This window comes from Aminobacter aminovorans (genome assembly GCF_900445235.1).
GTDB classification, from domain to species: Bacteria; Pseudomonadota; Alphaproteobacteria; order Rhizobiales; family Rhizobiaceae; genus Aminobacter; species Aminobacter aminovorans.
The window spans coordinates 2,982,846-3,038,636 of the sequence record NZ_UFSM01000001.1 but is presented as its reverse complement, the minus strand read 5'-3'; the positions used below and the strand labels follow the sequence as shown (position 1 = coordinate 3,038,636).

Below are 55,791 nucleotides of genomic sequence, written 5' to 3'. Positions count from 1 at the left end.
GGCTCTCCGGCTGAGATGCTCAGTCACGGAAGCAAGCCTACGCCCGGCACGAGCCGGGCTCAAGCTGGAGTTGCGGACGGCTATTGTTCGCCGGTCAGCCCTTGGCGATGCGGTCGAAGGCCATCAGGCGTTCGAGCAGTGCCGGCATGTCCTTGAACGGTACCATGTTGGGACCATCTGACGAGGTCGAATTGTCGGGGTCCTCGTGCGTTTCGATGAACACACCGGCGACGCCAACGGCAACGGCCGCGCGCGCCAGCGTTTCGACGAAGCGGCGCTCGCCGCCCGACGTGGCGCCCAGCCCGCCTGGCTGCTGCACAGAATGGGTGGCATCGAAGATCACAGGCGCACCGATATCGGCCATGACAGGCAGGCCGCGCATGTCTGAGACCAGCGTGTTGTAGCCGAAGGACGTGCCGCGTTCGGTCACCAGTACGTTCGGGTTGCCCGAGCCGGTCACCTTGGCGACGACGTTCTTCATGTCCCAGGGTGCCAGGAACTGACCCTTCTTGACGTTGACGACCTTGCCGGTCCTGGCGGCAGCGATGAGCAGGTCGGTCTGGCGGCTGAGGAAGGCCGGGATCTGCAGCACGTCGACAACTTCGGCGACGATGGCGCACTGCTCTTCATTGTGAACGTCGGTGATGACAGTGACGCCGAGTTCCTTGCGCAGGTCGGCGAAAACGGGCAGCGCGGCATTGAGGCCGGCACCGCGCGTGCTCGACAGCGAACTGCGGTTGGCCTTGTCGAAGCTCGACTTGTAGACGAAGCCGATGCCGAGCTTCTGGGTCAGCTCCTTGAGCTTGCCGGCCATGTCGAAGGCATGCTGGCGCGATTCGAACTGGCACGGACCAGCAATCAGCGACAGCGGCGCGTCATTGGCGAAGAGGGTCGTGCCGACCGTCACATTTGCATTCGGCTTGGTCATTTCTGCTCCTCGAAAATGAAGGTTGCACCCTGCCCCGGCGCTGCCGGCACCACCAGGCGCTGGCCGTCCAGATCGTGCGCGACTGTACGTTCGACAAGAAGCGCCTTTGTCGCGGCAAGGTCATCGACGGCAAAGACCATGGCTTCGAGGCGAATGCCGAGCGCGTTCGGCTCGCTACGGATGGCAAGCGATGCATTTGCAAGCGGCACGCCGACGTCGTCCGCCTTGCTGCGGGCAACGGTTGCGAGCAGCTTGCCCGCCGCAGCCACATCCCCGGCAGCGAGCTCGACCGCCAACACGCGCCTGGCGCCATTGCCATGAGCTTGAAGCGCTGACCGGTCGACCGCAGGCGCGTTGGCGCGCTCGCAGGTGAAAAAGAAGGCATCCGCGTCGGCGTTCGGCTGGGCGGCAAATGCCAACCGAAACGATGCTTGATCAGACTTGCCTGAGGCGTCGACGAACGGACGCGAAAAATCGAGCCGGCTGCCGGCCGATACGCCTGCCGCCACGAACTCGCAATGGTCGGCATCGGCATCACCGGTTCCGAACACGACTGCCGAAAAGCCCTCGTCGCCATGTGCGTCTCGGAAAAGGCGATCGCGCGCGACAAACGCATTGCCCTCGACAATCGCCTTGTCGGCCGCGGGCTTGTCACCGACCGCAAGCGGCTCCAGGAAGGTGCCGTCGCTCAGATAGACGCAACAGTTGATCGTTCCGAACGGGTGCGTGCCCTGCGGCGATACGGTGAAGCCAAGTGCAGTGAGCCGCTCACGCGCCAATGCCAAGTCGCCGGTGGGCAGGACCACGTGGTCGAGCGGTCGCGGGCTGTCGGTTTTCGTCATGGCTGCGCTGTGCCTGAAATCCCGATGTGAAGCAAGCTGCCCCGTGGCACCTACGATGCCACCATGTCGCCCAATCGGCGCACCGTGTTCCAGTTGCGCGCGGTCCCGACCCCACCGGCGCGCTTGGGCGTCAACGCGCCAAGCAGCCGGGACGAAGGGGTATTGCGGGAGAAATAGAGCCAGATGTCGCCGTCGACGGATGTGAGCTTTTCGTCGGCGGCGACATAAGGGCGAAGCCGCTCTACGACTTCAGATTTCACCGGCTGGCGCATCACGCGGACACCCACCTGATCGGCGTGAAGTTCGGATTCGGCCTTGAATGGATTGGCCGCCACAAGCTTCCGCCAGCCAGCGGCATTTCGGATGATGATGTCGACATGCTTGCCAAATTTCAGGGCAAAGCCCGCTTCGAGCTCGCGCTCCAGCGCGGAAACAGTCTTGCCCTCGGCCTCGAAGACGAGATTGCCGGTGGCCACCAGCGTGCGTGGATTTTCCAGGCCGAGCGCCGTGGCCATGTCGCGCAGATCGGACATGACGACGCGCCGGCCAGGGCCAAGGACGATGCTGTAGAGGAGCGCGACATAGGTGGTCATACGGTAAGCCACCGAGTGGACCAAATGCGCGCCGGCGAATTCACGTCGGCGCGCATGAGAGATCAGACCAGCCGGCTCTGTTCAACGGCGGCTTCGATGAAGCTTGCAAACAGTGGATGCGGCTCCAGCGGACGGCTTTTCAGCTCCGGATGGTACTGGACGCCGATGAACCAGGGATGGTCCGGGTATTCGACCGTTTCGGGCAGCACGCCGTCAGGCGACATGCCGGCAAAGACCAGACCGCACTCTTCGAGGCGATCCTTGTAGTCGATGTTGACCTCGTAGCGGTGGCGGTGACGCTCGGAGATATCGGTATCGCCATAGATCTCGGCGATCTTCGAACCTTCTGCCAGCTTTGCTTCGAATGCGCCGAGACGCATCGTGCCGCCGAGATCGCCCGAAGCCTTGCGCTTCTCGAGCATGTTGCCCTTGAGCCATTCGGTCATCAGGCCGACGACCGGCTCCTTGGTCGAGCCGAACTCGGTCGACGAGGCGTTCTCGATGCCGGCGAGCGAACGCGCCGCCTCGATGCAGGCCATCTGCATGCCGAAGCAGATGCCGAAATACGGCACCTTGCGCTCGCGAGCGAATTTGGCCGCAAGAATTTTGCCTTCCGAGCCGCGCTCGCCAAAGCCACCGGGCACCAGGATGCCGTGCACCTTTTCCAGGAACGGTGCCGGATCTTCCTTCTCGAAGACCTCGCTTTCGATCCAGTCGAGCTTGACTTTGACGTTGTTGGCGAGACCGCCATGCGACAGCGCCTCGATCAGCGACTTGTAGGCATCCTTGAGCCCCGTGTACTTGCCGACCACGGCGATGGTGACCTCGCCCTCCGGATTGTGGATCAGCTGCGAGACGTTCTGCCAGGGATCGAGACGGGGCTTGGGCGCCGGGTCGATGCCGAAGGCTGCCAGCACTTCCGAGTCCAGACCTTCCTTATGGTAGGCCAGCGGCACGTCGTAGATGTGGCCGACGTCGAGGGCCTGGATGACGGCGGACTCGCGCACATTGCAGAACAGCGACAGCTTGCGGCGTTCTTCCTTCGGGATGTCGCGGTCGGCGCGCACCAGTAGGATGTCGGGCGCAATACCGATCGAGCGCAGTTCCTTGACCGAATGCTGGGTCGGCTTGGTCTTGAGTTCGCCTGCCGTGGGAATGTAGGGCATCAGCGTCAGGTGGACATAGACCGCGTTGTTGCGCGGCAGATCGTTGCCGAGCTGACGGATCGCTTCGAGGAACGGCATCGCTTCGATGTCGCCGACGGTGCCGCCGATCTCGCAGAGCACGAAGTCGTACTCGTCATTGCCGTCGAGGATGAAGTTCTTGATCTCGTCGGTGACGTGCGGGATGACCTGCACGGTCGCGCCGAGATAGTCGCCACGCCGCTCGCGTTCGATAATGTTCTTGTAGATGCGGCCGGTGGTGATGTTGTCGCTCTGGTTCGCCGAACGCCCGGTGAAGCGCTCGTAGTGACCGAGATCGAGGTCGGTTTCCGCCCCGTCGTCGGTCACGAACACCTCACCGTGCTGGTAAGGCGACATCGTCCCCGGGTCGACATTGAGATACGGATCGAGTTTTCGGATGCGCACGCGATATCCGCGTGCCTGCAGAAGAGCCCCTAGGGCCGCTGCGGCTATGCCTTTTCCAAGGGAAGAGACCACGCCGCCGGTAATAAAAACATATCGCGCCATGGGATTCATCGCTTAACGCGGCCAAATCGATTCCGCCAGAGAAAAATCCGCCGCGTCGGACTTTTCCCTATCTGGCTGTTCAGTGTCGCTGCCGGATGGCCATGCAAACAAAAAGGCCGGCGTGACCGCCGGCCAGCTATCAGCGTTTTGAAAACGCCTTACATGACGATGACTTCAGAGCCCATCTTCACGCGGCTGTAGAGATCCATGACATGGTCGTTGACCATGCGGAAGCACCCGTTCGAAGAGTTTGTGCCGATCGTCTGCGGCTGGTTGGTTCCATGGATACGGATATGGGTATCCTTCTTGCCCTGGTAAAGGTAGATGGCGCGCGCGCCGAGCGGGTTTTCCGGTCCGCCGTTCATGCCGTCCTTGTACTGGCCGTACTTCTTGGGCTCGCGCTCCTGCATTTCCTTGGTCGGGATCCAGCGCGGCCATTCCTGCTTGTCGCCAATCGTCGCCTTGCCCTTGAACTCCAGGCCTTCGCGGCCGACCGCAATGGCGTAGCGGCGCGCCGTCGACGACGATTCGATCAGATAGAGGTAGCGCGAGCCGGTATCGACGACGATCTGGCCACGCTCATAGCCGGGGAACGACACTTCCTGCGGCTCGAAGTCGGACTTCACCTTGAACTGCTTCTTGGCCTGCTTGGCCTGCAGCACGGCGTCGAGCGCGCGCGTCTGCGGCAGCATCGACTGCTGCGGCGCGCTGCCGCCGAAGATACCGGCGAGCAGACCGGTCTGGCGCGGCCGATCCTGGCCCTCGCTGCGCAGCTCGCCATTGTTGCCGGAGGAAGCCACTTCAGCAACGTCGGGTGTAAACGGCTCGATCGGCTTCATCACTTCGAGCGGCTGGAGATTGCGCTTGGGTGCCGGCGCGGCAGCAGCAACCTGGGTGGTCGCCTTTTCGGTCTTCTTCAGGCGGGCAAGTTCGCGGGCCTGCTCGGCCTTTGCCTTCGCAGCGGCCCGCATCGCCATCTTCTTGGCTTCGAGCATCTTGAGGCGCGCGACTTCCTTGTCGGCCTTGATCTTGGCTTCAAGGTCCTTGATTCGCGACAGGTCCTCGTCGGTCGGCTTCTTCTTTTTCTTGAGCAGCTTGAGTTCAGCTGCGTCGCTCTTGGCAGCGACGGTGATGACGTCGCTTGCGACAGGCTGAGGTGCCGCAACCGTTCCCGCCGAGGTGGCGGCGAAGGCTGTCGAGCTCATGAACGTGGCGCAAAGGCCAGCAAAAAGGATGCGGCGGAGCTGCATGGCTAAGGGATCCCGAACGTTTAACGCAAATTTTCTTGCGACTACGCGCGGTGCCCCCAAGGCTCCCCCGCCGAAATGCCGCAACCTTCCTATAATCGATTAGCCGGAGACGCCTCAAGGGAGGCACCACCGGTTGACCAATCGAATTGTCGTGATTGATGCGGCATTTGCCGCAACTGTGTTCAAACAACAACAGGTTGCGGCAAAGGGTAAATAGTTAGTTAGGAACCTGAGGCGTCGCAGGGGCGGCCGGCGTAGCTGGAGCGGGCTGCTCGGTGCCCGACGCGGCGGGTGCGGCAGGCTGAGTCGCAGGGGTTGCGGGTGCCGTGCCATCGGATGCCGGGGCGTCCGGAGTGGTGGTCGCGGGTGCAGCAGGAGCGGTCGAGCCGCCGAGCTGATCGAGAACGCCCTTGCCACCGGTCGTTCCACTCTGGGTAGTCGGCACGCGGTCGAGGATATCGGTCGGCTTAGCACCGTAACGAGCGACGATCGACAACGTCAGCGACGTCACGAAAAACACCGTCGCCAGGATGGCGGTGGCGCGCGTCAGCGCGTTGGCAGCGCCGCGCGCCGTCATGAAGCCCGATCCGCCACCGATGCCAAGGCCACCGCCTTCAGAGCGCTGCAGAAGCACAACGCCGACAAGGGCGAGCACGACCATCAAGTGAATGACGATGAGGACGGTTTCCATTGCGCTTCCTGGGATCTTTCGTGACGTGGGCGTGCCGCGCGCCTATAGCGCCCGGCACTCCGGAGGCGGCTCAATACAATGCTTTCTAGGCATTTCCAAGCCCGCCGGCCGAATATGGGGTGACACGCTGCCTTTGCAACGGTCACGTGTGGGGAAATCAGAGCTTGCGGTAGGCGTCGGCGATGCCGAGGAAGTCGGCGGCCTTGAGGCTGGCGCCGCCGACCAGCGCGCCATCGACGTTGGCGACAGCCAGAAGTTCGTTGGCATTGGACGGCTTGACCGAGCCACCATAAAGAATGCGCATTTTGGCGGCCGAGGCACCCAGTTTCGCAGCAAGGCGTTCGCGGATATGCGCGTGCGCTTCGGCGACATCGGCCACGGTGGGGGTCAAGCCGGTGCCGATCGCCCAGACGGGCTCATAGGCAATGACGGCGTTGACCGGCGTCGCGGTCGAAGGCACGGAGCCGTCGATCTGGCGCGACAGGACCTGAAGCGTCGTTCCGCCCTCGCGCTCGGTATGGGTCTCGCCGACGCAGATGACGGCCACCAACCCTGCCCGCCATGCCGCTTCCGCCTTGGCACGGACGATTTCGTCGGTTTCGCCGTGGTCGGTGCGGCGCTCGGAGTGGCCAACGATGACGTGGCTGGCACCGGCATCCCTGAGCATCTCAGCCGAGACGTCGCCGGTATGGGCGCCGCTCTCCTTGGCATGACAATCCTGGCCACCTGTCTTGACGGGGGTGCGGTGCAGGATTTCGGCTGCACGCGAAAGCAGCGTTGCCGGCACGCACAGAAGCGCGTCGGTCTCGGCATCGAGGCCGCTCATGAAGCCGCCGGCAATGCCGCGCAATTCGTTGAGCGAGTTGCTGGTGCCGTTCATTTTCCAGTTGCCGGCAACAAGTGGGCGGATTCCTGGCGTCATGGTGCTCTTCCCTCGAAATCGATATTCGCTCGGGCAACCTCACTACCAAAAACAAGCCACAAAGCAATCGACAGTGGCGGCGAAGGGCGCTATTGCGCTTCGTTCATGCAGGCGCATGCGAAAATGCGCGTATACGGGATCTGATACATGCTCGAATCGATGCGAAGTGCTGCTGGAACCTGGGTTGCGAAGCTGTTGCTTCTGCTTCTCGTCGTCAGCTTCGCCATCTGGGGCATCTCGGGTCAGATGATGAGCCAGTTGGGCGGCGACCAGGTGGTCACGGCCGGCGGCACGACCGTGTCAGGCGTTGAATATCGCCTCGCCTATGACCGCCAGCTGAACGTCATGTCGCAGCAGTTCGGCCAACGCCTGACCCGTGACCAGGCCAACGCACTCGGCATCGACAACCAGGTGCTTTCGCAGCTCGTCGCCGGTGCGGTGCTTGACGAACAGGCTCGCAAGCTTGGTCTCGGCCTGTCCAAGGACCGCCTCGCCGAACTCACCTGGGACGACCCGACCTTCCGTGGCGCCGACGGCAAGTTCGACCGCCAGGCTTTTGAATACATCCTGCGCCAGATCGGCATGCGCCCCGAGGACTATCTGAAGAACCGCGCCCAGGTCGCTGTCCGCCAGCAGATCGTCGAAGCCGTTTCCGATGGCCTCGAGGCTCCCGACACCTTCCTGCGTGCCGTCGCACTTTACCGCGGTGAAGACCGCACCATCGACTACCTGCCGCTGCCCAAGTCGCTCGTCGAGCCGATCGCAGCGCCTGGCGATGACGTGCTCAAGGCCTGGTTCGAGGAAAACAAGAGGAACTACGCCGCACCCGAGTTCCGCAAGCTGAGCTACGTCAAGCTCGAGCCGGAAGACATCATGGACGCGGCTGCCATCACCGAAGAACAGGCGCGCCAGGACTACGACAAGAACAAGTCGCACTTCACCACCGCCGAAACGCGCAAGATCGACCAGTTGGTTCTCGGCGCCGATGCGGCGAAGGCTGCGTCCGACGCGATCAAGGGCGGTGCGACATTCGACAAGGTCGTCGCCGACCAGGGCAAGACTGCCGCGGACGTGGCGCTCGGCACGCTGACCAAGGACAGGATCGCCGACAAGGCGGTCGCCGACGCCGCCTTCGCGCTGCAGGCCAACCAGGTCAGCGACGTCGTCCAGGGCGCCTTCGGCCCGGTGCTGGTCCGCGTCAGCGAGATCACGCCGGAAGCCGTCAAGACCTTCGACGAGGTCAAGGACCAGATCCGCAATGAGCTGGCGATGGCCGAAGCCAACCGCATCCTGCTCGACGTGCATGACTCCTACGAGGACGCCCGCGCCGCCGGTGAGTCGATGAAGGCTGCCGCCGACAAGCTGAAGCTCAAGATGGTGACGATCGATGCCATCGACCGCGCCGGCCAGCGGCCGGACGGTACCGTCGTGAACGATCTGCCGGACTCACGCAACCTGATCCAGGCAGCCTTCACCGCGGAGTCCGGCACCGAAAACCCGCCGCTCAATGTCGGCACCAATGGTTTCGTGTTCTACGAGGTCGACGAGATCACGCCTGCCCGCGACCGCTCGCTCGACGAGGTACGCGAGAAGGTCGTCGCCGACTGGACCGCCGCCGAAGCGACGAAGCGTCTCAAGGCAAAAGCCGACGAGTTGGAGAAGCGGCTGAAGGACGGTGCCTCGCTCGAGGTGATCGCCGGCGAGCTCAAGCTCGAAAAGCAGACCAAGCGCGGTCTCAAGCGGGAAGCCGACGATGCCGATTTCGGCCGCGAGGGTGCTTCCGCGATGTTTGCCATGGGCCAGGGCGGCACCGGCATCATCCCCGCTCCTGCCGGCGACGCGCAGATCCTGTTCAAGATCGCCGAAGTGTTCGAGCCGGCCGGCGCTGACAAGAGCGCGGTGCCGGAGGACGCGCAGAAGCAGTTTGCCTCTGGCATGTCGGACGACCTGCTCGATCAGATCGTCGCCCAGCTCCAGGGCGAGTATCAGGCAACGATCGACCAGGCGGCGATCACCCGTGCACTTGCGGTGGGAACGCCATGAGCGCACTCAAACCGCATATCGCCAAGGTCGCCTCGGGCACCCCCCTCACCTTCGAGGAGGCGCGCGAGGCCTTCGACATCATCATGTCGGGCGAAGCGACGCCCGGCCAGATCGGCGGCTTCCTGATGGCGTTGCGCGTACGCGGCGAGACCGTCAGCGAGATATCGGGCGCCGTCGCCACCATGCGCGACAAGATGCTGCGCGTCGAAGCCCCTGACGACGCCATCGACATCGTCGGCACCGGCGGCGACGGGTCGCACAGCGTCAACATCTCGACCGCATCGGCCTTCGTCATCGCGGGCGCAGGCGTTCCTGTCGCCAAGCACGGCAACCGTGGCCTGTCCTCGTTGACCGGCGCCGCCGACGTGCTGACCGCCCTTGGCGTCAACATCGACCTCACGCCCGAGGCGATCAGCCGCTGCATCCATGGCGCCGGCGTCGGCTTCATGTTCGCACCGGCGCATCATCCGGCGATGAAGCATGTCGGCGCGACCCGCGTCGAACTCGGCACCCGCACCATCTTCAACCTGCTCGGACCGCTCTCCAACCCCGCCGGCGTCAACCGCCAGCTGGTTGGCGTGTTTTCGCCTGAATGGGTACAACCGGTTGCCGAAACGCTGAAGGAACTCGGAGCCCAGCACGTCTGGGTCGTCCATGGCGACGGTTATGACGAGATCACCACCACTGGTGAGACTCATGTCGCAGCCCTGCAGGACGGCGTCATCAGCACCTTCACGCTGTCGCCTGAACAGGTCGGCATTAGCAGGCACACACGCGAAGAACTGCGCGGCGGCGATTCCGCATACAATGCCGCTGCACTGCGCGGGGTTCTCGAAGGCGCTGCGGGTGCCTATCGCGACACGGTGCTGATGAATGCCGGGGCCGGCCTCGTCGTTGCCGGCAAGGCAGCGACGATCGGCGACGGCGTGCCCCTGGCCGCCGAGGCGATCGACAGCGGCCGCGCCAAGGCCGTGCTCGACCGCCTGGTCGCCGTTTCGAACGGATAAGAACATGGCCGATATCCTGCGCCGCATCGAAGCCTACAAGCGCGACGAGATCGCAGCAGCAAAGGCGCTGCTGCCACTCGCCGAGCTCAAGGCGCGCGCCCGCGACGTCGCAAAGCCGCGCGGCTTTCTCGCGGCACTCGAAGCCAGGCACCGTGAAAGCCGCTTTGGCCTGATCGCAGAGATCAAGAAGGCGAGCCCGTCCAAAGGACTGATCCGTCCCGACTTCGATCCGCCGGCACTCGCCAAGGCCTATGCCGACGGCGGCGCTGCCTGCCTGTCGGTGCTGACCGACACGCCTTCTTTCCAGGGTGCACCGGAGTTCCTGACCACCGCGCGCGACGCCTGCGCCTTGCCGGCATTGCGCAAGGACTTCATGTTCGAGCCCTACCAAGTGCACGAAGCTCGCGCCTGGGGCGCGGATGCGATCCTGATCATCATGGCGAGCCTGAGCGACGACGACGCCAGGCGGCTCGAGGATGAGGCTTTCGAACTCGGCATGGACGTGCTCGTCGAGGTCCACGACGAAGAAGAAACGGAACGTGCGCTGAAGCTCAGGTCGCGGCTGCTCGGCATCAACAACCGCAACCTGCGCACATTCGAGGTCAGCCTCGATACCTCGGAGCGCTTGGCGCCGAAGGTGCCGGCAGATCGGCTGCTGGTCGGCGAAAGCGGCATCTTCACCCATGCCGATTGCCTGCGTCTGCAGAAATCCGGCATCTCCAATTTCCTCGTCGGCGAAAGCCTGATGCGGCAGGCCGACGTGACGTCGGCGACGCGCGCGCTGCTCGATGGCGCAACGCTGGCAAGCGCCTGACATGGCAACCACCCTCACCCATATCGGCGCCACCGGCGAGGCCAACATGGTCGACGTCGGCGACAAGGCCGAGACGACACGCACGGCAATTGCCGAAGGCCATGTGGTGATGCGCCCGGAGACACTGGCGTTGATCCTGTCGGGCAACGCCAAGAAGGGCGACGTTCTCGGCACCGCGCGCATCGCCGGCATCATGGCGGCCAAACGCACGCATGAGCTCGTGCCGCTCTGCCATCCGATCCTTTTGACCAAGGTTTCGGTCGAGATCGAAGCTGACGAGGCCCTGCCCGGCCTGCGGGTGACGGCGCTCGCCCGTGTCACCGGCAAGACCGGCGTCGAGATGGAGGCGCTGACCGCAGCGTCGGTCGCCTGCCTGACCATCTACGACATGGCAAAGGCCGCCGATCGCGGCATGGTGATCTCGGGCATCCGGTTGGTCGAAAAAACCGGCGGCAAGTCCGGCGACTACAAGGCGGCTGAATAGATGGCCCTGCTGCCCGTCGCCGACGCCCTGGCGCGCCTGCTCGACGGTGCTGAGCCGCGCTGCACGGAGACTGTTGCTCTTGCCCAGGCCGCGGGTCGGGTTCTGTCGGCGCCGCTGCATGCCCTGCGCACCCAGCCGCCCTTTGATGCATCCGCAATGGACGGCTACGCGGTGCAGGCCGCCGACATCGCTTCGCTGCCGGCGCGTCTCAAGGTCATCGGCCAGGCACCCGCCGGCAAGCAGTTCACGGGCACCGTCTGTCCAGGCGAATGCGTCCGCATCTTCACCGGAGCACCGGTACCTCGAGGCACTGATACCGTCGTCATTCAGGAGAACGTTCGCGATCTCGGCGATGGCGAGATCGAGGTGGTCGAGCCGACGAGTGCCGGCCGCAATATCCGCGCCAGGGGTCTCGACTTCAAGCAGGACGACCTCATTCTGGATGCCGGACGCGTGCTCGACCCGGCAGCGCTCTCGCTGATCGCGGCTGCCAACCATCCCGGCGTCGAAGTGCTACGGGCACCTCTGGTAGCCATCATCGCCACCGGGGACGAACTGCTGCCGCCGGGCAGCAACCCCGGACCCGATCAGATCATTGCCTCCAACGCCTATGGTGTCGCGGCGATCGTTCAATCGGTCGGCGCGCGCGTGCTCGATCTCGGCATCGCCGCTGACCGCACCGAGGCAATCGCCGCATTGGTGGCGAAGGCGCTCGCAGCGGACGCTGACGTGATCGTCACGCTGGGCGGTGCTTCGGTCGGCGACCATGACCTCGTCCATCGAGTCCTCACCGATCTCGGCATGGCTCTCAACTTCTGGAAAATCGCCATGCGGCCCGGCAAGCCGCTGATGTTCGGCCGGCTTGGCGCCAGCCGCTGCGTCGGCCTGCCGGGAAATCCGGTCGCCAGCCTGATCTGCTCGCAGATCTTCCTGAAGCCCTTGGTGGCGAAGCTCGGTGGACGTTCCTATTCGCACGACATGCGCACGGGCATTCTCGACACGGCAATGGCCGCCAATGATCTGCGCCAGGATTTCGTCCGTGCGGCCGCGCGTGAAACCTCTGAGGGTCTCGTCGTCACGCCTTACCTGGTCCAGGATTCCTCGATGCTGCGCACGCTGGCCGCCGCCAACTGCGCCATCGTGCGGGCGCCCTTCGCACCGGCGATCGATGCCGGCAGCGCCTGCCAGGTGATGATGCTTCGCTGAAGCAAGCGCCTCCAGCCTTCACGAAATATCAACGGTTGCGGAACACAACTGGAACATATAGTGTTTGTTCTGGGTTTGTTTTTCTTCTGATTCCTCGGGGGTGGCGATGCTGACGCGCAAACAACACGAGCTTTTGCTATTCATCCACGAGCGGCTGAAGGAGGCGGGCATTCCGCCGTCGTTCGACGAGATGAAGGAAGCACTCGACCTCGCCTCCAAGTCCGGCATCCATCGCCTGATCACAGCTCTGGAAGAGCGCGGCTTCATCAGGCGCCTGCCCAACCGGGCCCGTGCACTCGAAGTGCTGCGCCTGCCCGATTCCATCGCGCCAGGCCTGAACGCGGCGAGGAAGTTCTCGCCCAGCGTCATCGAGGGCAGCCTTGGACGCAAACCGGATCCTTCACGCAGCATGTCGGCCGGCAATGACGACGATGTTGCATCGGCGGTTGCCATTCCCGTCATGGGACGCATCGCGGCCGGTGTGCCGATCGACGCCATCCAGCACAAGACCCATTCGATTTCAGTGCCGCCTGACATGATCATGGGCGGCGAGCATTACGCGCTTGAGGTCAAGGGCGACTCGATGATCGAGGCCGGCATCTTCGACGGCGACACTGTCGTCATCCGCAGTTCGACCACGGCCAATCCGGGCGAGATCATCGTCGCCCTTGTCGACGATGAGGAAGCGACGCTCAAGCGCTTCCGCCGCAAGGGCGCCTCGATCGCACTCGAGGCCGCCAATCCCGCTTACGAAACCCGCATCTTCGGGCCCGACAGGGTCAAGGTGCAGGGCAAGCTTGTCGGACTGATCCGCCGCTACTGATTTTCGGAGATTGCGGACTGCAAACATCGAAGGGCGGCTTTGACTACCGTCTGTGACTGTTCAGTATGCCGACCGCAATCCGCTACCCGGCCGATCTGCGCTTGGCTATGGTGACGCTGCTGGTGACTGCGTTGGGGCGGGTGTCGGCCTCTCTGGCTGTACCGTAGGTTGCGCCGTCGGCGCTTTCGGAGGTCTCTCGGCACGCTTGTAGGACGCCAGTCCCCGTGCTTCGCGTGAGAACTGGCGCTGGATGTGCCACGGGCGGTAGGGTTCTGGCACGGCGTGGCGAATGTCGATCTTCAGGCTGCTTGCTGTCTGATGCGTGATGAATATCGCGGCACTGCCGAGGCGCGCCAGTTCGCGCTTGGTAAGCACAACAGGCGCGGTCGACGTCGCCCCGGAGCAGATTCCGCCGGCCGTGGCATCGTCGACCACGATGAAATCCGCGCTGTCGCAGGCACGTGCAGCGGCTTCAGCATTCGCCGCATGGATGATCCGCTCGCCCGCCGCTCCTTGGACAGCACAGAGTTCCTCGCCGCAGACGAAGTTTCCTGCGGCCGCGACATTCACTGACGGTTTTTTCGCACTCGGGTCGGATGAATTGTCCGTACCGGCGGCGCGATCCATCGCCGGGCGTGCCGGGCTGACGACAGTTTCGGCCATCAGCGCGCGCTGCCAGTTGTCGACGGTGAATTGGTTCGGCCGGGCGCGATTGACGGCCAGCTTGCCGCCGCCGACCGGCACGCCGACGAGGCGGCCGTCTTCCGAAACGAGGACGTCTGGCGTTTCCGTTTCCACCACCATCAGCAGTCCTAGGGCAGCGAAGGGCAGTGCCGCTATGCGCAGCCAGGTCGTCGCCGTCGACGCAATGACGAGTGCTGCGGTGAACAGCAGCACTGCATGCGGCGAAACAAGGCCAACCGCGTCGACCGGCGAATATGCCGAGAACCACGTGGCGATGCCAATCATTCCTTTCAGGCCGGCCCCCATCGTGTCGAGGAAGAGGCCGTCGAGCCCGAGCGGCATGAAAATCCCTGCCATGACCGCGAAAGGCATCACCAGGACCGACACAAGCGGCGTGACTGCAAGATTGGCGAACAGGCTGAGCGGCGATACGCGTTGAAAATGCCAGGCGCCGAACACGCTGGTCGCCAGCCCGGCAATCACCGAGGTCGCGACGAGGCCGACCGCAACTGCCGCAGACCAGTGCCAGATCTTCGACGGCAGCGACCTTTGGACGACCGGCATCGCTTGTTCTTCCCGCCTTTCAGACCACCAGGCATAGGCACTGACAAGGGCGGCTGTGGCGGCAAACGACATCTGAAAGCTCGGCCCGACGACCTCATGGGGCGAGATCAGGATCACCACGACGGCGGAGATTGCGAGGTTGCGCATGGTGAGTGCTGCGCGATCGAACAGCACTGCCGTCAGCATCACCGCCAGCATGATGAAACTGCGCTGCGCCGCGACCTCGGCGCCGGAAATGAACAGATAGCCTCCGGTCGCAGCCAGGGCAGCACCTGCCGCATATTTCTTGACCGGCCGGCATGAGGTGAAGGCGGGAAAGGCAGCGAAGGACAGCCGCATCAGCAGCATGATGGTTCCCGCGACCATTGCCATGTGCAGGCCCGAGATCGAGATGATGTGATAAAGCCCGGTACGCCGCAGCGCCTCGTTGACGTCGTCGGGAATGCCACCGCGCACACCGACCATCAAGGCGGCCGCGATTTCACCCTCCGGCCCGCCGATGCGTTCGCGAATGCGCTGGGCGATCTTTTCACGCAAATTCTCTACCGAAGCGAAGGCACGTTCGCTGACCGACGGTGGCTGCGTGGTTACGCCGAGTTCCGGCCCCTTCATGAAAAACCCGCTGGCGCCGATGCCGTCGAAGTAGCTTTCGAAGGAAAAATCATAGCTGCCCGGCCGCACAGGCCCGGACGGCGGCATCAGCCTGACATACCCCGTCACCTCGGAACCCGCCATGACACCCTCAGGAATCTTGCGGGCAGTGAGCCGCACCCGCTCAGGCGCAAAACGCAATACAGGGCGCGCGGTCGCCAGAACGTCGAGCGTCAGCCGCACCCGAGCGTTGCCCAGATTGTCGATGCCGACGACGCGTCCGGTGATGGCCGTCGAGATTTCGGCGCCCACCACTTTGGTCGCCATTCGCAGCGTCTCGAACTTGGCAACGGCCGTGCCAAGCATGAAGGCGGCGACAGCTGCGAGCGCATAGTGGACAAGCCGTCGTCCGCGCGAAACGAAGGCGAGCACGGCCGGTAACGCAGACATCGCGACGAGCGGCGCGACATCCGGTTCGCTCGGAAGAGCAAAATACACCAGCGCACCAGCGGCCAGAAAAACCGGAAGAAGCAGGAACGCCGCACCGCGGTCGAGTTCCGTTTCGATCGAAGCCAGAGTGGATCGTGCGGTTATCCGGTGACCGACCAGCAATTGCGATCCTTGCCGTAGCCAGGACTGGTGTCCTCGCTGAAACGGTGATGCATCGGCGTCAGGAGCAGCATCTCTCTCGGGCGGAGATGGTGGTGTCCACGTAACGGCAGGCGTGACTGGGAGGGCCAGCAAGTCGCGCTCGCTGGCCTCGACCACCGGATTGTTACCGGCTTGCCCCTCCCGCACGCGGTCGCCCATCGGGCCTGCCCCTTGCGCCCCAGACCTTCTATGCTACATCAACCGCACACAAACACCATGCGCCGCCGGTTTCGGCCAAGCGCCCTGCCTCCCTTGGAAATCGCCATGCCTGTCGTCACCCGCTTTGCCCCCTCGCCCACCGGCTATCTGCACATTGGTGGCGCGCGTACCGCTCTCTTCAACTGGCTCTATTCCCGCCACACCGGCGGCACCATGCTGCTGCGTATCGAGGACACCGACCGCGAGCGCTCGACCGACGCCGCAACGGCCGCGATCCTCGAGGGCCTGACCTGGCTCGGCCTGACCTGGGAGGGTGAGCCGATCTCGCAGTTCGAGCGTGCGCCGCGCCATCGCGAGGTGGCCGAAGAGCTCGTGCGCATGGGCAAGGCCTATTATTGCTACGCCTCGCAGGAAGAGCTGACCGAGATGCGCGAAAAGGCCCGCGCCGAGGGCAAGCCGCCGCGCTATGATGGCCGCTGGCGCGACCGCGACCCGTCCGAGGCGCCGGCTGGTGTCAAGCCGGTCATCCGCATCAAGGCGCCGCAGGACGGCGAGACGCTGGTGCTCGACCGCGTGCAGGGCGACGTGCGCTTTCCTAACAAGGATCTCGACGATTTCATCATCCTGCGTTCGGACGGGGTTCCGACCTACATGCATGCGGTTGTCGTCGACGATCACGACATGGGCGTCACCCACATCATCCGTGGCGACGACCACCTGACCAACGCCGCGCGCCAGACCGTCATCTACAACGCCATGGGCTGGGACGTGCCTGTGATGGCCCATATCCCGCTGATCCATGGCGCGGATGGCGCCAAGCTGTCCAAGCGCCACGGCGCGCTCGGCGTCGATGCATATCGCGCCATGGGTTACCTGCCCGAGGCTCTGCTGAACTATCTCGCCCGCCTCGGCTGGAGCCATGGCGACGACGAGGTGATGAGCATCGAGAACATGATCGGCTGGTTCGCGATCGAGGACGTCAACAAGGGCGCGGCACGCTTCGACTTTGCCAAGCTCGAGGCGCTGAACGGCGTCCACATGCGCCAGATGGACGACCAGAAGCTGTTCGACATCTTCGTTGCCACCTTGCCCTATCTGCCCGGCGGCGATGCCATCCTCGGCGGGCTCGACGACACGCGCAAGGCCCAGTTGCTCGCCGCCATGCCCGGCCTCAAGGAGCGCGCCAAGACGCTGATCGAACTGGCCGACGGCGCAGGCTTTCTGTTTGCCCAGCGCCCGCTGCCGCTCGACGACAAGGCCGCCGGCCTGCTCGCCGGTCCGGCCAAGGACATTCTGAGGGGCGCGCATACGGCGCTTGCAACGGTTGCTGCTGGCGACTGGTCTGCAGCCAATGCCGAAGCCGCGATCCGCGAATTTGCCGGCCGTGAAAACCTGAAATTGGGTGGGGTGGCGCAGCCCTTGCGCGCTGCCCTGACGGGCAGGAGCACCTCTCCCGGAGTGTTCGACGTTCTTGCCGTTCTAGGGCGCGACGAAAGTCTAGCCCGCATTTTTGATCAAATCGATTAGGTCAGCAGTGCTTTCCTAGTTTTGCATTGAAATGAGGCTGTTGCGGTGCAACATTGCGGCAACAGGTCAATTTGATAGCAGCGGGAAAGCTGGGAAGCGAGTTCAAGCGTTCCGGGCCTAATGGGTTGCCTTGTTATGACGATTGCGCCGCGCAAGGCGGCAACTCAGCACTAAGGAGTATGCGATGACTGATTCGACCGCCAAACTGGAGTTCCGCGGCCAGACCCACGAGTTCAAGGTCCGCGGCGGAACGGTCGGACCGGATGTGATCGACATCGCATCGCTCTACGCAACGACGGGCGCCTTCACCTACGACCCGGGCTTCACCTCCACCGCAAGCTGCGAATCGGAAATCACCTTCATCGACGGCGACGCCGGTGTCTTGCTGCACCGCGGCTATCCGATCGACCAACTCGCCGAGCACGGCGACTTCCTCGAGGTCTGCTACCTCTTGCTCTACGGCGAACTGCCGACCAAGGCTCAGAAGGACGACTTCGACTACCGCATCACGCGCCACACCATGGTGCATGAGCAGATGTCGCGCTTCTTCACTGGCTTCCGTCGCGACGCGCACCCGATGGCGGTGATGTGCGGCGTGGTCGGCGCGCTGTCGGCCTTCTATCACGACTCGACCGACATTTCGGATCCGCACCAGCGCATGGTCGCTTCGATCCGCCTGATCGCCAAGATGCCGACGATTGCCGCGATGGCCTACAAGTACCATATCGGCCAGCCGTTCATTTATCCCAAGAACGAACTGAACTTCGCAGCCAACTTCTTGCACATGTGCTTTGCCGTGCCGTGCGAGGAATATAAGGTCAACCCAGTGCTGGCCCGCGCCATGGAGCGTATCTTCATCCTGCACGCCGACCACGAGCAGAACGCCTCGACCTCGACCGTGCGTCTCGCCGGCTCGTCGGGCGCCAATCCGTTCGCCTGCATCGCCGCCGGCATCGCCTGCCTGTGGGGCCCCGCACATGGCGGCGCCAATGAAGCGGCGCTCAACATGCTCAGCGAGATCGGCCATGTCGACCGCATTCCCGAGTTCGTTGCCCGCGCCAAAGACAAGAACGACCCGTTCCGCCTGATGGGCTTCGGTCACCGCGTCTACAAGAACTACGACCCGCGCGCCAAGATCATGCAGAAGACCACGCATGAGGTTCTGGGCGAGCTCGGCATCAAGGACGATCCGATGCTCGACGTCGCGATGGAGCTCGAGCGCATCGCACTGACCGACGAGTACTTCATCGAAAAGAAGCTCTACCCGAACATCGACTTCTACTCCGGCATCACGCTGAAGGCGCTGGGCTTCCCGACCACCATGTTCACCGTGCTGTTCGCGCTTGCCCGCACCGTCGGCTGGATCGCGCAGTGGAAGGAAATGATCGAGGATCCGCGCCAGAAGATCGGCCGCCCGCGCCAGCTCTACACCGGCGCCACCGAACGCGACTACGTGCCGATCGCCAAGCGCTAGGCCTCAAAGCGCCGCGTCCATTCGGGCACGCGGCGCCGTCGCAGCTTGAAGCGGCGAACGACTTGAAAAACACCCGCCAGGCCATTGCCCAGGCGGGTGTTTTCATTTGGCGATGTGTTTGAGAACTGCTTCGGCCGCGATCTCGCCGGACGGCCGCTCGGTCGCCATGCGCCTGGAGATTTCGGCGAAACCATCCTTTTGCCAACGGCGAAGGCTGCCGTCCTCGAACAGGCCTTCGACATAGCGCGCCATCCATTGTGGGCGCACATATTCGTTGTAGTTCTCCTGCACCACCGGCCGGTCGGCAATCAGGTTGGGCAGTGCCGCGCTCCAGACAGTGACCATGCTCTGGATCATTCGCGCCAGCGTGTCGAGCTTGTAGGAAGAAAGCATCGGCACGCCGGCGAGCGCGAGTTCCAGAGCTACCGTGCCCGATGCGATCAGGGCTGCGTCGGCTTCGCCAAAGGCCTGCCATTTATGCTGCGGATCCAGAATGATCTCCGGCTTTTGCGGCCAGGCTGACACGGCCTCTTCGACAAGGCCAGCGACATGCGGCACCGTCGGCAAGAGCAGCCGCATACGATGGCCGCGTGCGCGCAGGATCGAAACGGTCTCGCCAAATGGACCGATCAGGCTGCGCACTTCGCTGCGGCGCGATCCCGGCAAAAGCAGAAGCGTCTTCTCGCGGTCAGGCACCGGATTGGCCTTTCCCTCCTGCATCGCCGCGGCAATGGCGATGCCCGGATCGGTCGCCAGGCGATGGCCGACAAATGTACCATGCGGGCCGCCCAGGTGCTCCAGTTCGGCCGGCTCGAACGGCAGGATGCACAGCACCTCGTCGACATGCGGCTTCATCGCCTTGGCCCGTCCCGGTCGCCAGGCCCAGACGCTCGGGCAGATGTAATGGATGATTGGAATAGTGGGATCGAGCGCCCGCACCTTCCTGGCAACGCGCAGCGAAAAATCCGGGCTGTCGATCGTCACGAGGCAATCCGGCTTTTCGGCTGCGACGAAACGGGCGGTCTGGCCGATCCGCCTGATCAGGCGCGGCAGGTCGCGAATGACCGCCGTCAGTCCCATCAATGCGATCTCGCTGGCATTGAACAGCGGCGACAGGCCAAGCTCCTGCAGATGCCGGCCGCCAGTGCCGACAAGCCTGACCTCGCGCCCGCTCAAGCGCTGCAGCGCATGCACCAGATCGGCGCCCAGCAGGTCGCCCGACTCCTCGCCCGCGACGATGGCAATCTTGAGCGGTGGCTGGGTCATCGCTCGTTTCCCTCGCCGGACAGGCCGATGACGAACAGGCCGAGCCTGTCGGCGCGTTCGACCACCTCGCCATAGTCGAGCACCAGCGAGCGTCCGGCCTCGATGCCGATCCCGGCAAGACCCGCTGCATGCGCAGCGTCGACCGTTGCCGGGCCGATTGTCGGCAAGTCCGCACGCAGTTCCTGGTTCGGCTTGGCGCATTTCACCAGAACGCCGCGCTTTCGCCCGGCAATGCGGCCATTGTCGCGTAGCTCGCGCACGCGTTCGAGCAACAGGTCTGTGCCCTCGATGCCTTCGAGTGCGATGGCGCGCCCGCCGATGGCAACTGCCGCCTGGCCGACATCGAGCGCACCGATCGTGCGTGCGGCCTCCTGGCCAGCCCGAAGGTCGGCCCAGTCACTCTGCTGGGGCGCCAGCGCGCCCATGCTGCCGGCCACGGCCAGCAGCTCCGGAACGACCTGATGTGCCCCGACGACCTTGATGCCATTTTCCTCAATAGTCGTGACCAGGATGCGCAGCAGGCCGTCGTCGCCGCGGGCAAGCGCTGCAAGCGCGCGCGGCAGGACACGCAGCAGGGCGATGCTGGGGCGAATGGCCCGCCACACCGGGCGACGGCTGATGCCACCGGCAAGCACGCAATGGGTGATGTCGTGGCGCTTGAGCAAAGGCATCAGCGAGGCGAACTGCTCGATGGCAAGCCGCTCGCCGGCATAGCTCCAGAGGCTGGTGCCGGGATCGGTCTCACCGTCAATCAGAACGATGAAAGGCTTGTGCCCGGCCTCGGCGAGGCTGTCGGCGACATTGACCGGGAGCCGACCGCTGCCGGCAACGACTGCAACCCGGTCGGCCGCGGAAAGGTTGATCCTCTTTCCGCCCTCAGCCTTCGTCATCGGCGGCGTCTTCGGCGACGGCGTTTCTGAGCGGCGGCACGGTGAAGTGGCGCTTGCCGCGCGCCTGGATGAAATCCAGGACGTCACGCACGATAGGCGAGCCGGCGAATTCGCGTTCGACTAGCGGGATGCTCTCGGCCACCGAACGGGTTGGGTCGAAGATCATCTTGTAGGCCTTGCGCAAGGCGAAGATCTCGGCGCGCGGCAGGCCGGAGCGGCGCATGCCGATGACGTTGAGCCCGCGCAGGCGGGCGCGATTGCCCATCACCATGCCATACGGGATGATGTCGCCATCAATGATCGCGCCACCGCCGGCAAAGGCATGGTGACCGATACGCGTCATCTGATGGACCGCACACAGGCCACCAAGCGTGACGTTGTTGCCGACTTCGACGTGGCCGCCGAGGGTCGCGACATTGGCCATGGTAACGTTGTCGCCGACGATGCAGTCATGCGCGATATGCGCATAGGCGAGGAACAGCCCGTTGTCGCCGACGGTCGTGGCACCTCGACTGGTGTCGGTGCCGACATGCATGGTCACACCTTCGCGGATCGTGCAGTTCTTGCCGACCACGAGCGTCGTGCGACCGCCCTTGTGCTTGTTGTTCTGGGGCGCTGCGCCAAGCGTTGCCTGCGGAAAGACCGTGCAGCCCTCACCCAGCGTCGTAGCACCCATGATCGCGACATGGCTCATCAGCTCGACACGGTCGCCGATGACGGCCTCGGCGCTGACATGGCAGAACGGGCCGACGCGCACGCCCGCACCCAGTTGTGCGCCGGCTTCGACGACAGCGGCGGGATGAATATAGGTTTCGGTCATGGAGCGTTGCTTATTCCTTGGGCACCATCATCGCAGCCACCTCTGCTTCCGCGACGGTGGCGCCATTGACCTGCGCGTCGCAGGCGAACTTCAGGATGTTGCCGCGCTTCTTGATCTTCTTGACGTGAATGCGAAGCTGATCGCCCGGCACGACCGGCTTGCGGAACTTCGCGCCGTCGACCGTCATCAGATACACCAGCGACGGCGTCTCATCGACGACGAGCCGCAGGCAGATGGCACCCGCCGTCTGCGCCATGGCCTCGATGATCAGCACACCAGGCATGACGGGATGTCCGGGGAAATGGCCCTGGAAATGCGGCTCGTTGAAGGTGACGTTCTTGATGCCGACAGCGGAATCGTCACCGTCGATGTCGACGATGCGATCGATCAGCAGGAACGGATAGCGATGCGGCAGCAGCTTGTGCAGGCCGAGGATATCGACGGCTTCGAGCGTCTTGGTAGCCTGGTCAGTCACTGCTCCCACCCCCCTTTGGTTTTCCCAAGGCCATTTTTCTGATCAAAGCGAACTCGCGCATTGCCAACTTCATCGGTTTTGCAGGAAATCCTGCCCATACCTCACCTGCGGGCACGTCATGCATCAGGCCGCTGCGCGCCGCCAGTTGCGCCCCCGATCCGATGTTCAGGTGATCGGCCAGGCCGACGCCACCGCCCATCATCACGTTGTCGCCGACGACGACCGAGCCGGAAATACCCGTTAGCCCTGCAATAACGCAATTGCGGCCAATGCGCACGTTGTGAGCGATCTGGACGAGATTGTCGATCTTGGTGTTTTCGCCAATGATCGTGTCCGACATCGCGCCACGATCGACCGTCGCATTGGCGCCGATCTCGACATTGTCCTGGATGATGACGCGGCCGATCTGCGGGATGCGTTCAGGACCACGCGCACCGCCGGCGAAACCAAAGCCATCCTGGCCGATGCGGGCGCCGGCGTGGATGATCACGCCATTGCCGATCAATGCATATTGGATCGAACTGTGCGGACCGACATAACAATCGCGGCCGATCTGGGTCGAACGACCGATGACCGCATGAGCGGATACCACAGTCCCGCTGCCGACAGCCGCGTTCGGACCGATCACCACGCCAGCCTCGATGACAGCGCCCGCCTCGACATGGGAGGTCGGATCGATATGCGCGAATGGCGAAATGCCAGTTTCGCTGCTCACCCCCACCGGACGCTCGGCGTCGGGATAAAGCAGCCTGCCGATACGGGCGAAGGCCTGCTGTGGACGTGGCGAAACCAGAATGGCGATGCCATCAGGGACAAGGTCGGCGACATCGGCCGTACACAGAACCGCCGCCGCATGCAGCGACTTGAGCGGTGCTGCATTGCGCTTGCCGTCGACAAATACCAAAGCGCCATCGCCACCGCTGCTTGCAGCTGCGATGGTCGAGATGGCGATTTCGGAATGTTTGGGGTCGACGAGCGTCGCGCCGGTAAGGCCGGCCACCTCGCCCACCGAGTAGCGGCGTGACGGCACAAAAAATACCGGATCCGTCATGAAATGCTGTTCCAGCCAAGCCGGGCAAAGAGTTTCCGGGCCGTGACGGCCCGGAAACGTTGTACCACGCAATTAGAAGCGGGTCGAAATGCCGAAGTTGAATTCCTGCGTATTGTCGGTGTCCAGCTTCTTGACCGGCACGGCATAATCGATACGCAGCGGACCGAAGGGCGAAGCCCACAGCAGGCCGACACCGACAGAGGCGCGCAATTCCATGTCTGTCGACACGATATTCGTGCCCGCGACATCAACCTTGCTGCCATAGAGCGTCGCGGCATCCGCGAAGACAGCGCCACGCAGGCCGAAGCTCTCCGGGACAACCGGGATCGGGAACTGTGCTTCCGCGGAGGCATTGAAGTAGGTCGTGCCGCCGAGGTGGTCGCCACCGTTCTTGTCGTAGGGTCCGATACCGTTGTACTCGAAGCCGCGGATCATGCGATCGTTGTTCTTGAAGTGATCGAAGACACGCAGGCCGTCGTCGCCGAAGCCCTGGATATGGCCGGCACCGGCAGAAACGAGACCAACGATGTCAAGCTCTTCCGAAAGCGTCTGATAGTAGCTCGCCCGGCCCGTGAACTTGACGAACTTCGCATCGCCGCCGAGGCCCGCCACTTCGGTCGTGAAGTTGGCATAGATGCCGTTATGCGGGTTCTTCATGTCGTCGATGGTGTTGTAGACCAGAGTGCCGCTGACCGACGACTTGATCCACGGGCTGTTGGCGATGCCATCGATGATGGCCGGCGAAACCGAACAGGAGGCATCTGGAATGCCGTTGCCGTCAGTATCGCACTTGTCGTTCAGCTCATACTTCTCCTGGGAGAGATTGTAGGCCAGCTGCGTCGAAATATTGTTCGTGATCGGCAGTCCGAAGCGAATGGTACCGCCGGTGACATCGCTGTCGTACTTATCGTCGTACTTGCGGGTCTGACGATAGACGTCAAAGCCGGCAGCGATACGGCGACCGAGGAAATATGGTTCGGTAAACGAGAAGCTGTAGTCGCGCGAGTTCTTGCCGCCACCGGCGGAGAACTTGATGAACTGGCCGCGGCCGAGGAAGTTGCGCTCGGTGATCGAGCCTTCCACCGAGGGGCCGGCATTGTCGCCACCGGTCGAATAGCCGGCGCCGATCGAGAACTCGCCGGTCGACTTCTCGACCAGATCGACAACCAGCACGACCTGGTCGGGCTGCGAGCCGGGAGCGGTCGAGACTTCGACGCGCTCGAAGAAGTTCAGCGCCTCAAGGCGCTTCTTGGCGCGCTGGATCAGCACCTGGTTGAAGGCATCGCCTTCGGAGACGTCGAATTCGCGACGGATCACGAAGTCGCGGGTGCGTTCGTTGCCGCGGATTTCGATGCGCTCGACATAGGCCTTGGTGCCCTGGTCGACGGTGTAGACAACCGAGATCGTGCGGCTTTCGAAGTTGCGGTCACCGCGCGGCGTCACCTTGGCGAAGGCATAGCCAGCGCCGGCAACGTTTTCGGTGATCGCGATGATCGAATCTTCGACGTCCTTGGCGTTGTAGACGTCGCCCTTGCGCGTCTCGACGAGACGCTGCAGGCTCGCGCCATCGACCTCGGGAATGCTGCTCTCGACCGACACGTCGCCGAACGTGTAGCGCTGACCTTCGTCAACGGTGATCGTGATCGTGTACTGGTTGGTCGCCTCGTCGAGCTCGCCGAAGGCAGAGACGACCTGGAAGTCGGCATAGCCGTGATTGAAGTAGAAGCGGCGCAGCGCCTCTTCGTCAGCGCGCAGACGGTCTTCGTCATAGATGTCGTCACGAAGCATGAACGACAGGAACGACGAGCGCTTGGTCGAAATGACGTCAGCGAGACGGCGGTCGCCATAGGCGTCGTTGCCGACGAAGTTGATCGCAGCAATCTTGGTCCGGCCGCCTTCATTGATCTCGAACACCACGTTCACGCGGTTTTCGCCGAGATCCATGATCTTGGTGCCGACGGTGACGTCGTCACGGCCGACACGCTTGTAGGCTTCCTTGATCGACTGCGCGTCAGCCTCGAGAGCGGCCTGCGAGAACGCGCCGCGCGGCTTGAGCTGAATGGCGCCGCCGAGTGCCGCGTCCTTGAGCTTCTTGTTGCCCTGGAACAGCACGTTGTTGACGACCTGATATTCGGAAACCTGGACGACGAGCGTCGAGCCGACCTGGTTGATCCGGACGTCGGAGAACAGGCCGCTGCCGAACAGCGCCTTCACCGCGTCGTCGATATCGGTGTTCGAAAACGACTTGCCGGGCTTGATGGAGATGTAGTTGCGGACGGTATCCGCATCGACGCGCTGATTGCCGCGCACTTCGACCCGGTTGACCACCGCCGCTTGCGCGGCTGACACGGCAACAAACTGGACCGCCACTGCGCCTGGAATGGCCAGAGCGGCGGAAAGAGCAACCGCGGACGCGGCGCTCGCAAACTTAGATGCTGCCTTCATAATCGGCCTTTACAACCTTTTCTCGAAGTCCCCACGGCGAGAAAACCGGACGTCGCGGTAATTTCCCGTACCGTAATAACTGGATTTTCCCTACACGCAAGGCTTCTGGTTAATTTGCCCTTACTTCCCCGGCGAGCGTGACTTTCGCGTCACGCATACTGCCCCGGATGGTAAACGCTCCCTCAACGGACCCCTTGCAGGCCCAAAATTTCTTCATGATTTCAGCAGCCAAACAGGTCGTTCCAGAAAACGAAGCCCATAAACGCCAGCACGAGAATCATCCCCACTCGATATACAGCCTCCATCGCCCGCTCGGAAACAGGGCGCCTGATGACAGCTTCAACTGCATAGAACGCCAAGTGGCCGCCGTCGAGTGGAGGAATCGGCAGAAGGTTGAGAAAACCGATGCCGACCGACAAAAGTGCAACCAATTGCACCAGCCAGACGAAGCCCAGCTGGGCCGCCTTGCCCGCCATGTCGGCAATCTTGACCGGTCCGCCGAGCTGGCACTTGTCCTCGCGGCCAACGACGAATCGCTTCAGGAACTGGCCGGTCCGCTCGATGATATGCCCGGTTTCGGAAACCGCCTGCACGAAGGCGCCGCCCGGGCTGTAGCTGATCAACCGTGGCTGGCCGAGCTCTTCATTGTTGACGACGCCGATGACCGCAACCTTGACCGAATTGCCGAGGGCGTCCTTCTGCTCCATCATTTCAGGCGTGGCGGTGACGGTCACCTCCTTGCCGTCGCGCATCATCACGAAGGCGAGCGGATCGCCGCCGCGTCCCGAGACGATGCGTTGGACGTCGGAGAAGGTTTCCACCGGCTGGCCGTCGACGCTGACGAATCGGTCGCCTGGCTGGATGCCGGCATTCGCGGCCGGGCTCGCGGCGCGCACCTCGGCTACCGTCGGCTCCATGACGTAGCGGCCATAAGCCGAAAACAGCACGGTGAAGACGGCGATCGTCAGCAGGAAATTGAACAGAGGGCCGGCAAACACCGTCGCCGCGCGCTTCCAGACCGGCTGGGTGTGGAAGGCGATCTTGCGCTCGGCATCGCTGAGATTGTCATCCTCGCTGCTGTCCGGCTTGCTGGTGACGCTCATGTCGCCGACGAACTTCACATAGCCGCCCAGCGGAATGGCGCAGAGCTTCCAGCGCGTGCCACGACGGTCGTTGAAGCCGAGCAACTCCGGACCAAAGCCGATCGAAAAGGCCTTTACACCGATCCCGCACCAGCGGCCGACCAGATAGTGGCCCATCTCGTGCACGAACACCACGATGGTGAGCACGAACAGGAACGGCACGATGGTGCCGATCAGGAGACCATCCGTAGTCAGGAACGCGGGAAGATACTCGCTCAAATCAAGCCCTCAACCAGATACCATGGCGCCTCAAATGAGGCACCGCGCCTTGCCCGAGGCTTGCGCCTCGCAACTTGGTCGCTCAGGCGGGAAACAATCCCTGAGCCGGATGGTCGGCGGAGCCGGACATCCAGCCGATGACGTATAGGGCAAATGCAGCCGCGACAAGCCCATCGACACGGTCCATCACCCCGCCATGGCCGGGAATCAGCGAACCCGAATCCTTGTAGCCATGTCGGCGCTTGACCCATGATTCGAACAGGTCGCCTGCTTGCGAGATCACCGAAAGCATCAGGGCGATCACCGCCAGGATGAACAGGTTGCCGGTTCCGGCAAAGTTGGCGAGCACAAGCCCGGCGACAACGCCGCCGACAGCGCCGCCAATCGCGCCGCTGCGAGTCTTGCCGGGCGAAATGGCCGGCGCCAGCTTTGGGCCGCCGACCTTGCGGCCGACGAAGTAGGCAAAGATGTCGGTCGCCCAGACGACCGCGAACAGAAACAGAATGGCGATCAGGCCTGATGCCTCGTTGCCGCGCAGCAGGGCAAGTGAAAGCCCGGAGAGCGCTGCGTAGCCAAACCCCGCAGCTTCCCACGCCCCTGCTCCGCGCAGCTTTCCCAGCCCCCACAGGATGAGCGTGAAGACAGCGGCCAGGATGATCAGCGCAAGTGCCGGAATGCCGGCGACCAGGGCGCCAGCGAACATCAGGATGAGCACTTCGGGCAGCATGTTGAGGTTGCCGCCGGCCCAGCCGGTTTCGCTGTTTGGCCGCGACATGCGCGACCATTCGTAGAAGATGGCAAGCGCGATTGCTGCGGTCAGCATCCTGAACGGCAGGCCACCCAGCCAGGTGAGCAACAGCACCGCGGCCGCCAGCACGATCGCTGAAATTGTCCGGAGCTGAAGATTGCTCATGGCAAGATCACGAGGCGACGTCGCGGGCGGCAAGGCCGCCGAAGCGGCGTTCGCGGCCGGTATATTCACGCAAGGCGTCGGCGAGATGCTCACGGGTAAAATCCGGCCAGTAGCAAGGCTGGAATATGAGTTCGCTGTAGGCCGACTGCCAGGGCAGGAAATTCGACAGGCGGATTTCGCCGCTGGTGCGGATGACCAGGTCGGGATCGGGAATGCCCGACGTGTCGAGCTCCTCGGCAAACAGCTCAGGCGTGATCTGCTCGGCGGCGATGTCGCCACGCTTGACCGCTTCCGCCAGCCGGCGGGCGGCGCGCGCGATCTCGTCGCGCCCGCCATAGTTGAAGGCGATGACCAGCGTCAGCGCGTCGTTGCCTGATGTCAGCGTCTCGGCTTCCTCCAGCAGGCTGCGGATATCAGGCTGCAGCGTTGCCCTGTCGCCGATGATCTGGACACGCACGCCGCTGTTGTGAAGCTCGGCAAGATCGCGCCGAATGAAGATCTTGAGCAGCCCCATCAGGTCCGTGACCTCGGACTTGGGCCGCGACCAGTTCTCCGAGGAGAAGGCGTAGACGGTCAACCAGGAGATACCAAGGTCTGACGCCGCGCGAACAGTCCGGCGCAGCGCCTCGACGCCGGCACGATGCCCCGCAACGCGCGGCAGGCCGCGGGCCTTTGCCCAGCGACCGTTGCCGTCCATGATGATCGCGACATGCGCGGGCGTAGTCATCCGTTCGCTTTCGAGCAGGCCGTGCGGCTGCCTTAGACTTGCATGATCTCGGCTTCTTTGCCTGCGAGCAGGCTGTCGATCTGGCTGATCGTGTCGTCGGTCAGCTTCTGGACCTTGTCCGACTGGACGCGCTGGTCGTCTTGGCTGATGTCGCCATCCTTCTCGGCCTTCTTGAGCGCATCCATGCCGTCACGGCGCACGTGGCGCGTGGCGACCTTGGCGTTCTCGGCATAGGTGTGGGCGATCTTGACCAGTTCCTTGCGGCGCTGCTCGTTGAGCTCCGGCAGCGGAATGCGCAGGTTGGTACCGTCGACGATCGGGTTGAAACCGAGGTTCGATTCGCGGATCGCACGATCAACCGCACCGACCATCGACTTGTCCCAGACCGAGACCGAGATCATGCGCGGCTCGGGCACCGACACCGTCGCCACCTGGTTGAGCGGCATCGACGAGCCATAGGCCTGAACGTGGATCGGGTCGAGCAAGTTGCTCGAGGCACGGCCCGTGCGCAGCGAGGCGAGGTCGTGCTTGAAAGCGTTGATGGCGCCTTCCATGCGGCGCTGTAGATCGCTGTAGTCCGTGCTCATTGCAGTCTCCTTGGTCCCTGTTACGGGGCCATCGTTCCAATCGTCAGGCGTCCGCAACAATCGTGCAGCGACCGCCACCTTTCAATATTTCGCCGAACCCGCCTTTTTCATGGATCGAATAGACGATTATCGGGATGTTGTTTTCGCGCGCAAGAGCAATCGCGGCCGTATCCATGATGGACAGGCCTTTTGTGATGACTTCAGCATGCGTGATGCGCTCGAAGCGCGTCGCGGCAGGATCCTTCTTGGGATCGGCCGAGTAGACACCGTCGACCTGGGTGCCCTTGAACAGCGCATCGGCGCCGATCTCGGCGGCACGCAGGGCAGCTGCCGAATCGGTGGTGAAGAAAGGATTGCCCGTGCCGCCGGCAAAGATCACGACCTTGCCGGCATCCATGTAGGCGGTTGCCTGGCGCTGCGAGAAGCTCTCGCACAGTTCGGGCATGGCGATGGCCGAAAGCACCACGGCATCGACGCCGAGTTTGTGCAGCGACGTGCGCAGGGCGAGCGAATTGATGATGGTGGCAAGCATACCCATGTGGTCGCCGGTGACCCGATCGCCGCCCTTGGAAGCAACGGCCACGCCGCGGAAGATGTTGCCGCCGCCAATGACCACGCCGACTTCGACGCCGAGCGCCCTCGCTTCGGCGATGTCGCTGGCAATGCGGTCGACAACAGAAACGTCGATGCCGAAATGCTGCTCGCCCATCAGGGCTTCACCCGACGCCTTAAGCAGTACGCGCCGGTAGAGCGGCTTGTCGGTCATGGGTTCCTCGAGGCTGTTGAATTTGGGTTCCGATACACGAAGGGCGCCGCGATGTCACGCGGCGCCCTTCGGCTATCCTCAGGAAGCGCTTGATGCAGCGCTATATTTTAGCCCTTAACGGCAGCGGCAACTTCAGCTGCGAAGTCGCTCTCTTCCTTCTCGATGCCTTCACCGAGCGCAAAGCGGACGTAGCCGCTGATCTTTGCCGGCGCACCGATCTGCTTTTCAGCGTCCTTCAGTGCTGCCTCGACCGTCAGGTCGGGGTTGAGCACGAAAGCCTGCTTCAACAGCACGACTTCCTCGTAGAACTTGCGCATGCGGCCTTCGACCATCTTTTCGATGATGTTTTCCGGCTTGCCCGACTGGCGGGCCTGGTCGGCGAAGATCGACTTTTCACGCTCGACAGCCGAAGCATCGACTTCGTCGGGCGTCAGGGCCAGCGGGTTGGTCGCAGCAACGTGCATGGCGACCTGGCGCGCGAAGGCGCGAGCCGCATCGTGGTTGCCGGCGGTCTCGATCGCGACCAGCACGCCGAGCTTGCCGAGGTTGTCGGCAACCGCGTTGTGGACGTAGGTCGCAACGACGCCTTCGGAAACCGACAGCTTGACCGAACGGCGGAAGCTCATGTTCTCGCCGATGGTGCCGACAGCATCCTTGATGGTATCGGCAACGGACTTGTCCGAACCCGGATACTTCGCAGCGGCAACGGCGTCGGTGTCGCCATAGGCAAGTGCGACCTTCGAAACGTTGGCGACGATTTCCTGGAAGGCCGCGTTGCGGGCAACGAAGTCGGTTTCCGAATTGACTTCGACGACGACGGCTTCACGTACGCCGGCGTCAACGCCGACCAGACCCTCGGCCGCGGTGCGGCTGGCCTTCTTGTCGGCCTTGGAGATGCCCTTCTTGCGCAGCCAGTCGACCGCAGCTTCCATGTCGCCGCCGGTCTCGGTGAGAGCCGCCTTGCAATCCATCATGCCCGCGCCCGAAAGTTCGCGGAGTTCCTTAACCTGTGCTGCCGAAATGCTCATTGTGGCCTCTTTGCTTCAAAATGCGCGAGCGCACCACCGAGGGTTCGATGATGCGCCGAACGCCGGCGCTGATTGCGCCCAATCCTGAAAAGGAAGGCCGGTTGCCCGGCCTTCGCGATTACGCCTGGGGCGCTTCAGTCGACGGAGTCGCGTCGAGCGCAGGCTCGACCGGGACTTCAGCCGAAGCGCCGATGTCGACGCCAAGCGCGCCCTGCTGGCGGGCGATACCGTCGATCGCAGCCTTGGCAACCAGATCGCAATAGAGCTGGATGGCGCGGGCGGCGTCGTCGTTGCCGGGGATCGGGAAGTCGATCTTGTCCGGATCGCAGTTCGAATCGATGATCGCGACGACCGGAATTCCAAGACGCTTGGCTTCCTGGATGGCGATGGCTTCCTTGTTGGTGTCGATGACGAACATCAGGTCCGGCGTCGAGCCCATGTCCTTGATGCCGCCAAGGGCCTTGTCCAGCTTCTCGCGCTCGCGCTCGAGGTTCAGGCGCTCCTTCTTGGTGAAGCCGTGGGCTTCGCCAGCGAGCAGCTCGTCGAGCTTGCGCAGGCGCTGGATCGAGTTCGAGATCGTCTTCCAGTTGGTCAGCATGCCGCCGAGCCAACGCGAGTTGACGTAATACTGGGCCGAACGCTGCGCTGCGTCAGCAACGATGTCCGAAGCCTGACGCTTGGTGCCGACGAACAGCACGCGACCGCCGCGCGAAACGACGTCCGAAACCTGCTTGAGAGCCTGGTGCAGCAGCGGAACCGTCTGCGACAGGTCGATGATGTGGATGTTGTTACGGGCGCCATAGATGTAGGGCGCCATCTTCGGGTTCCAGCGGTGGGTCTGGTGGCCGAAGTGAGAACCAGCTTCGAGAAGCTGGCGCATGCTGAAATCAGGCAGTGCCATCGTTATTTCCTTATCCGGTTAGCCTCCACGGACCATGACGCTTCCAGCGATATTGCTCTAAACGCCACCGGGGGGTCTCAGCCGGATTTCTCCCGGGCAGAAACCGAAGTCCGTGTGTGGAATGCGGCGGCATATAGACGTATTGGCCGGTGAGCGCAACCCCGGGACTGGCCGGATTGCCTGGGAAAACGAGGCTTTCTGAGCTTCAGCGTGCCACCAGAAGCCTGCAACTGCTCCAGCGGTACGATGCGGCAGCAGGGTTTTCGACGGCGATTCCCTGCCCTGGGACAAAAGGCTCAGCTGCCGGCAGCCCAGCGCGATATGCTGGGTTCCTGTTCCACCTGCTTCTCGGCCACTTTCGGCTCCCGGCGCTTGAAGTTGCGCACGCGGACGCGGCGAAACACCGCCACGATCTCGTCGCGGCTGCATTCGATCGCACCAAGACGCACGGCACGGTCACGCTCGAAGCCGGTGATGTCGTAATGCGGCGCCGAGGTCTTGGGCGGCCCCTGATAGGAGGATCGCTTCAGGCCCAGCTGGGCGGCAAAGCGATGCAGTTCGTCAGTGTCGTCGGCCAGCAGGTGGCACCAGCGGTGGCCCACCCACTTCCAGATTGCCGCATCGACATAGACCGCCACGATAGCGGCCTACGGCTTGCATTCGCCTTGCGGCACTGGAAACAGAGACAGGTTGACCAGCTTGCCGGTCATCGAGAAGTCGCCGTAATCCATCACCAGGTCGCGCGTCAGGCCGTTCTCGTGCAGCTTGAAGCTGATGCGATACTCCGGCACTTCCTCGCCGCCGCCCTTGCTCTCATCGAAATAGGCGATGTCGACCGGCCAGAACTTGTCCTTGGCGAGTGCCGCGAGCGCGGGAAGCTCCGGATCGGTATCAGGCGCCTCGCTCTTCTTGCCGACGATGACGGTGGTGGTCATCACCTTGTCGGCGTCCTCGGATCCGTCGAACAGGCTCGTTTCATAGAAGGTCTCGCCCTTCTCGGCCTTGTCGATCAGCTCGACCAGGTGCTGGGTCGGGAACTGCGTCTTGGCGAGATCGACAGAGCCTGCCGACGGTTTTTCCAAAGCGACCTTGAGCCCGTTGGCTTCGCGCGTCGCCGTGCCCTTGACCTCGCGGTCGAGGTTCTGGTCGACGAAGGATTTGGTGACGAAGGAGAAGGTCTTGCCCTCGCCATCCTCGAAGGTGGTCGTCTGCTGGTCGGTGAGCCGCGTGTTCTCGCTGGTCGCGATCTGCGTCACGAAACGGAACTTGACCGTGTAGCCCTCGCAAGCGGAGCCGTTGAATTCGTAGACCATCCGGCCGGAAAGACCTGTTATCCCCGACCGGTCGGAGGCCTGGTCGAGCACAAGATCATAGACGGCGCGATGGGGTGCAAGCACGGGAGCCGCAACAGCCGGCGTCAGAGACAGCAGCGAGGTGGACAGGGTGGAAAGAAGAACAAGGCGCTTTGCGCGCATAAACTGGCTCCGATCGGCGCGGCCATGACAAGCCGCCTTGAATGATGGTCCACCTTAAAAAAAGTCGTGGCGGAAGCGAGGCAAACATAGCAGTTTCGGCGCAGCCTCACCCGACACCCGAGACTCAGAGATAAGGAAAGACGATGGGCGAAACAATCGAAAAGCGGCTAAGTGATCTTGGCATCACCCTGCCCGCAGCCGCAGCCCCTGCCGCCAACTATGTGCCATTCATGGCATCGGGCAAGCTCGTCTTCACCGCCGGCCAGCTGCCGCTCAAGGATGGCAAGCTCACCGCCACCGGCCTGCTTGGCCGAGATGTGGACGTTGCAGGCGGCAAGGAAGCGGCCAAGCAGTGCGCCGTCAACATCCTCGCCCAAGCAAAGGCAGCCCTTGGCGATCTCGAAAAGATCCGTCGCATCGTCAAGATCAGCGTCTTTGTCGCCTCGTCCTCCGACTTCACCGAGCAGCATCTCGTCGCCAATGGCGCGTCCGACTTCCTGGTCGCGGCACTTGGCGAACGCGGCAAGCATGCGCGTTCGGCCGTCGGCGTCGCCTCGCTGCCGCTGAATGCCGCCGTCGAGATCGAAGCCATCATCGAGCACGAATGAGCGGCCTCATGACCGACCTATCCTGGCTGACCGCCCGCCCGATTGCTCATCGCGGCCTGCACGACCTCAACAAGACCTGCTGGGAAAACACGCTGTCCGCCTTTGAGCGCGCAGCGGCGCGCGGCTTTGCCATCGAGTGCGATGTCCATCTGACCGCCAATGGCGACGTCGCCGTGTTTCATGACGATGTCCTGAACCGGCTGACGGGTACGGATGGCTTCATCTGGCAGCGTACGACACGCGAGCTTGCGGCACTTCGCGTCGGCGGCACCGCCGATCACGTGCCGACCCTTGCCGAAATGCTCAAGCTGGTCGACGGGCGCGTACCGCTGGTCATCGAGCTCAAGGGCATCCCCGGGCATGATGGCGAGCTCGTCGAACGCGTGGCCGCGGCCTTGCGCAACTACAAGGGCAAGGCTGCGATCATGTCCTTTGATCACTGGCTGATCCGCGATTTCTCCCGCCATGCGCCGGGCATTCCGGCCGGACTGACCGCCTGGGGCGATCTGGATCACGAGATCGAAGCGCATTTTTCGATGCTGGCACATGGCATCTCTTTTGTGTCCTACTCCGTCACGCACCTGCCGAACAGGTTTGTCAGTTTTGTGCGCGACAAGCTCGCCATGCCCGTCATAACCTGGACGGTGCGCGACCAGGACGCCGTGCGGACGACCTTCGCACAGGCCGACCAGATGACATTCGAGGGCTTCGATCCTGACGCGCTGGCGGTAGCCTGACCCTTGCAACGGCTGTTATCGAGCGTAAGTAACAACGCATGAGCAATGCGAGCGATGTCGGGGCGACGAGTGCGGATGGCAGCTATGCCGTCCGCGTCGTCTCAAGCATCAGCGAGTTCGGCCGCGACGACTGGAACAGGCTGTCGGGCACGTCCAGAACTTCAGAATCGGCCTACAACCCATTTGTTTCATTTGATTTTCTGAGCATTCTCGAGGAATCCGGCTGCGCCGTGCGCAAGGCCGGCTGGCAAGGCCACCATCTCCGGCTGGAAAAGGCCGACGGCAGCTTTCTCGGCGCACTTGCCTGCTACGCCAAGTCACACAGTCAGGGCGAATATGTCTTCGATCATGGCTGGGCCGACGCTTTCGAGCGCGCCGGCGGACGATACTATCCCAAACTCCAGGCTTCGATACCGTTCACGCCCGCGACCGGCCCTCGCCTGCTGGCTGTTCCGGGCGCCACGGCCACTGCGACGAAGGCAGCGCTGGCAACGGCGCTGCGCAGTGTCGCCGAAGGCGTCGGCGTATCATCGGCACATGTAACCTTCGCCGAGCCGGACGAAGTCGACATTCTCGCCGATACGGGCTTCCTGCGCCGCACCGACCAGCAGTTCCACTTCTTCAACGAAGGCTTTGGCAACTATGACGATTTTCTCGCCACGCTGGCCTCGCGCAAGCGCAAGGCGCTGAAGAAGGAGCGACGCGAGGCGCTGGCCGAAGGCATATCGATCGAACGCCTGACCGGCAAGGACATCACCGAAGCGCATTGGGACGATTTTTTCGCTTTCTACATGGACACCGGCGGCCGCAAATGGGGTCGGCCCTATCTGAACCGGACGTTTTTCTCACTGATCGGCGAGCGCATGGCCGACGACGTGCTGCTGGTCATGGCCAGGCGCGGCGGCCGCTACATAGCGGGCGCGATCAATTTCATCGGCTCCGATGCGCTCTACGGCCGCAACTGGGGCTGCATCGAAGACCATCCCTTCCTGCATTTCGAGGTCTGCTACCACCAGGCCATCGACTTTGCCATCGAACGCAAGCTCAGGGTCGTCGAAGCAGGCGCGCAAGGCGAGCACAAGCTGGCGCGCGGCTATCGCCCCGTCACGACGCAGTCAGCCCACTACATCGTCCATCCCGGCCTTCGCCGCGCCGTCGCCGAATATCTCGAGCGCGAACGCCGGGAAGTCGCCCAGATCGGCGAATATCTCGAGGATCACGGGCCGTTCCGGCGCGGCTGACGTTCAGTGGGCTACCGACTTGGAGAAGAGGTTGATCACGATGACACCCGCCATGATCAACCCGATGCCGAGAAGTGCCGGCAGATCGAGCGTCTGGCGGAACCAGATCCAGGCGATCGCCGTGATGAAGACGATGCCGGCACCGCACCACATCGCATAGACGATGCCGACCGGCACCTGGCGCAGCACAAGGGACAGGAAATAGAAGGCGCAGGCATAGCCGGCCAGCGCTACGACGGATGGCCACAGCCGCGTGAAACCGTTGGTTTCCTTGAGGGCGGAGGTTGCAACGACCTCGAAGGCCACCGCCACGATCAGATAGATATAGTTCAACTCAGCTCCTTGCAGCCTTCCGCGGCTTGACGTTCCGCCTGCCAGCGCCGAAACATCCACCACGAAATCGCAGCAAACGGGATAGGCCATGTCGAGCGCCGCTTACGATCCAAACAACATCTTCGCCAAGATCCTGCGCGGCGAGATCCCCTCGCATCGTGTCTACGAAGACGATGCGGTGGTGGCGTTCATGGACGTGATGCCGCAGAGCACCGGCCACACTCTCGTGGTGCCAAAAACGCCGTCGCGCAATCTGCTCGATGCCGAGCCAAAAACATTCGACCGGCTTTTTTCAGCGGTCCAGAAGGTGGCAAGGGCCGCTCAACAGGCCTTTGACGCCGACGGCATCGTCATTTCCCAGTTCAACGAAGCTGCGGCCGGCCAGACGGTGTTCCATCTCCACGTCCACATCGTGCCCCGCTTCGAAGGCGTCGCACCCAGGGGCCACGCGGCGGTGATGGAAAAGCCGGAAGTACTGGCTGAGAACGCCGAGAAGATCAGGGCTGCGCTGGCAGCAGCATAAGCGGCGCAGCACCTTTCAGGCCGGCGACAGCGTCACATCGGTTGCCGGCTTGTCGAGTGCATCATGGATCGCCAGCCCCACCCGCCAGACCACGAAGGTGATGGCAGTGCGGGGGGCGATCAGGTCTACGAGATTGTGTCCGCCCTGGACCAGGATGGGGCGCGCGAGCAGCGCGTTCATGCCGATCAGTCCCATGCGGAAAACATGATAAGGCCACTCGGCAAGAAGCGTGATCAGCCCCATGACCGCGTGGAACCACAAAAAGCCGAGACCTCGATGGTTGCGACATCTACCGCCACCTTGGCGCGCCAATTGGATGGAAGTTCTCAGACCCTGCTGGCGAGCAGGCGATGGCTTCTACGGCCTTCAACAGCCGCGGAGAGCGCCTCAGCCATCTTCCAGGCGAAAAACGCCACAAGGATGCCGGCCAAGGCGTCGGCAAGATGATGCCCCCCGTCGATCGGCGTCGACAGGATGACGGCAAGGTTCAGTACCAGCACCGGCCAGAACCAGATCCTGACCTTCCGGAAAGCCATCATGGTCAACACTGAAAGCGTGCAGTGATAGGACGGGAACGCAATGAGTCCTTGCGGTTGATCGAGTGAGATCAAGCGGGACGCGCCGTCGCGAATGTCAAAAAACGCCTGCTTGTATGCGAGATCGATGATTGGCCTGTTCAAAGCCATGAAGTCGGCGGGTGGACGTATGGTCCCGAGAGCCCCGGCCGCCGGCAAGAGGGCAGAGACCAGAATGGACACCAGCGCACCGACCATAACCGCCGTCACGAAATGCTGAACTCTTCGGGTTCGGCCCAACAAGCTAAGTGCAAGTATCGTCAATGCCACCTGCGACAGCGATGTGACATAGACCATCGAAGACAGTTGACCGAGCCAGGGTCTCGCATTGACGAATTCGACATAGGCGCGCCAGTCGAAACCCAGCGCGGCGTCGAACGTGATCAGCCGGTCGTCGATCAGCGGCATGTTGCTTGAGATCACCAAAACGCTGAGTACGGCCGCAGCCGCAGAGAATGCCAACAGCACAGCTGTCTCGGCGCACAAGACCTGGAATCGTTCGACCGGGCGCCTCACGGCATATAACCAAGATATGAACGTCAGTCCGGATACCACGACAACAACCTTGACCGCACTGCCAGGTTCAAAAACGAAGTCCGTCGCCCATATCCACTGCGCGTCGATTGCGATCAGCAAGCCGACGAGTGCCATTTTGACGGACAGGACGGCATCAATCCGCTGCCTGTGTACAGGCGTTGTCGCTTCCAGTTCAGCCATTTGCGGATCCCCCAACCCTTGGATATGATACGCATCGGCAATTAAGCTGTCGTGAATATGCCGCCACGCAATGGAAACAAAGCTGAGACTTCGGCATAGGCGGAACGTCTCTTTGGCTCAGAAACTCCACATCCCGACCAGCAGGATCACTTCCGCCACAACGATGCCGACCAGGATCTTCCGCCCGAGATAGAGATATGCAAGGAAGCCTGCGCCGGCTGCGACGATGCGCAAGGCGAGTGCCGTGTCGATAAGTGCCCCGCTGGGAAAAACGATCAGATTGCCGATGACGGCGGCGACAAGTGCGGTGGCGAGTGCGCGAACCAGGACGAGAAGGTCGGAATTCTCGCTGAGACGGTCGCCGAGATAGACCCCGAGGAAACGCCAGGCGTCGGTTGCGAGCCAGCCGCCGACGAGGATGAACAGGAACGGCCACCACCAGCTGTCGACTGCGCCGAAGGTCATGCCGATGCCCTCCGCCGCGCCAGCTTGTGGAAGGCAAAGGCGGTCCCACCGCCGATGAGCCCGGCGCCAAGCAGGTCGAAACCGGGGATGACGAGATGGAGCAGCGGGCCGAGGATGAGCCCGAGGACCATGGCGACATGCCCTGCCCGTTCTCGCGCCGATCCCCAGAGCGAGGTCAGGAAATACATCGGCGTGAGCAAGAACAATGCCGCCGAGACGATCGGCGGCAGACTGTCGGCGACGAGATAGACGACGGCCGTAACCGCCATGTTGAACAGCACGAGCGTCGACCCGAGCCCGGCATAATAGCTGGTGCGCAGTTCGCGCGGGATGCCGCGCAGCCGCTCCATCGCCAGCACCCAGGAGGTGACGGCGACGAAATGCGACAGGACATAGAGTACCCAGCGTGGTGTCCTGGGCCCGCGCAGTTCGGGCACCAGCGCCACCACCATCGGCGTCAGCCGGATCGATGACAGCGCCACGGCGAAAGCCGCCGCCGGCAACGAAGCGCCGGAGAGAATGGCGCCGATCAGCACCACCTTGGCCGGAAGCGCCCAGACCATACCGACCATGAAGACGGTCTGCGCCAGCGTCAGCCCAGCCTCCTTGGCAAGCCCGGCAAAGCCGATGAAGGCGCTGGCAAGGATAAGGCCAGGGATCGAGAAGGCGGCACGAACGCCGCGCAGATACCAGAGGCGGCGTGTCGACAGGCTCGGCGTTGGAGATGTGGGGTCAGCAGGCATTGAAAGGCGCATAGCATGGCCTCCCGGCCAAGTCAGCGCCTCACTCCGCCTGGCGCAATGAACCTGCGCCTCGTGACCGCTGCCCGGGCCGGGCAACATCGTGCCGACCAGCGAAACGGACGGCATATTAACGGTTTACGTACCGCGAATGTGTAGGTAGGCCTTTAGGTGGAAAGCGAGGAACAGCCACGTCATGACAGGTGCATTGCTGCTCGTCCTGCAGGCGCTGATCTACTTCGTGACCATGGCCGCGGTTTTCCATTCACGCCACAGATTCGGCATCGGCATCTTCGTTTGCGTGCTCGGCGTGATGCACTTCCTCGAGACCTATCTCGCCGCGGTGTTCTTCGTTCAGCTGCCCTTCGGCCTGATATCGCCCGGCTCGACCGTCATGTTCTCCGGCAAGCTGATGATGTTCCTCCTGCTCTACATCAAGGAGGATGCCGAGACGGTGCGCCAGCCGATCTACGGGCTGTTGATCGGCAACTGCCTGATGGTGGCGCTGGCCCTGATCCTGCGCCTGTACGGCAACGTCGCCGAAATGCCGGGCTATCAGCCTGATCTGACGTTCCTCGACGACATGGGCGTACTGATGGTCTGGGGAACGGCACTGCTGTTCCTCGACAGCATCGCCCTGATCCTGATCTACGAGAAGCTCGGCCAGCGTATCGCCAACACGCTGTTCAAGCGCATTTTCCTGAGCGCGGCACTGGTCCTCACCTTCGACCAGTTGATGTTCTTTCTCGGTCTCCACCTCGTATCGGGCGTGCCGATCAGCGCGCTCTACGGCGGCTGGATCGCCAAGATGGCGGCAGCCGCGCTCTACAGCACTATGCTCGTGGTCTACCTCAGGCACGTCGAAAGCCGGCCGGCACTGGCCGGGCCGGAACCGCTGCTCAAGGTCTTTGACCGGCTGACATTCCGCCACCGCTACGAGGACCTGCTGCAAAAGACCGGCAAGGACACGCTGACCGGCACAAGCGACCGTGGGCATTTCGAAGCTGTGGCGCAGTCGCTGATCGACAGGCCGCTGGCCGACCGCCAGCCGGTGAGCCTGTTGATGATCGACATCGACCACTTCAAGAGCATCAACGACCAGCATGGCCACGTCACCGGCGACAAGGTGCTCAAGGATGTCGCACGTGCGCTGGACGGCGCGCTGCGCAGCGGCGACCGGCTGTTCCGCTATGGCGGCGAGGAATTCGTTGCCATCTGCCAGGATTTGAACGCCGGCGACGCGACAATCCTCGCCGAACGCCTTCGCTCAGCGGTGGCAACCATGACACTGGCCGAACCCGGCCTGAGCACCACCGTCAGCATCGGGGTGACGACCGCCAAGAGCGGTCCTGTTTCGGCCGAACAGATGATCCGGGACGCCGACACCTGGCTCTATCGCGCCAAGCGGCTCGGCCGCAACCGTGTCGAAAGCCCGCTTGTTGCCTGACAAAGGCCGTCCAGCGCTTTGAATGAACAAAAAAAGAAGCCCCGTTTCCGGGGCTTCTTGGTACTTCAATCAGCCTTTTCGAGGCAGTTGCGGAACCAGACTGCGCTTGCCGCCATCCTTGCCCTTCGGCTCCGACTTCGGCTTTGCCGCCACGACCTTCTTGGCGACAGGCTTCTTGGCAGCTGCCTTCTTGACCTTCGGACGATCGGCCGGATCTTCCTTCTTCGGCTTCACCGGCACTTCGTCGGCGAGCGTCTCGAGCTTCAGGCCGGACTCGCCGGTTTCCTTCTTCTCGACGGTAACGCGCACCGTGCCGCCCTTCCTGAGCTTGCCGAACAGCACTTCGTCGGCCAGCGGCTTCTTGATGTGCTCCTGGATGACGCGGCCGAGCGGACGCGCGCCCATGCGCTCGTCGTAGCCTTTCTCGGCCAGCCAGGCGATGGCATCCGGCGACAGGTCGAAAGTAACGCCACGCTCCGAAAGCTGGGCCTCCAACTGCATGACGAACTTCTGCACGACCTGATGCACCACCGGCACCGGCAGCGAGCCGAACGGGATGATGGCATCGAGACGGTTGCGGAACTCCGGCGTGAACAGCCGGTTTATCGCCTCGACATCGTCGCCTTCGCGTTTTGTCGATCCAAAGCCGATCGCCGCGCGCTGCGCGTCGGACGCACCCGCATTGGTGGTCATGATCAGGATGACATTGCGGAAGTCGATCTGCTTGCCGTTGTGGTCGGTCAGCTTGCCGTGGTCCATGACCTGCAACAGGATGTTGAACAGGTCGGGATGGGCCTTTTCGACTTCGTCGAGCAGCAGCACGCAATGCGGATGCTGGTCGACACCGTCGGTCAGCAGGCCGCCCTGGTCGAAGCCGACATATCCGGGCGGCGCGCCGATCAGGCGGCTGACGGTATGGCGCTCCATATACTCCGACATGTCGAAGCGGATCAGTTCGACGCCGAGCGACAGTGCAAGCTGCTTTGCCACTTCGGTCTTGCCGACGCCGGTCGGGCCCGAGAACAGGTAGGAGCCGATCGGCTTCTCCGGTTCGCGCAGGCCCGCACGTGCCAGCTTGATCGCCGAGGTAAGCGCGGTGATCGCCGTGTCCTGTCCGTAGACGACACGCTGCAGTTCGACCTCGAGGCCGGCCAGCACCTTTTCGTCGTCGGCCGAGACCGTCTTCGGCGGGATGCGCGCCATGGTGGCGATCGTCGCTTCGATCTCCTTGATGCCGATCGTCTTCTTGCGCTTGCCTTCCGGCAAAAGCATCTGCGACGCGCCCGTCTCGTCGATCACGTCGATCGCCTTGTCGGGCAGCTTGCGGTCGTTGATGTAGCGCGCCGAAAGCTCGACCGCCGCCTTGATCGCCTCGTTGGTGAACTTCACCTTGTGGAAGTCCTCATAGTAGGGCTTGAGGCCCTTCATGATCTCGATGGCGTCATCGACGGTCGGCTCGTTGACATCGATCTTCTGGAAACGACGGACAAGCGCCCTGTCCTTCTCGAAGAACTGGCGGAACTCCTTGTAGGTGGTCGAGCCGATGCAGCGGATGGCACCCGACGACAGCGCCGGCTTGAGCAGGTTGGAAGCGTCCATTGCGCCACCGGACGTTGCACCCGCACCGATCACCGTGTGGATCTCGTCGATGAACAGCACCGCGCCCGGATACTCCTCGAGCTCCTTGACGACCTGCTTCAAACGCTCCTCGAAGTCGCCGCGATAACGCGTGCCGGCAAGCAGCGTGCCCATGTCGAGCGCAAAGATGGTGGCATCCTCGAGCACTTCAGGGACATCGCCTTCGACGATGCGCTTGGCCAGGCCTTCGGCAATGGCCGTCTTGCCCACGCCGGGATCACCGACATAGAGCGGGTTGTTCTTGGAGCGCCGGCACAGCACCTGAATGGTGCGGTTGATCTCGGACTCCCGGCCGATCAGCGGATCGATCTTGCCGGCGCGCGCCTTGACGTTGAGGTTGACGCAATAGGCGGTCAACGCATCCTGTTGCTTCTTGCCCTTGCCCGTCTCTTCGCCTGCCTCGCCGTTCGAGCCATGCTGCTCTTCGTCGGCGCCGCGCGGGCTGCGGGTCTCGGTGGCTCCGGGACGCTTGGCGATGCCGTGCGAGATATAGTTGACCGCGTCATAGCGGGTCATCTGCTGTTCCTGCAGGAAATAGGCGGCGTGGCTTTCGCGCTCGGCGAAGATCGCAACAAGCACGTTGGCGCCGGACACTTCCTCGCGCCCGGATGACTGGACGTGGATGACGGCGCGCTGGATGACGCGCTGGAAACCGGCGGTCGGCTTAGAATCCTCGTCATAGCCGGTGACGAGATTGTCGAGCTCGGTGTCGATATAGGTCAGCACTGTCTGCTTAAGTTCGTCGAGATCGACGTTGCAGGCACGCATGACGGCGGCCGCCTCATTGTCATCGATGAGGGCGAGCAGCAGATGTTCAAGGGTTGCATATTCGTGGTGACGCTCGTTGGCGAGCGTCAACGCCTGATGCAGCGCTTTTTCGAGGCCCTGGGAGAAAGCCGGCATTCAATACCTCACTTCTTCTCCATCACGCATTGCAGCGGATGCTGGTTCTGTCTGGCGAAATCCATGACCTGGGACACTTTGGTCTCGGCCACTTCGAAGGTGTAGATCCCGCATTCGCCGACGCCATGATTATGGACATGCAACATGATGCGGGTAGCGGCCTCCTTGTCCTTCTGGAAGAAGCGTTCGAGCACGTGCACGACGAACTCCATCGGGGTGTAGTCGTCATTGAGGATGAGCACCCGGTAGAGGCTCGGCCGCTTGGTCTTGGTCTTCGTACGGGTGATGACAGCCGTGCCACGGCTTGGGCCGTTGCCTCCCTCGTCACCGTTCTGCATCCGCGCCACGACGTCGTTCGTGGCTTCCAAGCCGGTCGTCAATCTGGTTCTGCCCTTCATCAATTCCGACACTTCGTCATGTAGGTGTCATTAGGGGGATTTTAAGCCCTTCTGACGTGCTGACAATACGGTGACGGGGGCGGCATGGCCCGAATTGCCATAAACGTGAAGCACTTGTGCAAAAGAAAAACAAAAAACCCGGCTGCGCGAGCGCAACCGGGTCGTATCTGCCGGATCTTTCGATCCAGCCCCCAGAAATCGGGGATCAGTCGATCACTTCGCCTTGGCGACGAGCGACTCAAACGGCTTGTAGGCGTCCTTGGCAAGTTCGGCATACAGTTCGCCGAGCTTGGTCGCCTCGGCGACAAAACCTTCATAAGCCTGCTTGGCATAGTCAGTCTGGATTTCGACGGCCTTTTCGAGCGACTTGACGCCGAGCAGCTTCTCGAAAGTGGCTGCACCCGACTCGAAGCTCTTCTTGGTGTAGTCGGTGGTCTCGGTGGCGATCGCCTGCGCGCCCTTGGAGAGCGAAGCGAAGCTCTTCAGGCCGGTGTCGACGAAGTCCTTGCCGTATTTGCTGAAATCTTCATAGGTCTGGGTCATCGCTGCATCCTTTCGGGTTCCGCGCGCTGCGCTATGTGATTGTGCGATGCAGCCTAGATATTGTGCAGCGCACAAAATGTCAACTGACCCGACGTCATTTCGCACCGTCCAAACGACGACCCCATTCGGTAAAACTAGACTAAAGCCCAATCAAAAGTGTGAACGAGCCGGTTACCATAAACGGATTGGTAACGCTGTGACCCTACTGTGCATCGATACGGGGCAGGAACCTTTGCCGCCCTTCATGCAACAATAATTCAAGGGTGTAACAGTGCGTCAAGCGTTGCCGGGTAAAGTGCTCAAGTCGGCCATCTCCATCAAAACGTTCATGGTTTTCACTCTTGCCGCAGCCATCGGCATCGCGTCCGCAGCCCCTGTTTCGGCGGCGAAGGACAGCAGATACGCAGCGATCGTCATCGATGCAAACACCGGCGAGACGCTTCACTCGTCAAGCGCCGATTCCCGGCGCTATCCGGCGTCGCTGACCAAGATGATGACGCTTTATCTGACCTTCGAGGCACTTTCGAAGGGCCGGATCCAGAAAGATTCCCAGGTCGTATTCTCCAAGAATGCCGCTGCCGAGCCTCCGACCAAGATCGGCGTCAAGGCTGGCGGTTCGATCAGCGTCGAGGCGGCGATCCTCTCGCTCATAACGCGCTCGGCAAACGACGCTTCGACCGCACTTGGCGAAATGATCGGCGGCTCCGAGGAAAACTTCGCCCGCATGATGACCGCCAAGGCACGCAGCCTCGGCATGAAGGGCACGGTGTTCCGCAATGCCAACGGCCTGCCCAACACCGCCCAGTTCACCACCGCACGCGACATGGCCAAGCTTGGTATCGCGTTGCGCGAGCATTTCCCGCAATATTACAGCTACTTCTCGACGCGCTCCTTCGCCTTCGGTCGCCAGCGCATCGCCAACCACAATCGCCTGCTCGGCCGCATCAAGGGCGTCGACGGCATCAAGACCGGTTACACCCGCGCATCAGGCTTCAACCTGGTTTCCTCGGTCCAGGACGGCAACCGCCGCATCGTCGCAGTCGTTCTCGGCGGCACCAGCGGCGCCAGCCGCGACAACAAGATGGCCGAGCTGATCAAGACCTACATGCCGCAGGCCTCCAGGCGCGGCGGTGGCGACCTGATCGCCAAGACCGACACGCCGATGCCGGCCGTCGCCGTCGCCAAGGCTCAGCTGCCTAAGCGCAATGCGCCGATGCCCGGCATGCGTCCGCAAACCGAAGAGATCGTCGTCGCCGACGCCTCTGCCAACGAAGCCGTCGAGAGCGACGAAGTGGCCGTCGCCGCGGCCGTACCTGCTCCTAAGCCGGTTATCACTCGCAGCGCCGAGCCGAAGATCGCCATGGCTTCGACCGAACGTTTTGGCGGCAAGATTCCGTTCCAGATCCGCAAGGCCAAGGATGCCGTGCCGAGCGAACCGGCCGGCGTCGAGCAGGCTTATGCCGAACAGCGCGCCCCCGCCGTCCAGGCCCTGGACCAGATGAAGACCGCGTCGGTTCCCTCGGGCTGGGCCATCCAGGTCGCGTCGTCGCCAAGCGATGGCGAAGCCCGCAAGATCCTCGACAAGACCGCCAAGCAGGTTCCAGCGGTTCTGGCCGATGCCTCCGCCTACACCGTGCCCTTCGAGAAGGGCGGCGTGACCTACTTCCGTGCCCGCTTTGCCGGCTTCGATTCCAAGGACGCTGCCTGGAATGCCTGCAACGCACTGAAGAAGAAGAAGATCGCCTGCTACGCCATCGCGCAGTAGGCACACCCCAACCTCCTGGAAAGTTCTGTGTCGAAGGAGAGTCTAGTGATGATCGGAGAGAAGGACGTCCTTGGCTTCGTTGATCCTCGCCGCGAGGAAAGACGAGCCTCCGAGATCGGGATGCAGGCGCTGAATCAGTCGTCGATGCGCCTTGCGGACATCCGCCGCGGCGGCCCCCGCTTCAAGACCAAGGACCTTGTAGGCCTCCTCCTTAGTCATGGCGCCAGAACTTGGCGCAACACGCTGCCCGTCGTCTCGGTCAGGTTGCGCGTCTTCTCGCCAAACGGGAAAGCGGCCGTCAAGATAGGTCTCAAGTAGCTGGCGGCTTTCCGGATCGCCGGACAGCTCCTTGTAGAGTGCTTTCAGTTCGGTGAGGCCGAGTGAAGCAAGTGACTTGCCTTCCTGATGGCCGGCCAGGACAAAACCCTGCAGGCCTCCGGTGTCGTGATCGAGCTCCATTTCGAGCGCCGCGGTCCTTACGGTCGAACGCCGCCCCGGCGTTCGACTGGTAGAAGCCCCCCTCCTGCCGGCGGCGTACCATGCCAGAGCCGCGGAGATCAGGCCGCCGCCGACGGCTGCCCGGCCCAACAGCAACAACACCACGCCAACCAGCCCCAGCGCCAACGGCCCGGCCATCTTCAGCGCCTTGGCAAGCTGGGTTGCGTCGGCGCGCAGGAACACGGTGACAACAAGCGTCGTAAACACCAGGACAGCGGCAAGGATGGCGAGAACTGTCATGGTGCCTTGCCGCTCCTTAAATGCTCGATCATCAGAATGTCCTCAGGACGGCCCCTCGCCTCCAGCGCCTTGATGCCGCCCGTGGCAAAGACGGCGACGGCCGACAGCAGCTTCGACAAGGTCGCCGCGGCCTTGCGGTCAAAGCGGAACCAGGCGCCCTTGGACAGCCGCGCGATCTCCTTGAAGGCGCGCTCGGCGTCTGCGTCATGGCCTTCCTGGAAGACGAAAGCCGGAACGCCCAACAAGCCAAGCTTGCCGGCGTTCTCGGCCAGTTCGTCGATGTTTTCTTCCATCGCATCGCCGATATAGACCAGCGCATCGACCTTGGTGGTGGCCGTTTCCTTGAGCGTATGCGCCAGCACCTTGCCGACCTGTGTCTGACCGCTGCGGCACTGGATCGACGTCATCAGCTGCTTGAGTGAAGCAGTCTCGGCGACGAATTTCGACGCCCGGCATTCGCCAAGCCCGCGGAAGTAGACCAGTTGCACATTCAGCCTGCCGGTGTTGCCGACGGCATCGAACATCTGGCCCTGCAACTCGCAGGCGAGATCCCAGGTCGGCTGCCGGCTCATCGTGGCGTCTAGCGCCAGCACCAGCCGGCCATTGGCCTTGCTGGCGGCCAGCACGCGCGCCTGGCGAACGAACGCGTCGATCGCCGCGGAATCCGAACGGCGCTCGGCCGGCGGGTGATTGGCTGAAGTAGCCGGGGGCTTGCTTTGCTCGCTCATCAGCAAAGAAGATGTGGCGGCGCGCGATTGCTTGCAAGCCCGTCGTTGCGGGCGTCAGCGCCTGGGCTAGAGCAGGCCGAGCTCGGCAAGCTCCAGCCGCAGCTTTGGCGGCATTTCGGCAAGGCCTGCATTGCCCTGGCCTAGATCGGCAGGCGCATCTGATATCTTGAGGTAACGCCAGCCCTGGAACGCGCGTCGCGGCTGCCAGTCGGTGCGCACGACAGTCGGCTCGAGAATGAGGTGGCAGCGGCCGATGCCTTCGGAATCTGTAAACGGCCGGATTTCCAGCAGGCGCTGGCGGCACTGAACATTGCCCTTGATGACCCAGTAGAGCGAGCCGCCGGCGGTCAGCTCAGCGCCCCGCGTCGGCACCATGCGGGTGGTGTGGAACTGCTCCACCGGCTCGCCATTGCGCCTGCGCTCGTCCAGGCGGAAGGCGATCCATTCCTCGAGGTCCTCGACGCTGTCGCAGCCGACGCAGAGTTTTAGCATGTTCAGAGACATGGCTGGAAAACTAGCGTCTCCGTCGGACGCATTCAACGCCGGCAGTGGTTTTGCACAGGCTGGCCTGTTGGGCCAGCCTGTCGGCCCCTCAGCACTCGACGACGTTGACCGCGAGACCGCCGAGGCTGGTTTCCTTGTACTTCTCGCTCATGTCCATGCCGGTCTGGCGCATCGTCTCGATGGCGGCGTCGAGCGGCACGAAATGCTTGCCGTCGCCCTTGATCGCAAGTGACGCCGCGGTGACCGCCTTAACCGCGCCGAGCGCGTTGCGCTCGATGCACGGCACTTGGACCAGGCCACCGACGGGATCGCAGGTCATGCCGAGATGGTGTTCGAGCGCGATTTCGGCAGCGTTCTCGACCTGCTCGGGCGTACCGCCCATGACCGCGCACAGGCCGGCCGCCGCCATCGCCGAAGCCGAGCCGACCTCGCCCTGGCAGCCGACCTCGGCGCCCGAGATGGAGGCGTTGGTCTTGATGATGCCACCCACGGCGGCTGCGGTCAGCAGGAAGTCGCGGATGCTGTCCTTGTCGGCCTCGACATGGAAATGCAGCCAGTAGCGCAGGACGGCAGGCAGCGTGCCCGCAGCACCGTTGGTCGGCGCCGTGACGACGCGGCCACCGGCGGCGTTCTCTTCGTTGACGGCCATGGCGTAGATCGACAGCCAGTCATTGGCGAGCAGCGGATTGGGCCGGTTCTGGCTCCACTGTTCCTGCAGCTTGTCGTGCAGCTGGCGGGCGCGGCGACGAACCTTGAGGCCGCCCGGCATGATGCCGTCCTGCGACAGGCCACGGTCGATGCAGCGGCTCATTGCGTCCCAGACGGCATCGAGACCGGCATCGAGATCGGCGCGCTGCATGTGGATTTCTTCGTTGGCGCGCTTCATCTCGGCAATGGAGAGCCCGCTCCGCGACGCCATGGCCAGCATCTCGACCGCATTGGCAAACGGGTATGGCACACGCTTGCCCGCCGCCGGAGCCACGGTCTTGGCCTTCATTCGCTGCAGCTCTTCCTCCGAGACAACGAAGCCCCCGCCGATGGAGTAATAGATGCGCTTGAGCAGCAGGCGATCGCTCACGTCATAGGCGTAAAACGCCATTCCATTGGCGTGGCCGAGCAGCGGCGTCTTCTTGTCGAGCACAAGATCGATGCCCGGATCGAAGCGGTAGGATGGATGGCCCTCCGGCGACACACGCTTGTCGCGCGAGATCTGCTCGACGATGCCGTCCGTCTGGTCCGGGTCGACGGTGACAGGGGTCAGCCCGTAGAGGCCGAGCATGACGGCGCGGTCGGTTCCGTGGCCGACGCCGGTGTAGGCGAGCGATCCGTGCAGGCTCGCGCCGACGCGGTCGACCTTGGCGCCTGCCGGGCGTGGCCAGTCGCCGGTGAGGATCTCGTCGAGAAAACGCGCAGCCGCCGTCATCGGCCCCATCGTGTGCGAGCTCGACGGACCAATGCCGATCTTGAACAGGTCGAATACCGAAAGAAACAAATTTCACTCCCTGCGACGTCGGCGGCTCATGTCGCGTATGTATACGATCATTCCGCCCTTTTCACGTCCATGGCTAGGCGCGATCCGACGTGGTTTGCTCAGCGCGCGACATTTGAAAAAACCGCCTGATAAAGCAAGGCCATATAGCAAAAAAGCGCGGCCCAGCCGCGCTTTTTGTATCCAATCCTAGCGATTTTCGATCAGCCGGCGGCCACGACAGCTGCCGTTTCGGCACCGCTCACCAGCCAGGCAATAAGAAGAAAACCTGCAAAGCCAATCACTGCCTTGGCCGTAAGGCCCCAGCAGGATTTCTGAACGCCGTCATCCATGATGTTTAGCAAGATCCTTGTGGTTCGGTCAGCGGGCGGTGGGTCCGCCTCAGCACGCGGCCGAGTTGCCTGCTGGATACGCCTTTGCGCGCGCCTTCGCAATTGCAAAAAATGGCCAAAGCATGGCGAAATCTGCATGGCAGCCATGCAGCCATCAATCCAAATTTAATCAAATCAGGCACTTATGCGGAGTTTACCATTCATGCTTTTTAAACACCTGTGACAGTGCCGTGGCAGGCACATGATCTCGAAATAGGTGCGGCACGCATGCTAGCCTGCACTGGATGATCAACGATTCCGCTTCCATGACCGGTCCTTTGGGTGTCCTCGACATCGCGGCACTGGCGTTCTTCCTCGCCGGCTGGGTGTTTCACGCCCTTGGCGCCGAAGGTCATATCGTCACGCGCATGTCGCTGACGCGGGCGATGAACGCACAGCGCGCCGCCTGGATGGCGACTATGGCGCGGCGCGAAGTCAGGATCGTGGACACATCGATCATGAACGGCCTGCAGCAGGGCACGGCCTTCTTCGCCTCGAGCTCGCTGATCGCGGTCGGCGGCTGCTTCGCGCTGCTCGGCGCATCGGACCGGGTGCTGGCCATCCTCAGCGACGTGCCGCTGGCCGGTGCGACCGCGCGACCGCTGTTCGAGATCAAGGTCATCGGCCTGATCGTCATCCTGGCCTATTCATTCTTCAAGTTCGGCTGGGCCTACCGGCTGTTCAACTACTGCTCGATCCTGATCGGCGCCGTTCCCCAGCTCAGCCCCGGCAGCGAGCCCAACGCGGCGATCGACGTCGCGGTCATGCGGGCGACCCGCATGAACCAACTCGCCGGCAAGCATTTCAACGCCGGCCTGCGCGGCGTCTTCTTCTCCATCGGCTATCTCGGCTGGTTCGTCGACGCACGCGTCTTCTTCGTCACGACAGTGGTGCTGCTCGCGGTACTGATCAGGCGCCAGTTTTTTTCCGAAGCCCGCACGGCCGTGCTGGTTCAGGATTTCGGGCCTGGAAACGGATCGTCGATTCGACCCGACAACCAGTAGGCCAGAAGGCCGATCCATTCGCGCATCGCCATCGTCGTGTTCTGAAGCGAATCGGCGGGGTTGTCGGTGAACAGGCCGACTCCCTCCTGCCCCGACGTGCGATAGTCGACCGGCCAGGCGACTACCTGGAAACCGGCCTTGGCAAACAGCGCCATCGAACGCGGCATGTGGAAGGCCGAAGTGACCAGCAGCCAGGTCTCGCCAGGCTTTGGCGTCACCATCTCCTTGGAGAACAGCGCATTTTCGTAGGTGTTCCGCGAACGGTTTTCGAGAATCAGCCTGTCGCGCGCCACCCCGAGCGCTTCGAGCAGGCGCGGCGCCGTATCGGCGTCGCCTTCGCCATCCAGCGTGAGCGAGCCGTTGCCGCCCGAAATGACGACCTTCGCATCAGGATAGTGGCGGGCAAGGATCGCGGTCTCGACAAAGCGGTCGCCCCCGCTGTTGAGCTCGTAGCCGCCGCGGGCCAGGTTGATCGCGCCCTCGAAGCCACCGCCCAGGACGACGAGGCCGTCGACCTTGGCCGGCTGAACCGGCCGCTGGAACCGCTCTTCCAGAGGGTTGAGCATCAGCGAGCCGAGAGAAGTCCAGGTCGCGAAGGCCAGAATCATCAGTGAGGCGAAGGTCGCCATGCGGAAGAACCGCCGGCGCCCGAAGAAGCTGGCAACCAGCCCGGCCGCAAGCAGGAATATTGCGAAATTGAGCGGCTGGGCGAAGAACCAGAAGGTCTTGGAGAGATAGAAGAACAAACCGATATGCCGTCCGTACTGGAATGGAGCCCCCTCCAATCCAGTACTATGTCAGCACGAAAAGTACGACCCCGGTCTTGCTCGACTGGACAGCTGATACGCACCCGGCCTCGGATGACAGGCGCTATGCGCCTACCACCACCTCTCCGGCTGGAAACGGCCAGCGGCCTGCTCGATGACATGAGCGGTCTGGAACAGCGTCTCTTCGTCAAACGGGCGCCCGATCAGCTGCAGGCCGAGCGGCAGGCCGTGGCCGTCGAGGCCGGCGGGGACGGCGATGCCAGGCAGGCCGGCCATGTTCACCGTCACCGTGAAGATGTCGTTGAGATACATCTTGACCGGATCGGCGGCCATGTCCTCGTCGGCGACGCCGAACGCGGCCGAAGGCGTCGCCGGCGTCAGGATGACATCGACGCCGGCGGCAAACGCCAGTTCGAAGTCGCGCTTGATCAGCGTGCGCACCTTCTGCGCCTGGAGGTAATAGGCGTCGTAATAGCCGGCTGAGAGGACGTAGGTGCCGATCATGATGCGGCGCTTGACCTCGCGGCCGAAGCCTGCAGCGCGAGTGTTCTCGTACATCTCTATGATGTCCTTGCCCGGCACGCGCAGGCCGTAGCGGACACCGTCGTAGCGGGCGAGGTTCGACGACGCTTCGGCAGGCGCCACGATGTAATAGGCCGGCAGCGCGTATTTGGTATGCGGCAGCGAGATGTCGACGATCTCGGCGCCGGCATCCCTGAGCCAGGCAATGCCCTTCTGCCAAAGTGCCTCGATGTCCTCGGGCATGCCGTCGACGCGGTATTCCTTGGGAATGCCGATCTTCATGCCCTTGACCGATTTGCCGATCGCCGCTTCGTAGTCCGGCACCGGCAGGTCGACCGAAGTGGTGTCCTTGGCATCGACGGAGGCCATCGACTTGAGCAGGATCGCGGCATCGCGCACGTCGCGGGCGATCGGGCCGGCCTGGTCGAGCGACGAGGCGAAGGCAACGGTGCCCCAGCGCGAAACGCGACCATAGGTCGGCTTGATGCCGACGGTGCCGGTAAAGGCTGCTGGCTGGCGGATCGAGCCACCCGTATCGGTGGCCGTCGCACCGGCGCACAGGAAGGCCGAAACCGCTGCGGCGGAACCGCCGGAGGAGCCGCCCGGCACAAGCTGCATGTTGTCGTAGACACGCGCGGTCTTTGCGCCACCGGCGGCAACGAAGCCGCCATCGCCCTGATGGGTTGTCGGCATCACCACCGTCTCGGTGCGCGACCGCCGCCACGGGTTGATCACCGGACCGTAATAGGAGGTCTCGTTCGACGAGCCCATGGCGAACTCATCCATGTTGAGCTTGCCGAGCATCACGGCGCCGTCGGCCCACAGATTGGCCGTAACCGTCGATTCGTAGCGCGGTTCGAAGCCATCGAGCACATGGCTGCAGGCCTGGGTGTGCACGCCCTCGGTGGCGAACAGATCCTTGATGCCGAGCGGAATGCCCTCGAGCGCACCGCCCTCGCCCTTGGCGAGCCTGGCATCGGACGCCTTGGCCATCTCGCGCGCCTTGTCAGGCGTCGTGGCGACATAGGCGTTGAAGGTCGCGTTGGCCTGATCGATCGCCTTGACGTAGGCGTCGGTCAGCTCCGTGGCGGTGATCTCCTTGCCGCGCAGCTTCTCGCGCGCTTCGGCAATCGTCAGTCTGGTCAGGTCGGTCATGGCGAATTCACTTCGGGGTCACGCAGCCGAAAGCTGCTTTTGATGAGACGACGGACTGGCCGGCAGGGCCTATTCCACCACTTTCGGCACAAGGAAGAAATTCTCGTCGGTGGCAGGCGCGTTGGCGACGATGTCGGCCGCCTTGTTGCCGTCGGTGACGGCATCGACGCGCTTCTTCATCTCCATCGGCGTGACCGACGTCATTGGCTCGACACCTGTAACGTCGACCTCGTTGAGCTGCTCGACGAAGCCGAGGATAGCGTTCAATTCGCCGGTCATGCGCTGGGCATCGTCCTCGCTCACAGCGATACGGGCGAGATGCGCGACGCGCTTTACGGTCTTGAGATCAACGGACATCGAAAAAACTCCGGAAAGCCGGTAAACTGGTCAGGTCGGGCTATAACGGCGCGGCGCGCGCGGTGCAACATCGATGATCATGCTCATGGCATGGCGACGCCGTCGCACAGCACATAGGTGCCGCCATTGTCGGTCTGGCCGCCCTCGGGGTCGACCTGGCGCACCGACACGAGCTCGAGCTGCGTCGGGCTCAGCTCCAGGATCGACAGCGTGTCGGGGAACAGATGCCCGGGCTCCTGGCATACTGCCGTCACCGCCCATGCAGGCGCCCGCGTCGCCCGGGTGACATTGAGAAACTCGCAATTGTATTCGACGCTTTCGAGCCCGTCCGCCGACAGGACAAGGCTGCCGGCGTCGATGACCGACTGCAGCGAATCCTTCTTGGCCTGGGCGCAGAGCTCCTCGGACTGAAGATAGACGCCCTTGATGAAGTCGACGGCATGGGCCGAGGTGCCAAATGCCACAAGCGAGGACACTGCAACAATTCGCCAGATCTTCATGTCGAACCCCATTCAACGGCCCCCATTCAGCGGCCCCCATTCAGCGGCGATGCCACCGCGCTCAGATGTCCGTGGCCACGCCAACCTTGGGCAACACCACCTCGACGCCCGAGCCGTCGAGGCCGGCGACGAACTGTTCCGCCGTCTGGTCGATGATCGGGAAGCTGGCGAAGTGGCATGGCACTACCGTCTCGAACTTGAAGAAACGCCGGCAGGCAAGGGCTGCCACAGCACCCCCCATGGTGAAGCGGTCGCCGATCGGCACGAGGCCGATGGCCGGCTCGTGCAGTTCGTTGATCAGCGCCATGTCGGAGAAGATGTCAGTGTCCCCCATATGATAAAGCGTGCGTTCCTCGGCGAAATGCAGCACCAGGCCGCCGGGATTGCCGAGATAGACGTTGCCGCCATTCGGCCCGCTGACCGACGACGAATGCAGCGCCGCAACGAAGGTGGTGGTGAAGCTGCCGCAATCGACGGTGCCGCCGATATTGCCGGGATTGATCTGCTTGTCGCTGACGCCCTGGCCGACGAGATACATGCAGATCTCGAAATTGGCGACGAGCATGGCGCCGGTCTTCTTCAGGATCGCTGCGGCATCGCCGATATGGTCGTCATGGCCGTGGGTCAGAAGCACATGGGTGACGCCGTCGGCGGCCTGCTCCCAGGACTGTCCCCATGACGGATTGCCGGTCAGGAACGGGTCGATCAGAATGGTAGCGCCAGCGACTTCAATCCGGAATGCCGAATGTCCATACCAGGTCAGCTTCATCGTTTCGGCACTCCTCGTCATTTCGTTGGCCAAAGGATAGAACGCACGAAGCCCCTTTCAAAGAGGCCGATACGTAAATTCAAGGTGTTAGGACCTGCGCTGCCCGTCCGGGCGCACGCATCCGGCAAGTCATAGAGGAAAGCCGCTTGGCCATCGTTACGATTGAACAACTGCCCGGGCTGCTGGCCGGCGGAAAGACGCTAGCCGGGCTCGACCTCGGCGACAAGACGATCGGCGTTGCTGTCTCCGATCGCGGCCTCTCCTTCTCGCATCCGCGCCAGGTCATCATCCGTAAGAAATTCACGCTCGACGTGGCCGCTTTGCTTGCCATGCTGGCCAAGGAGAACACCGGTGCGATCGTCATCGGCCTGCCGATCAACATGGATGGCTCCGAGGGGCCACGCGCCCAGAAGTCGCGCGCCTTCGTGCGCAACGCAGCCAACCTGACCGACCTGCCGTTCCTGTTCTGGGATGAGCGGCTGTCGACGGTTGCCGCCGAACGCGCGCTGATCGAGATGGACGTCTCGCGCAAGAAGCGTGATGGCCGTATCGATTCGGCCGCCGCCGCCTTTATTCTGCAGGGTGTACTCGACCGGCTTCAGACA

At 62.9% G+C, this 55,791-nt stretch carries 57 protein-coding genes and 1 pseudogene (2 of these 58 running past the window's edge); 16 read left to right on the top strand and 42 right to left on the bottom strand.

The genetic code is table 11. The features are described from left to right. Positions 1-94 precede the first annotated feature (94 nt). The 7 genes from kdsA to tpiA all read right to left on the bottom strand — a co-directional run bounded on the left by kdsA (position 95) and on the right by tpiA (position 6,917). Positions 95-928, bottom strand: coding sequence for a 3-deoxy-8-phosphooctulonate synthase (gene kdsA / locus DY201_RS14970; protein ID WP_115731877.1), 834 nt, complete (start codon positions 926-928; stop codon positions 95-97). Next, entirely contained in the window at positions 925-1,770 is an 846-nt protein-coding gene (locus DY201_RS14965) for a VOC family protein (RefSeq protein WP_115731876.1), read from the bottom strand. Before DY201_RS14965 ends, kdsA begins: the two co-directional genes overlap by 4 nt. A gap of 50 nt (positions 1,771-1,820) precedes the next feature. Further along, positions 1,821-2,363: a DUF1697 domain-containing protein gene (locus tag DY201_RS14960; protein WP_115731875.1), complete on the bottom strand. Its 543-nt coding sequence runs from the start codon at positions 2,361-2,363 to the stop codon at positions 1,821-1,823. Positions 2,364-2,425: 62 nt separating this feature from the next. Then, positions 2,426-4,063: a CTP synthase gene (locus DY201_RS14955; protein ID WP_115731874.1), complete on the bottom strand. Its 1,638-nt coding sequence runs from the start codon at positions 4,061-4,063 to the stop codon at positions 2,426-2,428. Positions 4,064-4,212: 149 nt separating this feature from the next. Continuing rightward, entirely contained in the window at positions 4,213-5,259 is a 1,047-nt protein-coding gene (locus DY201_RS14950; RefSeq protein WP_342635196.1) for a L,D-transpeptidase, read from the bottom strand. Between the two features lie 262 nt (positions 5,260-5,521). Then, a complete protein-coding gene (gene secG / locus DY201_RS14945) occupies positions 5,522-5,995 on the bottom strand; it encodes a preprotein translocase subunit SecG (RefSeq protein WP_115731872.1) in 474 nt (157 codons plus the stop codon). Positions 5,996-6,152: 157 nt separating this feature from the next. Continuing rightward, positions 6,153-6,917, bottom strand: coding sequence for a triose-phosphate isomerase (tpiA, locus tag DY201_RS14940; protein ID WP_115731871.1), 765 nt, complete (start codon positions 6,915-6,917; stop codon positions 6,153-6,155). Positions 6,918-7,064: 147 nt separating this feature from the next. Here tpiA and DY201_RS14935 point away from each other — a divergent pair, with 147 nt between their 5' ends. From DY201_RS14935 to lexA, 6 genes are all read left to right on the top strand, one after another. Further along, complete coding sequence (locus DY201_RS14935) at positions 7,065-8,960, top strand: SurA N-terminal domain-containing protein (protein WP_115731870.1); 1,896 nt, start codon at positions 7,065-7,067, stop codon at positions 8,958-8,960. Continuing rightward, positions 8,957-9,967, top strand: a complete 1,011-nt coding sequence (gene trpD / locus DY201_RS14930; protein WP_115731869.1) for an anthranilate phosphoribosyltransferase — start codon at positions 8,957-8,959, stop codon at positions 9,965-9,967. Before DY201_RS14935 ends, trpD begins: the two co-directional genes overlap by 4 nt. A 4-nt stretch (positions 9,968-9,971) precedes the next feature. Next, positions 9,972-10,781 carry an indole-3-glycerol phosphate synthase TrpC gene (gene trpC / locus DY201_RS14925; RefSeq protein WP_115731868.1) on the top strand — a complete coding sequence of 270 codons (810 nt, stop codon included), beginning with the start codon at positions 9,972-9,974 and terminating at the stop codon, positions 10,779-10,781. A gap of 1 nt (position 10,782) precedes the next feature. Then, positions 10,783-11,265, top strand: a complete 483-nt coding sequence (gene moaC / locus DY201_RS14920; RefSeq protein ID WP_115731867.1) for a cyclic pyranopterin monophosphate synthase MoaC — start codon at positions 10,783-10,785, stop codon at positions 11,263-11,265. Further along, positions 11,266-12,471 (top strand): molybdopterin molybdotransferase MoeA, encoded by a 1,206-nt coding sequence (locus tag DY201_RS14915; RefSeq protein WP_115731866.1) that lies wholly within the window; start codon positions 11,266-11,268, stop codon positions 12,469-12,471. It abuts the gene before it with no gap. Between the two features lie 106 nt (positions 12,472-12,577). Beyond that, positions 12,578-13,294, top strand: a complete 717-nt coding sequence (gene lexA / locus DY201_RS14910) for a transcriptional repressor LexA (RefSeq protein WP_115731865.1) — start codon at positions 12,578-12,580, stop codon at positions 13,292-13,294. 105 nt (positions 13,295-13,399) lie between these two features. Here lexA and DY201_RS14905 read toward each other — a convergent pair whose 3' ends face one another. Then, the gene (locus DY201_RS14905; RefSeq protein WP_245432002.1) at positions 13,400-15,631 is read right to left on the bottom strand and encodes a ComEC/Rec2 family competence protein; all 2,232 of its coding nucleotides are present in this window, start codon (positions 15,629-15,631) and stop codon (positions 13,400-13,402) included. 411 nt (positions 15,632-16,042) lie between these two features. Between DY201_RS14905 and gltX the strand changes: the two genes are divergently transcribed. Next, positions 16,043-17,470 (top strand): glutamate--tRNA ligase, encoded by a 1,428-nt coding sequence (gene gltX, locus DY201_RS14900; RefSeq protein ID WP_115733810.1) that lies wholly within the window; start codon positions 16,043-16,045, stop codon positions 17,468-17,470. A 184-nt stretch (positions 17,471-17,654) separates the two neighbouring features. After that, a complete protein-coding gene (gene gltA / locus DY201_RS14895) occupies positions 17,655-18,944 on the top strand; it encodes a citrate synthase (RefSeq protein ID WP_115731863.1) in 1,290 nt (429 codons plus the stop codon). Positions 18,945-19,046: 102 nt separating this feature from the next. Here gltA and lpxB read toward each other — a convergent pair whose 3' ends face one another. The 15 genes and pseudogenes from lpxB to DY201_RS14820 form a co-directional block, all read right to left on the bottom strand. Further along, entirely contained in the window at positions 19,047-20,210 is a 1,164-nt protein-coding gene (lpxB, locus tag DY201_RS14890) for a lipid-A-disaccharide synthase (protein WP_115731862.1), read from the bottom strand. Beyond that, entirely contained in the window at positions 20,207-21,100 is an 894-nt protein-coding gene (locus DY201_RS14885) for an LpxI family protein (protein WP_115731861.1), read from the bottom strand. Before DY201_RS14885 ends, lpxB begins: the two co-directional genes overlap by 4 nt. Continuing rightward, entirely contained in the window at positions 21,087-21,920 is an 834-nt protein-coding gene (gene lpxA / locus DY201_RS14880; protein ID WP_115731860.1) for an acyl-ACP--UDP-N-acetylglucosamine O-acyltransferase, read from the bottom strand. The genes DY201_RS14885 and lpxA overlap by 14 nt, the downstream gene beginning before the upstream one ends. Positions 21,921-21,930: 10 nt before the next feature. After that, on the bottom strand, positions 21,931-22,395 hold the full coding sequence (gene fabZ / locus DY201_RS14875; protein WP_115731859.1) for a 3-hydroxyacyl-ACP dehydratase FabZ: 465 nt from the start codon (positions 22,393-22,395) through the stop codon (positions 21,931-21,933). Further along, complete coding sequence (lpxD, locus tag DY201_RS14870) at positions 22,388-23,446, bottom strand: UDP-3-O-(3-hydroxymyristoyl)glucosamine N-acyltransferase (protein WP_115731858.1); 1,059 nt, start codon at positions 23,444-23,446, stop codon at positions 22,388-22,390. The genes fabZ and lpxD overlap by 8 nt, the downstream gene beginning before the upstream one ends. Before the next feature lie 72 nt (positions 23,447-23,518). Then, a complete protein-coding gene (gene bamA / locus DY201_RS14865) occupies positions 23,519-25,891 on the bottom strand; it encodes an outer membrane protein assembly factor BamA (protein ID WP_115731857.1) in 2,373 nt (790 codons plus the stop codon). 221 nt (positions 25,892-26,112) lie between these two features. Then, the gene (rseP, locus tag DY201_RS14860; RefSeq protein WP_115731856.1) at positions 26,113-27,252 is read right to left on the bottom strand and encodes an RIP metalloprotease RseP; all 1,140 of its coding nucleotides are present in this window, start codon (positions 27,250-27,252) and stop codon (positions 26,113-26,115) included. An 82-nt stretch (positions 27,253-27,334) separates the two neighbouring features. Continuing rightward, positions 27,335-28,165 (bottom strand): phosphatidate cytidylyltransferase, encoded by an 831-nt coding sequence (locus DY201_RS14855; RefSeq protein ID WP_115731855.1) that lies wholly within the window; start codon positions 28,163-28,165, stop codon positions 27,335-27,337. A 7-nt stretch (positions 28,166-28,172) separates the two neighbouring features. Then, positions 28,173-28,892 carry an isoprenyl transferase gene (locus DY201_RS14850; RefSeq protein ID WP_115731854.1) on the bottom strand — a complete coding sequence of 240 codons (720 nt, stop codon included), beginning with the start codon at positions 28,890-28,892 and terminating at the stop codon, positions 28,173-28,175. 32 nt (positions 28,893-28,924) lie between these two features. After that, positions 28,925-29,479, bottom strand: coding sequence for a ribosome recycling factor (gene frr, locus DY201_RS14845; RefSeq protein ID WP_067962393.1), 555 nt, complete (start codon positions 29,477-29,479; stop codon positions 28,925-28,927). A 43-nt stretch (positions 29,480-29,522) separates the two neighbouring features. Continuing rightward, complete coding sequence (gene pyrH, locus DY201_RS14840; protein ID WP_067962395.1) at positions 29,523-30,245, bottom strand: UMP kinase; 723 nt, start codon at positions 30,243-30,245, stop codon at positions 29,523-29,525. A 107-nt stretch (positions 30,246-30,352) separates the two neighbouring features. After that, positions 30,353-31,273 carry a translation elongation factor Ts gene (gene tsf, locus DY201_RS14835; protein WP_115731853.1) on the bottom strand — a complete coding sequence of 307 codons (921 nt, stop codon included), beginning with the start codon at positions 31,271-31,273 and terminating at the stop codon, positions 30,353-30,355. 118 nt (positions 31,274-31,391) lie between these two features. Beyond that, complete coding sequence (gene rpsB / locus DY201_RS14830; protein WP_115731852.1) at positions 31,392-32,174, bottom strand: 30S ribosomal protein S2; 783 nt, start codon at positions 32,172-32,174, stop codon at positions 31,392-31,394. A gap of 365 nt (positions 32,175-32,539) precedes the next feature. Next, positions 32,540-32,812: pseudogene (locus DY201_RS14825) on the bottom strand (DUF4031 domain-containing protein); the annotation flags it as partial. A gap of 9 nt (positions 32,813-32,821) precedes the next feature. After that, positions 32,822-33,649, bottom strand: a complete 828-nt coding sequence (locus tag DY201_RS14820; RefSeq protein ID WP_115731850.1) for a cell envelope integrity EipB family protein — start codon at positions 33,647-33,649, stop codon at positions 32,822-32,824. Between the two features lie 143 nt (positions 33,650-33,792). On the opposite strand from DY201_RS14820, the gene DY201_RS14815 reads away from it, so the two are divergent. From DY201_RS14815 to DY201_RS14805, 3 genes are read left to right on the top strand one after another with little or no spacing between them, the layout of a single operon-like run. Continuing rightward, the gene (locus tag DY201_RS14815; RefSeq protein ID WP_115731849.1) at positions 33,793-34,257 is read left to right on the top strand and encodes a RidA family protein; all 465 of its coding nucleotides are present in this window, start codon (positions 33,793-33,795) and stop codon (positions 34,255-34,257) included. An 8-nt stretch (positions 34,258-34,265) separates the two neighbouring features. Further along, on the top strand, positions 34,266-34,994 hold the full coding sequence (locus DY201_RS14810) for a glycerophosphodiester phosphodiesterase (protein ID WP_115733809.1): 729 nt from the start codon (positions 34,266-34,268) through the stop codon (positions 34,992-34,994). 38 nt (positions 34,995-35,032) lie between these two features. Then, positions 35,033-36,235 (top strand): GNAT family N-acetyltransferase, encoded by a 1,203-nt coding sequence (locus tag DY201_RS14805; RefSeq protein WP_115731848.1) that lies wholly within the window; start codon positions 35,033-35,035, stop codon positions 36,233-36,235. A gap of 3 nt (positions 36,236-36,238) precedes the next feature. Here DY201_RS14805 and DY201_RS14800 read toward each other — a convergent pair whose 3' ends face one another. Continuing rightward, positions 36,239-36,568 carry a DMT family transporter gene (locus DY201_RS14800; protein ID WP_115733808.1) on the bottom strand — a complete coding sequence of 110 codons (330 nt, stop codon included), beginning with the start codon at positions 36,566-36,568 and terminating at the stop codon, positions 36,239-36,241. 88 nt (positions 36,569-36,656) lie between these two features. Between DY201_RS14800 and DY201_RS14795 the strand changes: the two genes are divergently transcribed. Beyond that, the gene (locus tag DY201_RS14795; RefSeq protein ID WP_115731847.1) at positions 36,657-37,091 is read left to right on the top strand and encodes an HIT family protein; all 435 of its coding nucleotides are present in this window, start codon (positions 36,657-36,659) and stop codon (positions 37,089-37,091) included. A gap of 15 nt (positions 37,092-37,106) precedes the next feature. On the opposite strand, the gene DY201_RS14790 is transcribed toward DY201_RS14795, so the two are convergent. The 4 genes from DY201_RS14790 to DY201_RS14775 all read right to left on the bottom strand — a co-directional run bounded on the left by DY201_RS14790 (position 37,107) and on the right by DY201_RS14775 (position 39,603). Beyond that, complete coding sequence (locus DY201_RS14790; protein WP_131922289.1) at positions 37,107-37,352, bottom strand: hypothetical protein; 246 nt, start codon at positions 37,350-37,352, stop codon at positions 37,107-37,109. Positions 37,353-37,417: 65 nt separating this feature from the next. Further along, on the bottom strand, positions 37,418-38,383 hold the full coding sequence (locus tag DY201_RS14785; protein ID WP_115731845.1) for a phosphatase PAP2 family protein: 966 nt from the start codon (positions 38,381-38,383) through the stop codon (positions 37,418-37,420). Positions 38,384-38,500: 117 nt separating this feature from the next. Then, positions 38,501-38,848 (bottom strand): AzlD domain-containing protein, encoded by a 348-nt coding sequence (locus tag DY201_RS14780; protein WP_115731844.1) that lies wholly within the window; start codon positions 38,846-38,848, stop codon positions 38,501-38,503. Then, the gene (locus DY201_RS14775) at positions 38,845-39,603 is read right to left on the bottom strand and encodes an AzlC family ABC transporter permease (RefSeq protein ID WP_425358730.1); all 759 of its coding nucleotides are present in this window, start codon (positions 39,601-39,603) and stop codon (positions 38,845-38,847) included. The genes DY201_RS14780 and DY201_RS14775 overlap by 4 nt, the downstream gene beginning before the upstream one ends. 181 nt (positions 39,604-39,784) lie before the next feature. Here DY201_RS14775 and DY201_RS14770 point away from each other — a divergent pair, with 181 nt between their 5' ends. After that, the gene (locus DY201_RS14770) at positions 39,785-41,035 is read left to right on the top strand and encodes a GGDEF domain-containing protein (RefSeq protein WP_115731843.1); all 1,251 of its coding nucleotides are present in this window, start codon (positions 39,785-39,787) and stop codon (positions 41,033-41,035) included. Positions 41,036-41,104: 69 nt separating this feature from the next. On the opposite strand, the gene clpA is transcribed toward DY201_RS14770, so the two are convergent. The 3 genes from clpA to DY201_RS14755 form a co-directional block, all read right to left on the bottom strand. Further along, entirely contained in the window at positions 41,105-43,576 is a 2,472-nt protein-coding gene (clpA, locus tag DY201_RS14765; protein ID WP_115731842.1) for an ATP-dependent Clp protease ATP-binding subunit ClpA, read from the bottom strand. Positions 43,577-43,584: 8 nt separating this feature from the next. Beyond that, complete coding sequence (gene clpS / locus DY201_RS14760) at positions 43,585-43,914, bottom strand: ATP-dependent Clp protease adapter ClpS (protein ID WP_165915888.1); 330 nt, start codon at positions 43,912-43,914, stop codon at positions 43,585-43,587. Between the two features lie 273 nt (positions 43,915-44,187). Continuing rightward, entirely contained in the window at positions 44,188-44,517 is a 330-nt protein-coding gene (locus DY201_RS14755; protein ID WP_115731840.1) for a phasin family protein, read from the bottom strand. Between the two features lie 328 nt (positions 44,518-44,845). On the opposite strand from DY201_RS14755, the gene DY201_RS14750 reads away from it, so the two are divergent. Next, complete coding sequence (locus DY201_RS14750) at positions 44,846-46,282, top strand: D-alanyl-D-alanine carboxypeptidase (protein WP_115733806.1); 1,437 nt, start codon at positions 44,846-44,848, stop codon at positions 46,280-46,282. 42 nt (positions 46,283-46,324) lie between these two features. Here the strand turns inward: DY201_RS14750 and DY201_RS14745 are convergent, their stop codons facing one another. The 5 genes from DY201_RS14745 to DY201_RS28755 all read right to left on the bottom strand — a co-directional run bounded on the left by DY201_RS14745 (position 46,325) and on the right by DY201_RS28755 (position 50,220). Then, entirely contained in the window at positions 46,325-47,020 is a 696-nt protein-coding gene (locus DY201_RS14745; RefSeq protein ID WP_115731839.1) for a DnaJ domain-containing protein, read from the bottom strand. Continuing rightward, positions 47,017-47,748 carry a VWA domain-containing protein gene (locus tag DY201_RS14740; RefSeq protein ID WP_115731838.1) on the bottom strand — a complete coding sequence of 244 codons (732 nt, stop codon included), beginning with the start codon at positions 47,746-47,748 and terminating at the stop codon, positions 47,017-47,019. Before DY201_RS14740 ends, DY201_RS14745 begins: the two co-directional genes overlap by 4 nt. Positions 47,749-47,814: 66 nt before the next feature. Continuing rightward, positions 47,815-48,252 (bottom strand): DUF1489 family protein, encoded by a 438-nt coding sequence (locus tag DY201_RS14735; RefSeq protein ID WP_115731837.1) that lies wholly within the window; start codon positions 48,250-48,252, stop codon positions 47,815-47,817. Positions 48,253-48,340: 88 nt separating this feature from the next. Continuing rightward, positions 48,341-49,744 carry an L-serine ammonia-lyase gene (locus DY201_RS14730; RefSeq protein WP_115731836.1) on the bottom strand — a complete coding sequence of 468 codons (1,404 nt, stop codon included), beginning with the start codon at positions 49,742-49,744 and terminating at the stop codon, positions 48,341-48,343. A gap of 200 nt (positions 49,745-49,944) precedes the next feature. Further along, positions 49,945-50,220, bottom strand: coding sequence for a hypothetical protein (locus DY201_RS28755; RefSeq protein WP_131922290.1), 276 nt, complete (start codon positions 50,218-50,220; stop codon positions 49,945-49,947). Between the two features lie 158 nt (positions 50,221-50,378). Here DY201_RS28755 and DY201_RS14725 point away from each other — a divergent pair, with 158 nt between their 5' ends. After that, complete coding sequence (locus DY201_RS14725) at positions 50,379-51,116, top strand: DUF599 domain-containing protein (RefSeq protein WP_115733805.1); 738 nt, start codon at positions 50,379-50,381, stop codon at positions 51,114-51,116. Here DY201_RS14725 and DY201_RS14720 read toward each other — a convergent pair. From DY201_RS14720 to DY201_RS14700, 5 genes are all read right to left on the bottom strand, one after another. Next, positions 51,065-51,862 (bottom strand): YdcF family protein, encoded by a 798-nt coding sequence (locus DY201_RS14720; protein WP_115731835.1) that lies wholly within the window; start codon positions 51,860-51,862, stop codon positions 51,065-51,067. The genes DY201_RS14725 and DY201_RS14720 overlap by 52 nt on opposite strands. Positions 51,863-51,994: 132 nt before the next feature. Then, entirely contained in the window at positions 51,995-53,560 is a 1,566-nt protein-coding gene (locus DY201_RS14715) for an amidase (RefSeq protein WP_115731834.1), read from the bottom strand. Between the two features lie 69 nt (positions 53,561-53,629). Further along, a complete protein-coding gene (gene gatC / locus DY201_RS14710; protein WP_067962472.1) occupies positions 53,630-53,917 on the bottom strand; it encodes an Asp-tRNA(Asn)/Glu-tRNA(Gln) amidotransferase subunit GatC in 288 nt (95 codons plus the stop codon). Between the two features lie 83 nt (positions 53,918-54,000). After that, positions 54,001-54,429: a hypothetical protein gene (locus DY201_RS14705; protein WP_245432001.1), complete on the bottom strand. Its 429-nt coding sequence runs from the start codon at positions 54,427-54,429 to the stop codon at positions 54,001-54,003. 49 nt (positions 54,430-54,478) lie between these two features. Continuing rightward, on the bottom strand, positions 54,479-55,186 hold the full coding sequence (locus tag DY201_RS14700) for a metal-dependent hydrolase (RefSeq protein ID WP_115731833.1): 708 nt from the start codon (positions 55,184-55,186) through the stop codon (positions 54,479-54,481). A gap of 146 nt (positions 55,187-55,332) precedes the next feature. Here DY201_RS14700 and ruvX point away from each other — a divergent pair, with 146 nt between their 5' ends. Continuing rightward, positions 55,333-55,791: the 5' portion of a Holliday junction resolvase RuvX gene (ruvX, locus tag DY201_RS14695; RefSeq protein ID WP_067962477.1), read on the top strand. 27 nt of this gene lie beyond the right edge of the window; the window shows 459 of its 486 coding nt (coding positions 1-459); its start codon is at positions 55,333-55,335; the stop codon falls past the right edge of the window. Then, a protein-coding gene (locus DY201_RS14690) for a DUF6105 family protein (protein WP_115731832.1) crosses the window boundary here: on the bottom strand, positions 55,757-55,791 show its 3' end. It continues 301 nt past the right edge of the window; 35 of the gene's 336 nt are visible here — the last part of the coding sequence; the start codon falls outside the window, past its right edge; the stop codon is at positions 55,757-55,759. The two genes, ruvX and DY201_RS14690, sit on opposite strands and share 62 nt — an antisense overlap.

Excerpts from the sequence above, each read along its gene's own strand:
- lexA (WP_115731865.1), top strand. The coding sequence starts at position 12,578 with ATGCTGACGCGCAAACAACACGAGCTTTTGCTATTCATCCACGAGCGG.
- DY201_RS14700 (WP_115731833.1), bottom strand. The coding sequence starts at position 55,186 with ATGAAGCTGACCTGGTATGGACATTCGGCATTCCGGATTGAAGTCGCT.
- DY201_RS14960 (WP_115731875.1), bottom strand. The coding sequence starts at position 2,363 with ATGACCACCTATGTCGCGCTCCTCTACAGCATCGTCCTTGGCCCTGGC.
- gltA (WP_115731863.1), top strand. The coding sequence starts at position 17,655 with ATGACTGATTCGACCGCCAAACTGGAGTTCCGCGGCCAGACCCACGAG.
- DY201_RS14775 (WP_425358730.1), bottom strand. The coding sequence starts at position 39,603 with ATGCGCCTTTCAATGCCTGCTGACCCCACATCTCCAACGCCGAGCCTG.
- trpD (WP_115731869.1), top strand. The coding sequence starts at position 8,957 with ATGAGCGCACTCAAACCGCATATCGCCAAGGTCGCCTCGGGCACCCCC.
- DY201_RS14750 (WP_115733806.1), top strand. The coding sequence starts at position 44,846 with ATGGTTTTCACTCTTGCCGCAGCCATCGGCATCGCGTCCGCAGCCCCT.
- gatC (WP_067962472.1), bottom strand. The coding sequence starts at position 53,917 with ATGTCCGTTGATCTCAAGACCGTAAAGCGCGTCGCGCATCTCGCCCGT.
- clpA (WP_115731842.1), bottom strand. The coding sequence starts at position 43,576 with ATGCCGGCTTTCTCCCAGGGCCTCGAAAAAGCGCTGCATCAGGCGTTG.
- DY201_RS14705 (WP_245432001.1), bottom strand. The coding sequence starts at position 54,429 with ATGGGGTTCGACATGAAGATCTGGCGAATTGTTGCAGTGTCCTCGCTT.
- DY201_RS28755 (WP_131922290.1), bottom strand. The coding sequence starts at position 50,220 with ATGGCTGCCATGCAGATTTCGCCATGCTTTGGCCATTTTTTGCAATTG.
- DY201_RS14965 (WP_115731876.1), bottom strand. The coding sequence starts at position 1,770 with ATGACGAAAACCGACAGCCCGCGACCGCTCGACCACGTGGTCCTGCCC.
- DY201_RS14795 (WP_115731847.1), top strand. The coding sequence starts at position 36,657 with ATGTCGAGCGCCGCTTACGATCCAAACAACATCTTCGCCAAGATCCTG.
- DY201_RS14855 (WP_115731855.1), bottom strand. The coding sequence starts at position 28,165 with ATGAGCAATCTTCAGCTCCGGACAATTTCAGCGATCGTGCTGGCGGCC.
- frr (WP_067962393.1), bottom strand. The coding sequence starts at position 29,479 with ATGAGCACGGACTACAGCGATCTACAGCGCCGCATGGAAGGCGCCATC.
- DY201_RS14745 (WP_115731839.1), bottom strand. The coding sequence starts at position 47,020 with ATGACAGTTCTCGCCATCCTTGCCGCTGTCCTGGTGTTTACGACGCTT.
- secG (WP_115731872.1), bottom strand. The coding sequence starts at position 5,995 with ATGGAAACCGTCCTCATCGTCATTCACTTGATGGTCGTGCTCGCCCTT.
- DY201_RS14850 (WP_115731854.1), bottom strand. The coding sequence starts at position 28,892 with ATGACTACGCCCGCGCATGTCGCGATCATCATGGACGGCAACGGTCGC.
- DY201_RS14770 (WP_115731843.1), top strand. The coding sequence starts at position 39,785 with ATGACAGGTGCATTGCTGCTCGTCCTGCAGGCGCTGATCTACTTCGTG.
- DY201_RS14715 (WP_115731834.1), bottom strand. The coding sequence starts at position 53,560 with ATGACCGACCTGACCAGACTGACGATTGCCGAAGCGCGCGAGAAGCTG.
- DY201_RS14755 (WP_115731840.1), bottom strand. The coding sequence starts at position 44,517 with ATGACCCAGACCTATGAAGATTTCAGCAAATACGGCAAGGACTTCGTC.
- lpxA (WP_115731860.1), bottom strand. The coding sequence starts at position 21,920 with ATGACCGAAACCTATATTCATCCCGCCGCTGTCGTCGAAGCCGGCGCA.
- DY201_RS14810 (WP_115733809.1), top strand. The coding sequence starts at position 34,266 with ATGACCGACCTATCCTGGCTGACCGCCCGCCCGATTGCTCATCGCGGC.
- DY201_RS14740 (WP_115731838.1), bottom strand. The coding sequence starts at position 47,748 with ATGAGCGAGCAAAGCAAGCCCCCGGCTACTTCAGCCAATCACCCGCCG.
- bamA (WP_115731857.1), bottom strand. The coding sequence starts at position 25,891 with ATGAAGGCAGCATCTAAGTTTGCGAGCGCCGCGTCCGCGGTTGCTCTT.
- DY201_RS14780 (WP_115731844.1), bottom strand. The coding sequence starts at position 38,848 with ATGACCTTCGGCGCAGTCGACAGCTGGTGGTGGCCGTTCCTGTTCATC.
- DY201_RS14735 (WP_115731837.1), bottom strand. The coding sequence starts at position 48,252 with ATGTCTCTGAACATGCTAAAACTCTGCGTCGGCTGCGACAGCGTCGAG.
- lpxB (WP_115731862.1), bottom strand. The coding sequence starts at position 20,210 with ATGACCCAGCCACCGCTCAAGATTGCCATCGTCGCGGGCGAGGAGTCG.
- pyrH (WP_067962395.1), bottom strand. The coding sequence starts at position 30,245 with ATGACCGACAAGCCGCTCTACCGGCGCGTACTGCTTAAGGCGTCGGGT.
- DY201_RS14915 (WP_115731866.1), top strand. The coding sequence starts at position 11,266 with ATGGCCCTGCTGCCCGTCGCCGACGCCCTGGCGCGCCTGCTCGACGGT.
- clpS (WP_165915888.1), bottom strand. The coding sequence starts at position 43,914 with ATGCAGAACGGTGACGAGGGAGGCAACGGCCCAAGCCGTGGCACGGCT.
- DY201_RS14885 (WP_115731861.1), bottom strand. The coding sequence starts at position 21,100 with ATGACGAAGGCTGAGGGCGGAAAGAGGATCAACCTTTCCGCGGCCGAC.
- DY201_RS14815 (WP_115731849.1), top strand. The coding sequence starts at position 33,793 with ATGGGCGAAACAATCGAAAAGCGGCTAAGTGATCTTGGCATCACCCTG.
- DY201_RS14805 (WP_115731848.1), top strand. The coding sequence starts at position 35,033 with ATGAGCAATGCGAGCGATGTCGGGGCGACGAGTGCGGATGGCAGCTAT.
- kdsA (WP_115731877.1), bottom strand. The coding sequence starts at position 928 with ATGACCAAGCCGAATGCAAATGTGACGGTCGGCACGACCCTCTTCGCC.
- tsf (WP_115731853.1), bottom strand. The coding sequence starts at position 31,273 with ATGAGCATTTCGGCAGCACAGGTTAAGGAACTCCGCGAACTTTCGGGC.
- moaC (WP_115731867.1), top strand. The coding sequence starts at position 10,783 with ATGGCAACCACCCTCACCCATATCGGCGCCACCGGCGAGGCCAACATG.
- DY201_RS14955 (WP_115731874.1), bottom strand. The coding sequence starts at position 4,063 with ATGAATCCCATGGCGCGATATGTTTTTATTACCGGCGGCGTGGTCTCT.
- DY201_RS14785 (WP_115731845.1), bottom strand. The coding sequence starts at position 38,383 with ATGGCTGAACTGGAAGCGACAACGCCTGTACACAGGCAGCGGATTGAT.
- DY201_RS14950 (WP_342635196.1), bottom strand. The coding sequence starts at position 5,259 with ATGAGCTCGACAGCCTTCGCCGCCACCTCGGCGGGAACGGTTGCGGCA.
- tpiA (WP_115731871.1), bottom strand. The coding sequence starts at position 6,917 with ATGACGCCAGGAATCCGCCCACTTGTTGCCGGCAACTGGAAAATGAAC.
- lpxD (WP_115731858.1), bottom strand. The coding sequence starts at position 23,446 with ATGACGGATCCGGTATTTTTTGTGCCGTCACGCCGCTACTCGGTGGGC.
- trpC (WP_115731868.1), top strand. The coding sequence starts at position 9,972 with ATGGCCGATATCCTGCGCCGCATCGAAGCCTACAAGCGCGACGAGATC.
- DY201_RS14820 (WP_115731850.1), bottom strand. The coding sequence starts at position 33,649 with ATGCGCGCAAAGCGCCTTGTTCTTCTTTCCACCCTGTCCACCTCGCTG.
- rpsB (WP_115731852.1), bottom strand. The coding sequence starts at position 32,174 with ATGGCACTGCCTGATTTCAGCATGCGCCAGCTTCTCGAAGCTGGTTCT.
- DY201_RS14935 (WP_115731870.1), top strand. The coding sequence starts at position 7,065 with ATGCTCGAATCGATGCGAAGTGCTGCTGGAACCTGGGTTGCGAAGCTG.
- DY201_RS14725 (WP_115733805.1), top strand. The coding sequence starts at position 50,379 with ATGACCGGTCCTTTGGGTGTCCTCGACATCGCGGCACTGGCGTTCTTC.